The sequence below is a fragment of the Streptomyces sp. NPDC101393 genome (assembly GCF_044767385.1).
In the GTDB taxonomy this organism is placed as follows: Bacteria; Actinomycetota; Actinomycetes; order Streptomycetales; family Streptomycetaceae; genus Streptomyces.
Window position 1 is genome coordinate 523,025 of the sequence record NZ_JBIWNU010000005.1, and the last position, 56,925, is coordinate 579,949.

At 72.2% G+C, this 56,925-nt stretch carries 46 protein-coding genes and 1 pseudogene (1 of these 47 running past the window's edge); 23 read left to right on the forward strand and 24 right to left on the reverse strand.

The features are described 5' to 3' along the window. Positions 1 to 136: 136 nt before the first annotated feature. Entirely contained in the window at positions 137 to 373 is a 237-nt protein-coding gene (locus ACIRQ7_RS18960) for a hypothetical protein (RefSeq protein ID WP_404263681.1), read from the reverse strand. A gap of 613 nt (positions 374 to 986) precedes the next feature. Here ACIRQ7_RS18960 and ACIRQ7_RS18965 point away from each other — a divergent pair. The 3 genes from ACIRQ7_RS18965 to ACIRQ7_RS18975 all read left to right on the forward strand — a co-directional run bounded on the left by ACIRQ7_RS18965 (position 987) and on the right by ACIRQ7_RS18975 (position 4,572). Next, on the forward strand, positions 987 to 1,550 hold the full coding sequence (locus tag ACIRQ7_RS18965) for a hypothetical protein (protein ID WP_404263682.1): 564 nt from the start codon (positions 987 to 989) through the stop codon (positions 1,548 to 1,550). Between the two features lie 219 nt (positions 1,551 to 1,769). Then, positions 1,770 to 2,618: a type VII secretion system-associated protein gene (locus tag ACIRQ7_RS18970; protein WP_404263684.1), complete on the forward strand. Its 849-nt coding sequence runs from the start codon at positions 1,770 to 1,772 to the stop codon at positions 2,616 to 2,618. A 112-nt stretch (positions 2,619 to 2,730) separates the two neighbouring features. After that, entirely contained in the window at positions 2,731 to 4,572 is a 1,842-nt protein-coding gene (locus ACIRQ7_RS18975) for an NHL domain-containing thioredoxin family protein (protein WP_404263686.1), read from the forward strand. Between the two features lie 35 nt (positions 4,573 to 4,607). Here the strand turns inward: ACIRQ7_RS18975 and ACIRQ7_RS18980 are convergent, their stop codons facing one another. The 7 genes from ACIRQ7_RS18980 to ACIRQ7_RS19010 form a co-directional block, all read right to left on the reverse strand. After that, on the reverse strand, positions 4,608 to 5,261 hold the full coding sequence (locus ACIRQ7_RS18980; protein WP_404263688.1) for a DUF4232 domain-containing protein: 654 nt from the start codon (positions 5,259 to 5,261) through the stop codon (positions 4,608 to 4,610). A gap of 154 nt (positions 5,262 to 5,415) precedes the next feature. Continuing rightward, entirely contained in the window at positions 5,416 to 6,342 is a 927-nt protein-coding gene (locus tag ACIRQ7_RS18985) for a helix-turn-helix domain-containing protein (protein WP_404263689.1), read from the reverse strand. A 101-nt stretch (positions 6,343 to 6,443) separates the two neighbouring features. After that, positions 6,444 to 7,580 carry a hypothetical protein gene (locus ACIRQ7_RS18990; protein WP_404263691.1) on the reverse strand — a complete coding sequence of 379 codons (1,137 nt, stop codon included), beginning with the start codon at positions 7,578 to 7,580 and terminating at the stop codon, positions 6,444 to 6,446. 225 nt (positions 7,581 to 7,805) lie between these two features. Then, positions 7,806 to 8,606: a DUF4232 domain-containing protein gene (locus tag ACIRQ7_RS18995; RefSeq protein WP_404263692.1), complete on the reverse strand. Its 801-nt coding sequence runs from the start codon at positions 8,604 to 8,606 to the stop codon at positions 7,806 to 7,808. Between the two features lie 232 nt (positions 8,607 to 8,838). Next, positions 8,839 to 10,803, reverse strand: coding sequence for a BTAD domain-containing putative transcriptional regulator (locus ACIRQ7_RS19000; protein WP_404263694.1), 1,965 nt, complete (start codon positions 10,801 to 10,803; stop codon positions 8,839 to 8,841). 1 nt (position 10,804) lies between these two features. After that, positions 10,805 to 12,100, reverse strand: coding sequence for a M18 family aminopeptidase (locus tag ACIRQ7_RS19005; RefSeq protein WP_404263695.1), 1,296 nt, complete (start codon positions 12,098 to 12,100; stop codon positions 10,805 to 10,807). 312 nt (positions 12,101 to 12,412) lie between these two features. Beyond that, the gene (locus ACIRQ7_RS19010; RefSeq protein ID WP_404263696.1) at positions 12,413 to 14,239 is read right to left on the reverse strand and encodes an acyl-CoA dehydrogenase; all 1,827 of its coding nucleotides are present in this window, start codon (positions 14,237 to 14,239) and stop codon (positions 12,413 to 12,415) included. 153 nt (positions 14,240 to 14,392) lie between these two features. Here ACIRQ7_RS19010 and ACIRQ7_RS19015 point away from each other — a divergent pair, with 153 nt between their 5' ends. The 4 genes and pseudogenes from ACIRQ7_RS19015 to ACIRQ7_RS19030 all read left to right on the forward strand — a co-directional run. Continuing rightward, positions 14,393 to 14,866, forward strand: a complete 474-nt coding sequence (locus ACIRQ7_RS19015; RefSeq protein WP_401464149.1) for an SseB family protein — start codon at positions 14,393 to 14,395, stop codon at positions 14,864 to 14,866. Positions 14,867 to 15,017: 151 nt separating this feature from the next. Continuing rightward, complete coding sequence (locus tag ACIRQ7_RS19020; protein WP_401464147.1) at positions 15,018 to 15,989, forward strand: pirin family protein; 972 nt, start codon at positions 15,018 to 15,020, stop codon at positions 15,987 to 15,989. A 302-nt stretch (positions 15,990 to 16,291) separates the two neighbouring features. After that, on the forward strand, positions 16,292 to 18,499 hold the full coding sequence (locus tag ACIRQ7_RS19025) for a protein kinase (protein WP_404263699.1): 2,208 nt from the start codon (positions 16,292 to 16,294) through the stop codon (positions 18,497 to 18,499). 104 nt (positions 18,500 to 18,603) lie between these two features. Continuing rightward, positions 18,604 to 19,764 (forward strand): annotated as a pseudogene (locus ACIRQ7_RS19030) (AI-2E family transporter); the annotation flags it as partial. Here the strand turns inward: ACIRQ7_RS19030 and ACIRQ7_RS19035 are convergent. Continuing rightward, positions 19,662 to 21,905 carry a SpoIIE family protein phosphatase gene (locus ACIRQ7_RS19035; RefSeq protein WP_404263700.1) on the reverse strand — a complete coding sequence of 748 codons (2,244 nt, stop codon included), beginning with the start codon at positions 21,903 to 21,905 and terminating at the stop codon, positions 19,662 to 19,664. The pseudogene ACIRQ7_RS19030 and the gene ACIRQ7_RS19035 overlap by 103 nt on opposite strands. A gap of 333 nt (positions 21,906 to 22,238) precedes the next feature. On the opposite strand from ACIRQ7_RS19035, the gene aspS reads away from it, so the two are divergent. Then, a complete protein-coding gene (gene aspS, locus ACIRQ7_RS19040; protein WP_404263702.1) occupies positions 22,239 to 24,011 on the forward strand; it encodes an aspartate--tRNA ligase in 1,773 nt (590 codons plus the stop codon). A 100-nt stretch (positions 24,012 to 24,111) separates the two neighbouring features. On the opposite strand, the gene ACIRQ7_RS19045 is transcribed toward aspS, so the two are convergent. The 4 genes from ACIRQ7_RS19045 to ACIRQ7_RS19060 form a co-directional block, all read right to left on the reverse strand. Next, a complete protein-coding gene (locus ACIRQ7_RS19045) occupies positions 24,112 to 24,624 on the reverse strand; it encodes a DinB family protein (protein ID WP_404263704.1) in 513 nt (170 codons plus the stop codon). A 102-nt stretch (positions 24,625 to 24,726) separates the two neighbouring features. Next, on the reverse strand, positions 24,727 to 26,442 hold the full coding sequence (metG, locus tag ACIRQ7_RS19050) for a methionine--tRNA ligase (protein ID WP_404263705.1): 1,716 nt from the start codon (positions 26,440 to 26,442) through the stop codon (positions 24,727 to 24,729). 207 nt (positions 26,443 to 26,649) lie between these two features. Beyond that, entirely contained in the window at positions 26,650 to 28,221 is a 1,572-nt protein-coding gene (locus ACIRQ7_RS19055) for an MFS transporter (RefSeq protein WP_404263706.1), read from the reverse strand. Between the two features lie 246 nt (positions 28,222 to 28,467). Beyond that, the gene (locus ACIRQ7_RS19060) at positions 28,468 to 29,889 is read right to left on the reverse strand and encodes a VWA domain-containing protein (RefSeq protein ID WP_404263708.1); all 1,422 of its coding nucleotides are present in this window, start codon (positions 29,887 to 29,889) and stop codon (positions 28,468 to 28,470) included. A gap of 510 nt (positions 29,890 to 30,399) precedes the next feature. Between ACIRQ7_RS19060 and ACIRQ7_RS19065 the strand changes: the two genes are divergently transcribed. Beyond that, on the forward strand, positions 30,400 to 31,698 hold the full coding sequence (locus ACIRQ7_RS19065; protein WP_404263710.1) for an alpha/beta hydrolase: 1,299 nt from the start codon (positions 30,400 to 30,402) through the stop codon (positions 31,696 to 31,698). Between the two features lie 37 nt (positions 31,699 to 31,735). On the opposite strand, the gene ACIRQ7_RS19070 is transcribed toward ACIRQ7_RS19065, so the two are convergent. Further along, the gene (locus ACIRQ7_RS19070; protein ID WP_404263711.1) at positions 31,736 to 32,605 is read right to left on the reverse strand and encodes a polysaccharide deacetylase family protein; all 870 of its coding nucleotides are present in this window, start codon (positions 32,603 to 32,605) and stop codon (positions 31,736 to 31,738) included. 286 nt (positions 32,606 to 32,891) lie between these two features. On the opposite strand from ACIRQ7_RS19070, the gene ACIRQ7_RS19075 reads away from it, so the two are divergent. The 3 genes from ACIRQ7_RS19075 to ACIRQ7_RS19085 all read left to right on the forward strand — a co-directional run bounded on the left by ACIRQ7_RS19075 (position 32,892) and on the right by ACIRQ7_RS19085 (position 35,459). Beyond that, positions 32,892 to 33,635, forward strand: a complete 744-nt coding sequence (locus ACIRQ7_RS19075; protein WP_401464127.1) for an ABC transporter permease — start codon at positions 32,892 to 32,894, stop codon at positions 33,633 to 33,635. Then, entirely contained in the window at positions 33,632 to 34,306 is a 675-nt protein-coding gene (locus ACIRQ7_RS19080) for an ABC transporter permease (protein ID WP_401464125.1), read from the forward strand. Before ACIRQ7_RS19075 ends, ACIRQ7_RS19080 begins: the two co-directional genes overlap by 4 nt. 235 nt (positions 34,307 to 34,541) lie before the next feature. Continuing rightward, the gene (locus ACIRQ7_RS19085; RefSeq protein WP_404263714.1) at positions 34,542 to 35,459 is read left to right on the forward strand and encodes an ABC transporter substrate-binding protein; all 918 of its coding nucleotides are present in this window, start codon (positions 34,542 to 34,544) and stop codon (positions 35,457 to 35,459) included. A 30-nt stretch (positions 35,460 to 35,489) separates the two neighbouring features. Here the strand turns inward: ACIRQ7_RS19085 and ACIRQ7_RS19090 are convergent, their stop codons facing one another. From ACIRQ7_RS19090 to ACIRQ7_RS19100, 3 genes are all read right to left on the reverse strand, one after another. Continuing rightward, positions 35,490 to 36,647 carry an ATP-binding cassette domain-containing protein gene (locus tag ACIRQ7_RS19090; protein ID WP_401464121.1) on the reverse strand — a complete coding sequence of 386 codons (1,158 nt, stop codon included), beginning with the start codon at positions 36,645 to 36,647 and terminating at the stop codon, positions 35,490 to 35,492. A gap of 85 nt (positions 36,648 to 36,732) precedes the next feature. Continuing rightward, positions 36,733 to 38,085 (reverse strand): sensor histidine kinase, encoded by a 1,353-nt coding sequence (locus ACIRQ7_RS19095; protein WP_404263715.1) that lies wholly within the window; start codon positions 38,083 to 38,085, stop codon positions 36,733 to 36,735. After that, on the reverse strand, positions 38,082 to 38,747 hold the full coding sequence (locus ACIRQ7_RS19100) for a response regulator transcription factor (protein WP_404263717.1): 666 nt from the start codon (positions 38,745 to 38,747) through the stop codon (positions 38,082 to 38,084). Before ACIRQ7_RS19100 ends, ACIRQ7_RS19095 begins: the two co-directional genes overlap by 4 nt. A gap of 159 nt (positions 38,748 to 38,906) precedes the next feature. On the opposite strand from ACIRQ7_RS19100, the gene ACIRQ7_RS19105 reads away from it, so the two are divergent. The 5 genes from ACIRQ7_RS19105 (at position 38,907) to ACIRQ7_RS19125 (ending at position 43,675) form a co-directional block, all read left to right on the forward strand. Then, complete coding sequence (locus ACIRQ7_RS19105; protein WP_404263718.1) at positions 38,907 to 39,467, forward strand: hypothetical protein; 561 nt, start codon at positions 38,907 to 38,909, stop codon at positions 39,465 to 39,467. Next, positions 39,457 to 40,563, forward strand: a complete 1,107-nt coding sequence (locus ACIRQ7_RS19110) for an efflux RND transporter periplasmic adaptor subunit (protein WP_404263720.1) — start codon at positions 39,457 to 39,459, stop codon at positions 40,561 to 40,563. Before ACIRQ7_RS19105 ends, ACIRQ7_RS19110 begins: the two co-directional genes overlap by 11 nt. Further along, positions 40,560 to 41,363, forward strand: coding sequence for an ABC transporter ATP-binding protein (locus ACIRQ7_RS19115; RefSeq protein ID WP_404263721.1), 804 nt, complete (start codon positions 40,560 to 40,562; stop codon positions 41,361 to 41,363). Before ACIRQ7_RS19110 ends, ACIRQ7_RS19115 begins: the two co-directional genes overlap by 4 nt. Beyond that, positions 41,360 to 42,565, forward strand: a complete 1,206-nt coding sequence (locus ACIRQ7_RS19120; protein WP_404263722.1) for an ABC transporter permease — start codon at positions 41,360 to 41,362, stop codon at positions 42,563 to 42,565. Before ACIRQ7_RS19115 ends, ACIRQ7_RS19120 begins: the two co-directional genes overlap by 4 nt. 168 nt (positions 42,566 to 42,733) lie before the next feature. Beyond that, entirely contained in the window at positions 42,734 to 43,675 is a 942-nt protein-coding gene (locus ACIRQ7_RS19125) for an NADP-dependent oxidoreductase (protein ID WP_401464107.1), read from the forward strand. A gap of 152 nt (positions 43,676 to 43,827) precedes the next feature. On the opposite strand, the gene ACIRQ7_RS19130 is transcribed toward ACIRQ7_RS19125, so the two are convergent. From ACIRQ7_RS19130 to ACIRQ7_RS19140, 3 genes are all read right to left on the reverse strand, one after another. Beyond that, complete coding sequence (locus ACIRQ7_RS19130; RefSeq protein WP_404263723.1) at positions 43,828 to 44,811, reverse strand: hypothetical protein; 984 nt, start codon at positions 44,809 to 44,811, stop codon at positions 43,828 to 43,830. Positions 44,812 to 44,957: 146 nt separating this feature from the next. Continuing rightward, positions 44,958 to 45,569 (reverse strand): hypothetical protein, encoded by a 612-nt coding sequence (locus ACIRQ7_RS19135; RefSeq protein WP_404263725.1) that lies wholly within the window; start codon positions 45,567 to 45,569, stop codon positions 44,958 to 44,960. 62 nt (positions 45,570 to 45,631) lie between these two features. Further along, positions 45,632 to 46,117 (reverse strand): ATP-binding protein, encoded by a 486-nt coding sequence (locus ACIRQ7_RS19140; RefSeq protein WP_404263726.1) that lies wholly within the window; start codon positions 46,115 to 46,117, stop codon positions 45,632 to 45,634. Positions 46,118 to 46,304: 187 nt separating this feature from the next. On the opposite strand from ACIRQ7_RS19140, the gene ACIRQ7_RS19145 reads away from it, so the two are divergent. Next, complete coding sequence (locus tag ACIRQ7_RS19145; protein ID WP_404263727.1) at positions 46,305 to 47,159, forward strand: helix-turn-helix domain-containing protein; 855 nt, start codon at positions 46,305 to 46,307, stop codon at positions 47,157 to 47,159. A 3-nt stretch (positions 47,160 to 47,162) separates the two neighbouring features. Then, positions 47,163 to 47,363 (forward strand): DUF397 domain-containing protein, encoded by a 201-nt coding sequence (locus ACIRQ7_RS19150; protein WP_404263729.1) that lies wholly within the window; start codon positions 47,163 to 47,165, stop codon positions 47,361 to 47,363. Between the two features lie 7 nt (positions 47,364 to 47,370). On the opposite strand, the gene ACIRQ7_RS19155 is transcribed toward ACIRQ7_RS19150, so the two are convergent. Then, the gene (locus tag ACIRQ7_RS19155; protein WP_404263731.1) at positions 47,371 to 48,420 is read right to left on the reverse strand and encodes a cation diffusion facilitator family transporter; all 1,050 of its coding nucleotides are present in this window, start codon (positions 48,418 to 48,420) and stop codon (positions 47,371 to 47,373) included. 111 nt (positions 48,421 to 48,531) lie between these two features. Further along, entirely contained in the window at positions 48,532 to 49,683 is a 1,152-nt protein-coding gene (tsaD, locus tag ACIRQ7_RS19160) for a tRNA (adenosine(37)-N6)-threonylcarbamoyltransferase complex transferase subunit TsaD (protein WP_404263925.1), read from the reverse strand. Positions 49,684 to 49,842: 159 nt separating this feature from the next. On the opposite strand from tsaD, the gene cbiE reads away from it, so the two are divergent. Beyond that, complete coding sequence (cbiE, locus tag ACIRQ7_RS19165) at positions 49,843 to 51,141, forward strand: precorrin-6y C5,15-methyltransferase (decarboxylating) subunit CbiE (RefSeq protein WP_404263732.1); 1,299 nt, start codon at positions 49,843 to 49,845, stop codon at positions 51,139 to 51,141. Then, positions 51,138 to 51,917, forward strand: coding sequence for a precorrin-4 C(11)-methyltransferase (cobM, locus tag ACIRQ7_RS19170; protein ID WP_404263733.1), 780 nt, complete (start codon positions 51,138 to 51,140; stop codon positions 51,915 to 51,917). The genes cbiE and cobM overlap by 4 nt, the downstream gene beginning before the upstream one ends. Before the next feature lie 273 nt (positions 51,918 to 52,190). Here the strand turns inward: cobM and ACIRQ7_RS19175 are convergent, their stop codons facing one another. Continuing rightward, positions 52,191 to 53,369, reverse strand: a complete 1,179-nt coding sequence (locus ACIRQ7_RS19175; protein WP_404263735.1) for a cobalt-precorrin-5B (C(1))-methyltransferase — start codon at positions 53,367 to 53,369, stop codon at positions 52,191 to 52,193. A gap of 17 nt (positions 53,370 to 53,386) precedes the next feature. Here ACIRQ7_RS19175 and ACIRQ7_RS19180 point away from each other — a divergent pair, with 17 nt between their 5' ends. Further along, entirely contained in the window at positions 53,387 to 54,178 is a 792-nt protein-coding gene (locus tag ACIRQ7_RS19180) for a cobalt-precorrin-6A reductase (protein WP_404263737.1), read from the forward strand. 275 nt (positions 54,179 to 54,453) lie between these two features. Next, positions 54,454 to 56,112 carry a methyltransferase domain-containing protein gene (locus ACIRQ7_RS19185; RefSeq protein WP_404263738.1) on the forward strand — a complete coding sequence of 553 codons (1,659 nt, stop codon included), beginning with the start codon at positions 54,454 to 54,456 and terminating at the stop codon, positions 56,110 to 56,112. Between the two features lie 63 nt (positions 56,113 to 56,175). On the opposite strand, the gene ACIRQ7_RS19190 is transcribed toward ACIRQ7_RS19185, so the two are convergent. Next, positions 56,176 to 56,925 carry the final stretch of a precorrin-2 C(20)-methyltransferase gene (locus ACIRQ7_RS19190; RefSeq protein ID WP_404263739.1) on the reverse strand. Its footprint extends 900 nt past the window's final position, so 750 of the gene's 1,650 nt are visible here — the last part of the coding sequence; the start codon falls outside the window, past its right edge — the gene reads right to left on this strand; the stop codon is at positions 56,176 to 56,178.

Sequence of the window (56,925 nt, forward strand, 5' to 3'; positions counted from 1 at the left end):
CTGAGTCGAAGTCGGAGTCGAAGCGGTCGTCGGAGCCTGAGGCTGGGCGGTCGTCGGGGCCGGAGGTCGGGGAGTCGAGTTGGGAGCGTTCGGCGCGGGGGCCGGTGCCGGAGTCGTTCCCCCGGCGGCCGGCGCCCTACGGGAATGTCGGCAGCTCAGGAACGGAGCCCGTGGAGTCGCGGTCGCAGCCGAAGCCGGCGCAGCCCGAGCCGGAACCGTCGGACTCGGAGCCGGAGCGGCCCACTGTGGAGGAGATCCCGGCGAGGACTGAGCCGTGGGAACAGCGTCCGTACGCGGAGCCGGACGGGTCCCGGTCGGAGTCGTCCGAGCCGGAGTCGTCGGAGTCGGAGCAGTCCGAACCCGAGGACGTCACGATCGTGGAGATCGAGCCTCGGTCGGAGCGGGAGCTGCCCACTCAGCAGGTGCGCGTGTCGAAGGACGAGTTGCGACAGTCGACGACCCCGCAGCGGCAGTCGACGCGTAAGGCGACGGGTTGGTCCCTCTTCGGGGGGTCCAGGAGCGTGGAGAAGGGGAAGGGCTCCGCATCGAGGAAGTCGGAGCCTGTGTTGGTGCGGAAGAAGGCGAAGCCGTCCGGGAAGGGGCAGAAGCCCGCGCCGAAGAAGACGAGCGAATCCGGGTCGAAGTCCAGGCCGATGACGCAGCCGCAACCGCGGCCCCAGACCGAGCCGCAGCCGGAGCGGGTGGAGTTCCGGAGCCCGAAGACCGAGCCGGAGTCGGTGCGGGTGGAGGTCCGGAGTCCGCGGCCTCAGTACAGGGCGGAGCCGGAGCCTCGGTACTGGGCGGAGCCGCAACCGGAGTCCCGGCACAGGCCGCAACCGGAGCCGGAGCCCCGGTACAGGCCGGAGCCGCAGCGGGAGGAGTTCCGCAGGCCGCAAGCAACACGACCGCAGGACCGGCGCGACAGCACGCACTCCGAGGAGCTGTCCAACCACCACTTCCGGGGCTCCGACGGGGTGCATCAGACGATGGCCCGCTTCAGCAACCAGGACATCAAGCGGCGCCTGGATCCGTACCGCCGACTCGGACACGTGCAGTTCTACGTCCAGTGGGAGCGACGCCGGAGTGACGGTCAGCTGGTCGGCAGGGTCTACGAGTTGCCTCAGGTGCTGACCGGCCTGCAGCGGGTCGTCTATGCCGGGCGCGGCCCGGCGCCGTCCCTCAACACCGATGTGCGACGGATGGCCGACTACCTGCCCATGGAGAGGGCGCGCAGTCTGCTGATGCTGGAGAGCGGGGGGCAGCGGGCGCGGGCCCAGCATCTCGCGGAGCGCTTCGGGCTGGACACGGTGGGGTACGCCCTGGGTGACGTGGCGGCGACATCTGTGTCCCTACGCCCGCTGTACGACGGCCCTGGGCCCTTCATCCACCTGCGCGAAAGTTCCTCCGGCGAGCCGATGCCACTGCTCCTCGCCCATCACTACGAGGGCGGTCCGACCAGGGTGTTCCCCGGGGAACTCGTGGGCGAGATCGACGAGCGCCACTACCCCCACCCGGACGACTGGAACACCGACCACGGGGAGTACCGGTGAGGCGGCCCCCGCGTCAGGGGACGTTCCCGGCCGTGCAACCCTGCGGTTCCACGCCGCGTCCGGGACATCGGACCCTCCGGTCCTCCCCGGCACGGCGGGCGCCCGCGGCCTTACCCTGCCGGCCCCGGCCCCCGGCACCGACCACGCGGGCGCGCGTCGCGCGACGTGCCCCGGCCACCCCAGCACCCACGACGAAGCGCACCACAGAATGAGGGAAACGTGAGCAAGGTGACGGAGCAGAACGACGCCGCGGAGCAGGAGACGGCCGTGGACGCCGAGGAGTCGGCGGGCGGCGACGCCGCCGAGGCGATCGAGGGCGCCACGGAGAACATGCCGCCCGTCCCCGACTCGATCCGTGAGGCGGCCAAGCTGGCCCCCGACCACTGGCTCGGCATGGTCGACCCCACCTGGTCCGGTGAGGGCGCGCCCCCCGCTTGGGCCGTCGTCGGGCAGTGGCGTTCCGGGCTGGAGGGCGAGATCGCCGAGTGGCGGGACAACGAGGGCTACCGGCCCTCCCCGACGGCGCTCGGCTGGCCGGAGCCCGCGGACGCGGCGGACGCCGCCGTGCAGCTCGCGGCGACCGGCTACGGCCCCGGCGAGGACGTGACCACCGCCCTGGCCTCGCTGCCCGAGCTCGCTGTGTTCGTCACCGCCTCCGGTGAGCCCTTGACGGCTGCCGCCCCCGACGGGGAGACGCCGGTGATACCGGTGTTCACCTCGCCGGTGTACCTCCACATGTCGGGCCGGCTGGCCTTCGAGCTGATGTCGGTGGACGAGGTACTCGACCGGCTCCCCGAGGACCATCTGCTCTACCTCAACCCGTCCGCGCCGGTCAGCATGACGGTGGAGACCGAGGCGCTCCGCGAGGCGCTGGCGTCCGGGTACCCGGATGAGGACGCCGACGAGGACAAGCCCAGCTCCGGGATAAGCGTCGGTGGCGTCCCGGCCGAGCGGGTAACCGCCTCGGAGGAGCAGCCCGCGAAGAAGCGGGCCGCCCGCAAGACGACGAAGGCGAGCCCCCGGCGCACGGCCGAAGAGGGGGAAACGGCGCCCTCCGAGACTCTCTGAGCGGTGCCCGGGGCTCTGAGCTGCACCCACGGGCCGGTCGCGGACGAGAGCCGCGGCCGGCCCTGGGTGCCTGGCCGTGCTCGGCCGTCAGGGCGGATGGCACCCTTGAACCATGAACGATGCCGCTTCGGGGGCCACTCCCGCGCCCCGCCGTGCCCGTGTCCGTGCTCCCGAGCTCCTGGGGAAGGGCGGCTGGCTGAACACGGGTGGGAAAGCACTGAACCTCGCTGATTTGCGGGGCAAGTGCGTGGTGGTGGATTTCTGGACCTTCTGCTGTGTGAATTGCCTGCACGTCCTGGACGAGCTGCGGGAGCTGGAGGAGCGGCATCGCGACACCGTCGTGATCGTCGGGGTGCACTCGCCGAAGTTCGTTCACGAGGCCGAGCACCAGGCGGTCGTGGACGCCGTCGAGCGGTACGGCGTCGAGCACCCGGTGCTGGACGACCCGGAGCTGGCGACCTGGAAGCAGTACGCCGTGCGGGCCTGGCCGACGCTGGTGGTCATCGACCCCGAGGGCTATGTCGTCGCGCAGCACGCCGGCGAGGGCCATGCGCACGCCATCGAGAAGCTCGTCGAGGAGCTGGAGGCCGAGCACGCCGCCAAGGGGACGCTGCGCCGCGGCGACGGCCCGTACGTCCCGCCGGAGCCGGTCGCCACCGATCTGCGCTTCCCCGGCAAGGCGCTGCGGCTGTCGGGCGGCACCTTCCTCGTCTCGGACACCACCCGGCACCAGCTCGTGGAGCTGGCCGCGGACGGCGAGCAGGTGCTGCGCCGCATCGGCAGCGGTGAGCGCGGGCTCGGGCCGGACTCCTTCAACGAACCGCAGGGGCTGGCGCTGCTGCCCGGCGGCAAGGTCGCCGTGGCGGACACCGTCAACCACGCCATCCGGATCCTCGACCCGGAGACCGGCGCGCTGGAGACGGTGGCCGGGACCGGCAGGCAGTGGTGGCAGGGCTCCCCGACCTCGGGTCCGGCCCTGGAGGTGGACCTCTCCTCGCCGTGGGACCTCGCGTGGTGGCAGGACCGGCTGTGGATCGCGATGGCCGGCGTCCACCAGCTGTGGACGTACGACCCGGTCGGCCGGACGGTCGGGGTCGCGGCGGGCACGACCAACGAGGGCCTGGTGGACGGCCCGGCAGCGGAGGCCTGGTTCGCCCAGCCCTCCGGTCTCGCGGCGGCCGGCGACCGGCTGTGGGTCGCGGACTCGGAGACCAGCGCGGTCCGGTGGGTCGAACCGGCCGGGACGGGCGCGGGCTACGACGTGCACACCGCCGTCGGCACCGGCCTCTTCGACTTCGGGCACCGCGACGGCGGCGCCGGGCAGGCCCTGCTCCAGCACCCGCTGGGCGTCACCGCGCTGCCCGACGGCTCGGTCGCCGTCGCGGACACCTACAACCACGCGCTGCGCCGCTACGACCCCGCGACCGGCGAGGTGACGACGCTCGCCACCGACCTGCGCGAACCGTCGGCGGCGGTGCTGGCCGACGACGACATCGTGGTGGTGGAGTCGGCCCGGCACCGGCTGACCCGGCTGCGGCTCCCGGAGGAGGCGGTCCGCGTCGAGTCGGTGGCGCACCGCACCCAGCGCGCGGCCACCGAGGTGGCGCCGGGCGCGCTGCGGCTCGATGTCGTCTTCCAGGCGCCGACGGGCCAGAAGCTCGACACCCGCTACGGCCCGTCCACCCGGCTGCTGGTCAGCGCCACGCCGCCGGAGCTGCTCGCCGACGGCGCGGGCGCGGGCAGCGATCTCGCACGGGATCTGGTGCTGGCCGACGGGATCACCGAGGGCGTGCTGCACGTCTCGGCGATGGCCGCCTCCTGCGACGACGATCCGGAGATCGAGTACCCGGCCTGCCATGTGCACCAGCAGGACTGGGGCGTCCCGGTGCAGGTCGCCGCGGGCGGGGTGGCCCGGCTGGGCCTCGTCCTGGCGGGTCTGGACGAGACCCCGTAGGCCGCTGACGGCGGGGTTCTGCCCGCGCCGTCAGCTCAGTCTTCGGCGGGGTGCTGGGCCGCGACCTTGGCGCCGCTCAGGCTGGGGACCCAGTTGGTGACCTTGGTGGCGCCGACGGAGATGGTCTGGTCGCGATGCACGAAGTTGATCAGGGCCGGGCCCCGGCCTCGCGAGCTGGAGCTCGTGCCCATGAACTTGACCGACACCTTCGTCTTCGGACTGCCCTTGGCGGCCGCCGTGGCGGTCGGGATGATCGCGTACATCCGGCCGTTGGGCGGCACGTCGTTCTTGACGCTGTCGAACATGCCCGGTTCGCCCTGGAGCAGCGGCAGCGGCTTCTTGTCGTCGAAGCTGAGCCGCGGGGCGTTGTAGATGCGGCAGGTGCGCTTGGTGGTGTTCCGGAACTTCACCGTCACATAGCCGTCCGGGTTCCCCACCTGGCCGAACCGGAGGCTGTAGGGGCCCGGCGTGCAGGCGGGCACCTGATGCGAGGCCGTCCCCGCGCCCGCACCCGCGGCGGCCGCGCCACCCGCGAGCCTGCGCTTCTTGCTCTTGGAGGACGAGGAGGACGAGTGCTTCTTCGACTTCTTCGAGTGGCTGTTGCAGCCGGTCAGCGCGAGCGTGCCGCACAGCCCCAGGGCCAGTGCGGCATACGCGGCGGAGCGGCGGCGGGAGCGGCTTGCGGTCATCGGTGGGTCCCCCAGGGAAGTGCGGCGATCAGCGGAGCGGGCATGTCATGGCACGGACACGATATCCATAGGCGTCCGGAGTGCCGGGGCGGGTGCGGCCGGTGCGCCAGACCAGGGGCGGGCCGATCGGCGGCCGGCTGATCGGCCGCCGGGGTCAGTCCGGGCAACTGGGCAGCGCGATGTTCTCCAGCTGTTCCGGCCGGACCCGGATGCCCGGCATCCACGCCTGCCCGTCGCCGTGATCGACCCGGAACCACATGCTGCTGTGCCCGCCCGCCTCGTCCGTGACGGTGATGCCGTTGGCGATCCGGCAGACGGCGTGCAGCACCTCGCCGTGCCACACGTGTCCCGCGACGTTGGAACGGCGGTAGGGCACATACGGATCGCGCGCCAGCCCGAGCGCGCAGTCCTTGCCGCGGCTGTGCTGACAGGCCCGTTCGACGTTGTGGACGGTGATGCGGGCCGAGCCGGTGGCCGATGCCGTGCTCCGTGTGCCCCGCGCCGTGCCGCCGTCGGTCGCACCGCCGCCGGAACCGTCCGTGCCGGAGGAGAGCAGCGGGGGTAAGGCGAACGCGGCGGCGGCGAGGACGGCGGCGGTGCCCAGCCCGGCGAGGACCAGCCGCAGCCGGGAGCGCGCGGGCGGTGGGACGGGCGGTGGGACGGGCGCGCCCGCGTGCTCCGTCGCGGGTTCTGAGGGGGCGCGCTCCTCCCCGCCCGCCCTGTCCCCGGCGTCCTCCTCCGGCGCGGCCATCGGATCGCCCGCGTCCGCGGCCTCCTGGGCGCGGTGCAGCAGTCCGACGAGGGCGGGCAGCCGGTCCTCGCCGGTGAAGGAGAGCTTGCACCACTGCACCAGGAGCCGTTCGTCGGGCAGGCTCCGGCCGCGCAGATAGCGTGAGAGGGAGGAGCGGCTGGCGGGCAGCCGGCCTTCCAACTCCTTGAGGCTGTACCCCAGTTCGCCGTGCATACGACGCAGGGCGGAGACGAACTCGCGTACCGGTCCGCGGAGTTCGTCGGGCAGCGGGGCCAGTGGCTTGCGGCGGACATTTGCGGCGTGGTTCGGATTGCCAGGCACGTCTGGCATTCCAGCACAACGGGCATGCGCGCGCGAGGGGCACTTCCGCTCCCCTGTGGCGGAAGTGCCCCTCGTGACCCGGTCCGTACGGGAGACGGACCGGATGCGGATCAGTCGCCGAACTTCACCGGACGGTAGGGCTTGAACTCGGCGTCGCCGCCGGGCAGGCCGTAGGTCAGGCTCCGGTGGTCGGTGCCGTGGCCGCCGCGCTGCTCGTAGGCGGTGTACGAGGAGTGGGCGTCGTTGTTCCACTTCTCGAAGATCACGACATGCCGGGTGTTGTTGGTGCCCGCCGCGTCGATGAGCAGGTCACCGGGCTTCAGCTCGCCGACCTGGATGGGACGGGTGATGCTGCGGGTGTTGGCCAGGCCGACGGTGTTCGTGCCGGGCGTCGGCAGCCCCAGCGTCATCGAGACATAGCCGGAGCAGTCCTGGCGGTAGCCGTCCTTCCACACCTTGCCCTGGCTGTACGGCACCTGGGCGCCGTTGTTGGCGGTCAGCCAGGTGGCGGCGCGCTGGAGCATCTCCTGGCGGGAGCCATCGGGCCGGGGCGGCTGCGGCCCGCCGCCGCCCTTGACCGGGACGCCCGGCAGCCGGTCCTCGGGGATGTCCACCGCGACGACGCTGACGAAACCGGCGACCGGCCCGGTGAGGTGCGCCATGAACGTCGAGCAGGCGCTGCCCTCGCAGACCTTGCGGCCGGTGTCGACCTGGTAGTCCGCGGTGATCCGGTCCTGGCCGGCGGCGGACTTGTTGAGCATGCCGACGGACGGCGAGCCGGTGTCGGCGGTGGCGTGCACCACCCAGCGGGTGCCCCAGGTCGGGAAGTCGGCGGCGGCCGCGGCCTGCCGTACCGAACCGGCGTCCGCGGCGCGGGCCGTGCCGGCGGCGGTGTCCCGCGAGAGCGCGGTCGTGGCGGCCGCCTGCCCGCCGGCCGCCGCGGCTCCCGCCTCGCCGCCGTACGCGAGTCCGGCGAACCCGGCCACGCCGATGCCGGCCGCGGCGACCGCCGGGAGCACCCGGCGCAGCACGGTCCGGCGGAACGGGGAGGACGCCCCCGGCGCGGCCCCGTGCCCCGTGCTCCCGGTCGAGTCCGGGGGGCTTGTGTCGTCTGCCGTGTGCGTGGTCCTGTGCTCGTACTGCCCGTACATGAGGATTCCCCTCCACGTCTGGCGGAACTGCCTGCGGAACGCCACCGGGTGGTCGTGTCCGGCGACGGAATCCATCGTGGTGCGGGGTACGCCCACCGCCCGGCGGTTCCGTGTCCCATGAGACGTCCCGCCGCTACGCACGGCGATGACCTGCGAAGACGTCGAGCGGTACGGCCGACTGCGGGACAGCGGACACGGTCTGACGGGACGTGACGGGACGTAACGCGGGCTCCGGGAATCCCGCCCGCGGTTCGTGGCACGCAGAAGGGCGCCCGCTCGGGGGTGTGCGGGCGCCCTGGTTCTGTGGTGGTGCGCTGCGGCCTACCAGGCGGCGGCGTCGTTCGGGTCCGTCTGCCAGTACGTCACCCACGCGCTGTCGTCGAGGTACGCGGCGCCGCCCGGCAGCGCCACCTGCGCCGAGCCGCCGACGCTGCCCTTGCCGTCGCGGCCGGGCAGGCTGACGGAGAGTGAGGTCACCCGGTGGCCGTTGGTGCCGGTGCCGTCCGCCGAGGACGTCATCACGGAGGCGTAGCCGGACTCACCGGGCGCGAGGGTGACGACGGCCTGCGGCTTGCTGTCCGGCAGCTCGGCCATCGGGGACTGCGCCCCCGTGAAGCCCAGGTACGGGAAGGCGTAGAGGTCGCAGGTGGCGCCCGTGGTGTTGGTGGCCTCCAGCAGGAGGTGGTTGACCGGCCGGGTCAGCGGCTTCGCCGTGATGCGGATCTTCGCGGCGTCGCAGGCGCGCCGGGTGCCGGTCTGGCCGGCGTTTCCGGGCCGGCCGGTGTGTCCGGTGCTGCCCGTGGACGTCTGCTCGGCCCCGGCGTTGTCGGTCCGGGTGCCGCTCTGCGCGTCCCCGGCTCCCTGGCCCCGCGCACCGCCGGTCTCCTGTGGCGTGCTCTCCCCGGCGCCTCCCGTGCTCCCGGTGGCCTTCGGCGCCGGGTGGTACGGCTTGGCGGCCCCCGTCTTGAGCGCGTCCCCGTCCTGGCCGCCGCAGGCGGTGAGGGTGAGGGCGGCGACGGCGGTCAGTCCGGCCGCGGCGATCCGCAGCGTCCGGCGGCGGATGCCGGCGGCCGTGCCGACGGCGTGGGCGTCGTGACGGGTGGTGGCGCTGGTGCTCGGCATGTCCGGTCTCCCCCGGTGGCGGTCCGCTGCGGTCCCCGTAGGCCCGGTGTCCCGCAGGTGCCGTTGCCCCTGCGGTCCTCCGCGTCCTGCGGTATGTCCACAAGACTGCCGCCCGCCGCTGCCGTACCGCTAACGCTTGCCTAACGCCTGCTCAACGCCCTCTGGGGGGCGCTTCCTGACGCATGGTCCGGCGCCGCCCCGCGCCACCCCAGCTCCTCCCGGCCCGTCCGCCCTACCCCTCCCGCTCGTCCCGCTCGTCCCGTTCATCGCGGGCGAACAGCTGGGTGAGGGTGCTGATCGTGTAGACGTCGGTGGCCTCCTCGTCGACCAGATGCATCTCCGTCAGCCGGTCCAGGCCGTCCTGGGTGCGCTCCGGGTCGTAGCCCGCGAGCGCCGCCGCCACCGAGGCGTTGAGGTGTCCGTCCGCGCTGGTCGCCAGCGCGGACAGCAGCCGGGCGTCGTCCGCCGAGAGCCGTGCCACCGACATCCGCAGCGCCGCCGCGATCCCGGTGTCCTCCGCCGACAGCAGGGCCAGCCGCCGCCGTTCGTCGCGCAGCGCCGAGGCCAGCCGGGCCAGTTTCCAGCGTGGCCGGGCGGTCAGCTGGGCGGCGGCGGCCCGCAGCGCGAGCGGCAGCCCGTCGCAGAGCGCGACGAGTTCCTGGGCGGCGTCGGGATCCTCGGCGACCCGCTCGGTGCCGAGCATCGCGCCGAGCAGCGCCGCGCCCTCCTCGTAGCCGAGGACCTGGAGACCGACGGGCCGGGCGCAGTCGGTGGCGACCAGGCCGTCGAGCCGGCTGCGGCTGGTGACGATCGTGGCGCACTGCAGGCCGCCGGGGAGCAGCGGCCGGACCTGCGCGGAGCTGCGCGCGTTGTCCAGGACCACCAGCAGCCGGCGGTCGGCGACCAGCGACCGGAACAGCGCCGAGGCGGCCTGCGCCGAGGTCGGCACCCGCTCCGGCGGGGTGCCGAGCGCGAGCAGGAAGTCCCGCAGGATCTCGGCCGGCGGCGCCTCGTCCCCCTCACCGAAGCCGCGCAGGTCGGCGAAGAGCTGGCCGTCGGGGAAGCCCGGGGCGTGCTGATGGGCCCACTGCACGGCGCAGGCGGTCTTGCCGACACCGGCCGGCCCGGCGACCACCGCGAGCGGGCTCTCGCCGGTCGTACGGTCCGTCAGCGCGTCGGTGAGTGCCGCGAGGGGGTTCTCGCGTCCCAGGAAGCGGGCGGGCGGCCTGGGCAGCAGCCGTGGCGCGGAGCCGGTCCGTCCGGTCCCCTCCTTGGCCGCGGGCCGCGTCCCTTCCGCGCCGCCGGCGGCGGTGCCGTCCGCCTGTGCGGGCACCGGGCTCCGGCCCGGCTGCGCGCCCGGCTCCTTGCCGGCCGCCGCGGCCGCCGCGGACCGGGCCGTTCGCGGGTCGTGCGCGGGCCGGGCGCCGGCGGGGGCCACCGGCTTGCTCCCGCCCGCCGCCTCCGCCCGCAGGATCTCCTCGTACGCGCCGCGCAGCCGTTCGCCCGGGTCGACGCCCAGTTCCTCGGTGAGCAGCCGGCGGGTGCGGTGGAACCACTCCAGCGCGTCGGACTGCCGCCCCGTACGGAACAGGGCCCGCATCAGCGCGGCGATCAGCCCTTCCCGCAAGGGGTGGTTGACCGCGGCGGTGTAGAGGATGGCGGCGGCCTGCTCGTTCTCGCCGAGGGCGCCGTGCGAGCGCGCCAGCGCCTCGACCGCGGTCAGCCGGCGCTCCTCCAGCGCGTGCGCGGCGGCCGCGAACGGCGGGCTGCTGACGGTGCCGGTGAGGGCCGGGCCGCGCCACAGCCCCAGGGCCTCGCGCAGCAGCGGTACGGCGTCGGCCGGCGCCGCCTCGGGCCGCGCGAGGGCGACCAGCTCACTGAACCGGTGGGCGTCGATCAGCTCCTCGGGCAGCCGCAGCAGATAGGCGGAGCCATGGGTGGCGAGTTCGATGCCGTACGCGTCGGCGCCGCCCTCCGCGAGCGTCGCGCGCAGCCGTGAGACGTGCCCCTGGACGACCGTACGGGCGTGCTCGGGTGGCTCGTCCTCCCACAGGGAGTCGATCAACTGCTCCAGAGGGACGGTGGTGTTGGGCTGCAACAGCAACAGCGCCAGCACACTGCGCCGTTTGGCAGGACCGAGCGCCAGCTCCCCGGAGCCGGTCGTGACGGCGATCGGGCCCAGCAGTGAGAATTCCAACTCAGCCCTCCAGGAAGGCCGTCAGGGCGTTCGCCAGCAGATACGGGTCCTGGACGCCGCACAGCTCGCGGGCCGAATGCATGGAGAGGATGGCGACGCCGATGTCGACGGTCGCGATGCCGTGCCGGGCGGCGGTGATCGGTCCGATGGTCGTGCCGCACGGCATGGAGTTGTGGGACACGAAGGACTGCCAGGGCACCCCGGCCCGCTCGCAGGCCGCGGCGAAGACGGCACGTCCGCTGCCGTCGGTGGCGTAGCGCTGGTTGACGTTCACCTTCAGGATCGGGCCGCCGTTGGGCATCGGGTGATGCCCCGGCTCGTGCCGCTCACTGTAGTTGGGGTGCACGGCGTGGCCGGTGTCGGAGGACAGGCAGACGGTGCCGGCGAAGGCCCGCGCCCGGTCCTCGTACGTGCCGCCGCGGGCGAAGACGGAGCGCTCCAGCACCGTGCCGAGCAGCGGGCCGTCGGCGCCGGTGTCCGACTGGCTGCCGCTCTCCTCGTGGTCGAAGGCGGCGAGCACCGGAATGCTGGTCAGCGCGCTGCCGGCGCCGGCAGCGGCGGCGAGCGCGGCGGTCCCGGCGTGCACCGACAGCAGATTGTCCATCCGGGGGCCGGCGAGCAACTCGCGGTCCCGGCCCAGATATCCGGGCGCCTCGATGCTGTGCACCATCAGGTCCCAGCCGAGCACCTCGCCCGCCTCGACGCCGATCTCCTCCTCGACGAACGCGATCAGATCGCCCTCGGCGACCTCGCCCAGGCCCCAGATCGGTGTCATGTGCCGCTGCTTGTCCAGCTTCAGGCCGTCGGTGGTCACCGAGCGGTCGAGGTGGACGGCCAGCTGAGGGACCCGCAGCAGCGCACGGTCGACGTTGACCAGCCGGTGGCTGCCGTCGCGCAGCGTCACCCGGCCGCTCAGGCCCAGGTCCCGGTCCAGCCAGGTGTTGAGCAGCGGGCCGCCGTAGACCTCGACGGCGACCTGCCGCCAGCCGTTGGTCCCGGTGTCCGGGACCGGCTTGACGCGCAGATTGGGGGAGTCGGTGTGCGCCCCCACGATCCGGTACGGGGTCGCGGCGTCGGCGCCCTCGGGGACGTACCAGGCGATGAGCGCGCCGCCGCGGAGCACGAACTTCCCGCCGGTCTCGCCGTCCCAGGCGTCCGTCTCGGCGACCTGCCGGAAACCGGCCTTCTCCAGGCGCTCCGCCGCGTTGGCCACCGCGTGGTACGGCGACGGGCTGGCGGCGAGGAAAGACATCAGGTCGTCGGTGTGGCCGCGATCGAAGCGGGCGGATTTGCTCATGGATTCAGCATAAGGAGCCGGAGCGCTCATTCCCCGTGCCGGAGGGGCAGGACTGCGTTCCCTTCCGGCCACGATTCCTGTAGACGCCACCGGAATTCTTCGCGGAAGTGTGCATTCCGGTGGATGCGGGATTTCCGGACGACGCGGGGGGGTGGCGCACGACCACCCAGCACAACGACAGTGCCCGCCTCCCCGGGGGAAGGGAGGCGGGCACTGCCAGTGTGGACGCTGAATCTGAGAGTCCGGTAAGAACACTCCGATCAGCACGTCCGGATTTGGCGCACGGACGTCAGTGCGCCTGACGCGCGAACCTCAGAACGCGGCCTCGTCCAGCTCCATCAGGGACTGGTCGATGGACTCGGCGAGCGCGCGCTCGACGGTCAGGTTCGGCAGCACGTTGTGCGCGAAGAACTTCGCGGCCGCGATCTTGCCCTCGTAGAAGGCCTTGTCCTTCTTCGAGGCGCCGGCCAGCTTCTCCTGCGCCACCGCGGCGCTCTTGAGGAGGAGGTAGCCGATGACGACGTCACCGGAGGCCAGCAGCAGGCGGGTGGTGTTGAGGCCGACCTTGTAGATGGACTTGACGTCCTTCTCGGTGGCGGCGAGGTCGGTCAGCATCACACCGACGATCGCCTCCAGGTCGCCGGCCGCCGTGGCCAGCTCGCCACGGGCCTGCTCCAGGTCCGCGCCGCCGACCGCCTCGGCCAGGAACTTCTTGATGGTCTCCGAGAGGGTGGTCAGCGCCGCGCCCTGGTTCCGGACGATCTTCCGGAAGAAGAAGTCCTGGCCCTGGATCGCGGTCGTGCCCTCGTAGAGAGTGTCGATCTTGGAGTCCCGGATGTACTGCTCGATCGGGTACTCCTGGAGGTAGCCGGAGCCACCGAAGGTCTGCAGCGACTGCGCCAGCTGCTCGTAGGACTTCTCCGAGCCGTAGCCCTTGACGATCGGGAGCAGCAGGTCGTTCAGCGCGTGCTCGGTGGCGGCGTCCTCGCCCGCGGCCTCCTTGACCAGGATGTCGTCCTGGACGGTGGCGGTGTAGAGCACCAGCGAGCGCATGCCCTCGGCGTACGCCTTCTGCGTCATCAGCGAGCGGCGCACGTCCGGGTGGTGGGTGATGGTGACGCGCGGCGCGGCCTTGTCGGTGAACGCGGCCAGGTCCGGGCCCTGCACGCGCTCCTTGGCGTACTCCAGGGCGTTGAGGTAGCCGGTCGACAGGGTCGCGATGGCCTTCGTGCCGACCATCATCCGGGCGAACTCGATGATCATGAACATCTGGCGGATGCCGTCGTGCTTCTCGCCGATGAGCCAGCCCTTGGCGGGGTGCTTGTCGCCGAACGTCATCTCGCAGGTGTTGGACGCCTTCAGGCCCATCTTGTGCTCGACGTTGGTGGCGTAGACGCCGTTGCGCTCGCCCAGCTCGCCGGTCTCGAAGTCGAACTCGTACTTCGGCACGAGGAAGAGGGACAGGCCCTTGGTGCCCGGACCGTGGCCCTCGGGGCGCGCGAGGACGTAGTGAAGGATGTTCTCCGACATGTCGTGCTCACCGGAGGTGATGAAGCGCTTCACGCCCTCGATGTGCCAGGAGCCGTCCTCCTGCTTGACGGCCTTGGTGCGGCCGGCGCCGACATCCGAACCCGCGTCGGGCTCGGTCAGCACCATGGTGGAGCCCCAGGCCTTCTCCGTGGCGATCTTCGCAATGTGCTTCTGCTGGTCGGTGCCCTCCTCGAAGAGGACGCCGGCGAAGGCCGGGCCGGAGGCGTACATCCACACGGCCGGGTTCGAGCCCAGGATGGACTCGGCGAAGGCCCAGAGCAGCGAGCGCGGCGTGGTGGTGCCGCCGATCTCCTCCGGTACACCCAGCCGCCACCACTCGGCGTCCATGTAGGCCTGGTAGCTCTTCTTGAAAGCCTCCGGAACCGGAGCGGTGTTGGTCTCCGGGTCGAAGACCGGCGGGTTCCGGTCGGCGTCGGCGTAGGACTCGGCGAGTTCGTTCTCCGACAGGCGGGCGATCTCGGACAGCACGCTCTTGGCGGTGTCGACGTCCATCTCCGCGAACGGTCCGGTGCCGTACACGCTGTCACGGCCGAGCACCTCGAAGAGGTTGAACTCGATGTCGCGGAGATTCGACTTGTAGTGCCCCATGGGTACGGCTCCGTAAGGGTTCGGGAGGGAGGGACCTCGGTCACGCAATACCAGTAAGTAGCTACTGATGATGCTACCCGCCGGTAATAAGAAGCAACCCCTAACCGCCCATCTGTGACGAGCGTCCCCTCCCGACTCAGTACGCTGTGCCGCATGTACGGCTACGACCAGAACGCGGGTGCAGGGCAGCAGTACGGCGCGCCGCAGCCCCCGCCGCAGCAACCGCCCACCGGGGGCTACGGCGAGCAGCCGCTGTATCCCGAGCCGTCCCCGCCCTCCCTCGCCGACGCGGTGCGTGCCTTCACCACCGGCTCGATGTCGGCCGAGGACTTCCAGGGCATCTTCTCGACGTCCAAGATCTACTGCCCGCGCGGCGAGAACCCCGGCTTCCTGGCGCTGCACAACACCCAGCAGCCGGTGATCCCGATGTTCACCTCGCTCAAGGAGCTGCGCAGGTACGCGGGCAAGGAGTCCAAGTACTTCGTGATCACCGGCGCCGAGGTGCTCGACCTGCTGCCCACCGGCTACGGCTTCGTCCTCGACATGGAGGGCGACCACCGGATGGTCTTCGACGCGAAGGCCGTGGAGCAGATGGTCGACTTCGCGATGCGCCGGATGTACGGCTGATCCGCGCTGTCCGCCGCCGGTCTCTTCCTGAGGCCGGCGCCCTGTTCTGACCTGCGCAAACACCGGGCCGGGTGGCTGCGGGAATGAAGTACGCCTTGCGGGTTGTTCAGTATTCAACTAAGTTGAACGGTGAACGACCGAGGAGGCCGTCATGCCCGCAGTGACCGTAGAGAACCCGCTGACCCTGCCGCGTGTGGCGGCGCCCGCCGCGGCACACACCCGCCCCGTCCTGGCCGTCGCCACCGCCCCGAGCGGATTCGAGGGCGAGGGCTTCCCGGTGCGGCGGGCGTTCGCCGGCATCGACTACCAGCACCTCGACCCGTTCATCATGATGGATCAGATGGGCGAGGTGGAGTACGCACCCGGCGAGCCCAAGGGCACGCCCTGGCACCCGCACCGCGGCTTCGAGACGGTCACCTACCTGATCGACGGCACCTTCGTGCACCAGGACTCGCACGGCGGCGGCGGCGTCATCAACGACGGCGACACCCAGTGGATGACGGCGGGCTCCGGCCTGCTGCACATCGAGGCGCCGCCGGAGTCGCTCGTCGTGTCCGGCGGCCTCTTCCACGGCCTCCAGCTCTGGGTGAACCTGCCGAAGAGCGACAAGATGATGGCCCCCCGCTACCAGGACATCGGCGGCGGCCAGGTCAAGCTGCTCACCTCGGCCGACGGCGGCGCGCTGCTGCGGCTGATCGCCGGTGACCTCGACGGCCACGAAGGCCCCGGCGCCACCCACACGCCGATCACGATGATGCATGTGTCGCTCAACCCGGGCGCCGAGCTGACCGTGCCCTGGCGGCCGGACTTCAACGCCCTGGCGTACGGCCTGGCGGGCCGCGGCACCGCGGGTGCGGACGGACGCCCGTTCCGGATGGGCCAGGCGGTCGTCTTCGGCGGCGGGGACTCCATCACGATACGGGCAGACGAGACCCAGGAGTCCCGCAGCCCGAACTTCGAGGTCGTGCTGCTCGGCGGCCTGCCGATCCGCGAGCCGATGGCGCACTACGGACCGTTCGTCATGAACACCAGGGAAGAGCTCCAGCAGGCCTTCGACGACTTCCAGAAGGGTCGGCTGGGCACGATCCCGTCCGTGCACGGCATGACCGAGGGCGGGCTGTAGGGCTCCGCCGGTCCCGAGAGTCCCCGAGGGGCCCGTCAGCACGCTGACGGGCCCCTCGGGGCTGTCACGGGTGGCGGGCGCGACCGGGGGCCGGTGAGCGTGGCCGCCAGGAGCGACCGGCCGCGGGGGCCGCCCCGTGGTGCGCGTGGCGCAGTGCGGCCGTCACGCCCCCGCTACGCAGCCTTCCCCAACTCCCGCTGCCATGGCACCGTTTGACGACCGGTGCGCACGGCGTGCGCACCGCAGGGGGCCCGTGCGGACCACGGCATGGGACGGGGGACGCACAGGGGGAGTCACGCCGCATGGCCGGAATGAAGCTCTACGCGCTCGAATCCAGTGATCCACGGCGGCTCGGCCCCTACCGGCTGCTGCGCCGGATCGCCACGGGCGGCATGGGCCGCATCTACCTCGCCCGGCAGGAGCCGCCCGGCGCCCCCGCCGGGCCCACCGGGCCCACCGGAACCGTCGTGGCGCATGAGCTCGTCGCGGTCAAGACGCTCCTCGCCGAGGGGGTCGTGAGCCGGCCGGACCGGGCGCGGTTCGCCCGCGAGGCGGAGCTGGCGGGGCGGGTCGACAGCGCGTACACCGCCACGGTCCTCGACGCCGACGCGAAGGCGGAGCGCCCCTGGCTCGCCATCGAATTCATCCCGGCGCCCAGCCTGACCGAACTCGTCATCAGCGCCGGGACGCTGCCCGCCGACGCGGTGCGCCGGGTCGCCGCCGGTGCGGCGCGGGCGCTGGTCGAGCTGCACGACCTCGGGGTCGTCCACCGGGACATCAAGCCCCTGAACATCCTGCTGCCCCACGACGGGCCCCGCCTCATCGACTTCGGCATCTCGCACGCCCACGACCACACCAGCTCGACGACGACCATCGGCACCTTCGCCTTCACCTCGCCGGAGCAGGCGCGTGGCAAGAGATCCACCGCCGCCTCCGACATGTACTCCCTGGGTGCCACGCTCTTCTTCCTCGCGGTCGGCCGCCCGCCCTACGAGCAGACCGACCACTCCATCGGGGTCCTCGCCCTGGTCCAGCGCGGTGAGCTCGACACCAGCGGGCTCCCGCCGGAACTGGAACCGCTGATCCTTCCGTTACTGGAGGCCGACCCCGGAAGGCGCCCCGCTCCGTCCGACGTGCTGCGGGACGCCCTCGCCGGCTTCGAGCCGGTGGCCGGGGGCGGGGGCCTGGAGCGGTGGCTGCCGGGGGACTGGACCGCGCTGATCGAGGAGTACGCGGAGCAGGGCCGCCAACTGCGCGACGGGACAGTGGACTTCGACGCGGCGGACGCACCGACGCAGCTGAAGGCCGAGGGCGCGTCGGAGGGGTCGGACGAGGCGATCAGCGAGATGCGCGAGCAGCTGGAGGCCCTGCGCAAGCAGCGGGACGCCCTGGTGCGGGCGCAGGACGAGGAGCAGGCGGAGGCGCGGGAACTGGCGCGCCGGCAGGAGGAGGCGCTCCGGCGGGAACAGGCGCGGAAGGACGAGGCGGAACGAAAGGAGCGGGAGCGCAGGACCGCGGAGAGGAGGGCGAAGGAACAGAAGGAACGTGAGCGGAAGGAGAAGCAGCGCAAGGGACGCGCACGGCAGGAACGCGAGCGGCAGGAACGTGAGCGCCTCGCGCGGGAGAAGACCGCGACCTCCGCCAAGAACCGGAGCACCGGCACCCGCAGTGGGACCGGACGGGCGCCCGGGGCTCCGCCGAAGACCGGTGCGAAGGGTTCCCAGGGGACGTCGGGGTCGTCAGAGGGGTGGGGGTCCGGCCTGCTCGTGGCCGCGATCATCATCGGGACCCTGATCTGGCAGCCCTGGGACAAGAAGGACGACACCGCTTCGGTACACAGCAGCCCCACCCCCACGTTCACCTTGCCCGCAACGAGCGACGGCACCAGCGGAAGCGGCGGTGGCAGCGACAGCGCGTCCAGCTCGTCGAGCTCGTCGAGCGGCGGATTGGACGACACCGGCACCGAGCCGGACCCCGAGCCGGAGACCAGCTCCCCCGAGCCCGACCCCACGGAAGACGCCTTCAAGGCCGTCTCGTCCGGGGACTGCCTGGACGTCGTCGACACCGGGTACGGCGGGCTCAGCTCGTACGACTGGAGCGAGGAGGAGCCGAACACGACGTCCTGCGGCAACGGCACGCGCGTGACGGTGACCGGCACCACCGGCGACTGCGCGTCGGGGGTGGGCAAGGCCCGCTGGTCGTACTCCTCCGCCGGCAGCGGCGAGCGGACCGTCCTCTGCCTCAGCGGCCGGTACCGCCAGGGCGACTGTCTGCTCGCCAAGCACGAAGGTGACACCGTCAGCAGCATCGCGATGCTGTCGTCCCCGAACTGCACGGACCGCAGAGTGCCCGCCGCGTACAACGAGATCCTGGTCGTCACGGACGTCTACCGGGCGACGGCGGGCGCCGGCACCGAGGTCTGCCGCCACGGGCAGTACGACCGCAATACGTACTGGTCCACGAAGGTGGACGCCGACGCGACGCTGTTGTGCCTGAAGGCGTACGACTGAGGGCGGCATCGCGGGCGGCTTTGCGGGCGGTGTTTCACGTGAAACGCCGCCCTCCGTGCGCGGGCGGGGCGGCGTCCTGAGTCGGTGCGTGGTGGACTGTGGCGGTGCGAAATGACTCCGATCCTGACCGGCCCGGCTCCGGCCGGGCACCGTTGCTTCCCGTGGAGGCCCGTCGCGCCGCGGCATGGTGCGCGGTGGTGCTGCTCGTCGCGACCGTGGTGGCGCTCGGGGTGTGGCTGTGCGTCGAGCTGAGCGCGGCGGTCACGCCGGTACTGCTGGCGCTGCTGGGAAGTGCGCTGCTCGGGCCGCTCTACCGGCGGCTGGTGGCGATGAAGCTCAACCGCTCCCTCGCCGCCGGGCTGACCTGTGCGGTGCTGCTGATCGTCGTCGGCGGGGCCGGATACATCGTGGTCAGCGCGCTGGTCGACACCGGTGACCAGATCATCGCCTCGCTCAAGGACGCCGCGAAGGACGTCTCCCGGCACTTCGGCACGGCCGGTACGTCACTGGACGACCTGGCCTCCAACGCCAAGGATCTGCTGGGGAAGTTCGGCGGGACCGCGGCCTCCGGGCTGCTGGCGGGTGTCAGCATCGTCGGCCAGTTCATCGCCGCCGCGGTGCTGGCGCTGCTGCTGACGTTCTTCTTTCTGCGGGACTCGGACAAGGCCCTGCACGCCCTGCACGAGTGGGCGCCCGGCGAATCGGCGCCCCAGCTGGAGAGGATGGCCCGCCGCGGTTTCCAGTCCATCGAGGGCTTCATGCGCGGCACCACCTTCATCGCGCTGATCGACGCCATCTGCATCACCGTCGGCCTGCTCATCCTGCAGGTGCCGGGAGCTTGGGGCCTGGGCGCGCTGGTCTTCGTCGGCGCCTACATCCCCTACCTCGGGGCGTTCATCTCGGGCGCGGTGGCGATCCTGGTGGCGCTCGCGGACCGCGGTTTCGTGATCGCGCTGTGGGCGCTCGGCGTCGTACTGGCCGTGCAGGTGCTGGAGGGACACGTCCTGCAGCCGATGATCCAGAGCCGGACGGTCCAGATGCATCCGGCGACCGTGATGCTGGCGATCACGGCGGGCGCGAGCGTCGCCGGGATCCTCGGGATGCTGCTGTCCGTACCGCTGACCGCCGCCGTCTCCGGGGTGCTGCACGAGCTGCGGCGGGACTACGCGGCGGGTCCGGGAACGGACTCCTCGGGGCCGCCGGAGGGAGGACCTGAGGAAGGCGGTCCGGCCGGGCCTTCCGGGCCGGGTGGGTCCGCGGGCTCCGCCCCGTCCGGCGGGAGCGGACCGGCGGCGCCGCCCTCGGCCTCGTAGAGCTCGAACCACGTCGACTTGCCGTCCCCGCGCGGGTCCACGCCCCACGTGCCGGCCAGCAGTTCCATCAGCACCAGCCCGCGGCCCGATGAGGCCAGTTCGCCGGGGCTGCGGCGGTGCGGCAACTCGTCGCTGCCGTCGGCGACATCGACCCGGATCCGCCGGCTGCCCCTCTCGCCGGAGATCTCGGCGACCAGCAGGGCGTCTCCGTCGGTGTGCAGCAGGACGTTGGTGACCATCTCGGAGACCATCAGCACCGCCGAGTCGACCTGGTCCGGGTCCGCCCAGTCGTGCAGCACGTCCCTGACCTGCCGGCGCGCCTCGGCGATCCGCTCCGGCTCGGCCTGTGCGACGGACAGCACCGTGCGCCGTACGGGCCGCTGAGGCAGCAGGCCGCCCGTGCCGACCGCGCAGCTGCCGCCCTCGCGGTAGAGCAGCAGCAGGGCGATGTCGTCCTCGCGGCGGTCGTTCAACGGCCCGGTGGTGTGGTGCGACGACGGGCCGTGCACCGCCTGGACCAGGGCGTCGGCGAGCTGTTCCAGGCCTTCGCCGCCCTCCCCGTCGTCGTACGCCTCGATGAGTTCACGCAGCCGCGCCCACCCGCTCTCCAGGTCGTGGCCGCCGGTCTCGATCAGGCCGTCGGTGCACACCAGCATGGTCTCGCCGGGCTCCAGGACGAGCCGGGTGGTGGGGTAGTCGGTGTCCGGGTCGATGCCCAGCGGCATCCCGCCCGCAGTGGGCCGGACCAGCATCGTGCCGTCGCTCATCCGGATCGCCGGGTCGGGGTGGCCGGCCCGCGCGATGTCCAGCAGTCCGGTCGCCGGATCCACCTCGATGTAGAGGCAGGTGGCGAAGCGTGCGTCCTCGCCGTGGCCGCGGGTCTCGGTGTCGTTGATCCCGGCCAGGAAGTGGGAGGTGCGGGAGAGCACCGCGTCGGGGTGGTGGCCCTCGGCGGCGTAGGCGCGCAGCGCGATCCGCAGCTGCCCCATCAGGCCCGCCGCCCGGACGTCGTGCCCCTGGACATCCCCGATGACCAGCGCGATCCGGCCCGAGGGCAGCGGAATCATGTCGTACCAGTCACCGCCGACGTCCAGGCCGCCGCCGGTAGGCACATAGCGGGCCGCGACCGTCATCCCCGGGATGTCCGGCTGCACCGTCGGCATCATGCTGCGCTGCAGGCCCACCGCGAGTTCGTGCTGCGACTCCTGCACGCCGGCCCTGGCCAGTGCCTGGGCCAGCATCCGGGCGACGGTGGTCAGCACCGAGCGTTCATCGGGGGTGAAGGCGACCGGCCGGCCGAAGCCCGCCATCCAGGCGCCGATCGTCCGCCCCGCGTTGACCAGCGGCAGGAACGCCCAGGACGTGCGCTGGAAGCGGGAGGCCACCGGCCAGGCGGTGGGGAAGCGGGTGCGGTAGTCGTCGGGGGTGGGGAGGTAGATGGCCCGGCCGGTCCGGATGACCTCGGCGGCCGGGTAGTCGGTGCTCAGACCCATGTCGAGGAAGGGCTGTTCGGTGCCGGGGTCATGGCCGTGGTGGCCGATGACGGATATCCGGTCGCCGTCGATCCCGAAGACCGCCAGACCTTCCGGCATGAACCCCGGCATGGACAGACCGGCCGCGACCCGCAGCACCACGGCGGTGGACCGCGCCTCGGCCAGTGCCCGGCCGGCGTCCAGCAGGAACGCCTCGCGGGAGCGCCGCCAGTCGCCGGTGACGGGGGTCTGCGCCGCGGAGGTGCCGGGCTGCGGTTCGGGGACTTCCTGGAGGGTGCCGACGAGTTCGAAGTCGCCGTCCACCATCCGGGGGCGGGAGCGGGAGCGGACGGTGCGCACCACTCTTCCGCGGGTGTCGACGATGCGCAGCCGGGCCTCGGCGACCGTGCCCTCGGTGACCGCGAGCTGGATGACGCCGTTGATCTCGGCGAAGTCGACGGGGTGGAAGCGGGAGCGCACGGCGGCCTCGGTGAGCTCCACCGCAAGCGCGGGCAGCCCGAGGAGCCGGGCCGCCTCGGCGTCGAGGGTCACCCGCCCCGATGCGTTGTCCCAGCGCCACAGGCCGGTCGCGATGGCGGCCAGGACGTCCTTGGTGCGCATTGCCTCACTTTAAGTGGGTTTGACGGGCCTCGACCAGCGAGCCGGATGTGACCATCGTCCCCGCCGCGCTCCCCGGGATTCCCTCCCCGTGATCCTGATGGGTATATGTCAACGAAACGGTGGGGGCCGGGGCGGTAACCTGGAGCGGTTATGCCAATCCTGGGGTGGCCTTTCGGGCGATCCGGGTGATCAGGGCGGTCGGCCGGCTCATGGGCCGAGCGGGCGATCGAGGACGCGGGCACCGCGGCCTCACTCGTCCCGCGCGTCCCCCTCTCTCCCGACAGCTGTCTCCCGACAACTCCCCACCTCGACTCGCGACGACTTGGATGAGCGATGCATCGGTACCGGTCCCATAACTGCGGCGAGCTCCGAGCCGCGGACGTCGACACGGACGTCCGCCTCAGCGGCTGGCTGCACAATCGACGTGACCTGGGCGGCATCCTCTTCATCGATCTGCGCGACCACTACGGTCTCGTGCAGCTCGTCGCCCGTCCCGGCACGCCCGCCAACGAGGCGCTCGGCTCCCTGACCAAGGAGTCCGTCGTCCGCATCGACGGCAAGGTCAGCACCCGCGGCGCCGACAACGTCAACCCCGAGCTGCCCACCGGCGAGATCGAGATCGAGGTCAGCGCGGTCGAGGTGCTGGGCGCCGCCGAGCAGATCCCCTTCACGATCAACGCCGACGACGGTGTCAACGAGGAGAAGCGTCTCGAATACCGCTTCCTCGACCTGCGCCGCGAGCGCATGCACCGCAACATCCTGCTGCGCACGGCCGTCATCTCCGCCATCCGGCACAAGATGACCACGCTGGGCTTCAACGAGATGGCGACCCCGATCCTGTCGGCGACCTCCCCCGAGGGCGCCCGCGACTTCCTGGTCCCCTCCCGCCTGCACGCCGGCAAGTTCTACGCGCTGCCGCAGGCCCCGCAGCAGTTCAAGCAGCTGCTGATGATCGCCGGCTTCGACCGCTACTTCCAGATCGCGCCCTGCTTCCGCGACGAGGACGCCCGCGCGGACCGCTCGCCGGGCGAGTTCTACCAGCTCGACGTCGAGATGAGCTTCGTCGAGCAGGAGGACGTCTTCGGTCCGATCGAGCAGCTGATGACCGAGCTCTTCACCGAGTTCGGCAACGGACGCACGGTCACCTCGCCGTTCCCGCGCATCCCCTTCCGCGAGTCGATGCTCAAGTACGGCTCGGACAAGCCGGACCTGCGCGCCGAGCTGGAGCTGGTGGACGTCTCCGACGTCTTCGCGGGCTCCGGCTTCAAGGCCTTCGCCGGTAAGCACGTGCGCGCGCTGGCCGTGCCGGACACCGCGGGCCAGTCCCGTAAGTTCTTCGACCAGATGGGCGACTTCGCCGTCCAGCAGGGCGCGAAGGGCCTGGCCTGGGTCCGCGTCGGCGAGGACAACGAGCTGAGCGGCCCGATCGCCAAGTTCCTCACCGAGGACGACGTGAAGTCGCTGGTGGAGGCGCTGGACCTGAAGCCCGGCCACGCCATCTTCTTCGGCGCCGGCGAGTTCGACGAGGTCTCCAAGATCATGGGCGCGGTCCGGGTCGAGGCCGCCAAGCGGACCGGGCACTTCGTCGAGGACGAGTTCCGCTTCTGCTGGATCGTCGACTTCCCGATGTTCGAGAAGGACGAGGACACCGGCAAGATCGAGTTCTCGCACAACCCGTTCTCCATGCCGCAGGGCGGCCTGGAGGCGCTGGAGACCAAGGACCCGCTGGACATCCTGGCCTGGCAGTACGACATCGTCTGCAACGGCACCGAGCTGTCCTCCGGCGCCATCCGGAACCACGAGCCCGAGGTCATGTACAAGGCCTTCGGCATCGCCGGCTACGACAAGGACACCGTCGAGGCGGAGTTCGGTGGCATGCTCCGCGCCTTCAAGTTCGGCGCCCCGCCGCACGGCGGCATCGCCCCCGGCGTCGACCGCATCGTGATGCTGCTGGCCGACGAGCCCAACATCCGCGAGACCATCGCCTTCCCGCTCAACGGCAACGCCCAGGACCTGCTCATGGGCGCCCCGAGCGAGGTCGAGGAGGCACGGCTGAAGGAGCTGCACCTCTCGATCCGTAAGCCGCAGGTCAAGCAGGCGAAGTAGCCGCACGGCGCAGCGCGGCGGCGGCAGCGCGAAGGCCCGGGACCGGTGAGGTTCCGGGCCTTCGCGCTGCCCGGGGCGGCGACCGGCCGTCAGATGACCGTCAGACGCCCGTCGCCCCGTCGATCCGCTCCCGGACCAGATCCGCGTGGCCGTTGTGCCGGGCGTACTCCTCGATCAGGTGGACGTAGATCCAGCGCAGCGACACCGGAGTCCCGCCGAAGTCTCCGGTCGTCTCCAGCGCGGCATCCGCGCAGGCCGCCCGCGAAGCCGCTGTCTCCTCCTGCCACACGGCCAGCGTCCCGGCGAGCGTCGCGCCCTCGGGGACCTCGAAGCCGCCGGAGGGGAGCGTCGGGTCGTACGGCTCGCCGAGGACGGTCGGCAGGACGGCGCCCCGCAGCACCCGCCGGAACCACGTCCGCTCCACCTCGGTCAGATGCTGGACCAGCCCGATCAGCGTGATCGGCGACGGCTCGGCGGACGGCCGGCGGGCCCCGGCGTCATCCACGCCCGCGCACTTCCCGGCCAGGGTGCTGCGGTGGAAGTCGAGCCAGGACTCCAGGGTGGTCCGTTCATCGGCGTTCATCGGCGGCACCGCACGCTCGTGGAGAGTCATGCGGCAAGCGTGCCGTCCGGCACTGACAGTGCCCCGGGCCGATCCCGGCCCGGGGCACTGTCAGAGGCGGCACCGGGCAGCAGTGAGCTGCCCGCCGGACGGTCAGGCGTCTTCGTCGCCGCCGAAGCGCTCGCGGTACGACGTCAGGTCGTCCTCGGTGATCTTCGCGAACAGCACCGGCGGCACCGTGAACGGGGTACCGGCCGGGACCGAGGCCAGCGCCTTGGCCTCCTCCTGGGAGACCCACACGGCCGTGTCGTCCGCCAGCGCGAACGCGCCCCGCATCGCCTTCGCCGACGCCGGGATGAAGGGCTCGGAGACGACCGCGTACAGGTGGATGAGGTTCATCGCCGTACGCAGCGTCAGCGCCGCCGCTTCCTTATCGGTCTTGATCTCCAGCCACGGGGCCTTCTCCTCCAGGTAGACGTTGCCCGCGCTCCACAGGGCGCGCAGCGCGGCTGCCGCCTTGCGGAACTGCAGGGTCTCCATGTGGCCCTCGTACTCCGCGAGCAGCCCGGCGATCTCCTCGCCCAGCTTCTGCTCCGCGGCGCCCGCCTCGGCGCCCGCCGGCACGTCGTCACCGAACCGCTTGCGGGAGAAGGACAGCACGCGGTTGACGAAGTTGCCGAGGGTGTCGGCAAGGTCCTTGTTGACCGACGACGAGAACAGCTCCCAGGTGAAGGAGGTGTCGTCGGACTCCGGGGCGTTGGCGATCAGGAAGTAGCGCCAGTAGTCGGCCGGCAGCAGCTCCAGCGCCGCGTCGGTGAAGATGCCGCGCTGCTGGGAGGTGGAGAACTTCCCGCCGTAGTAGTTCAGCCAGTTGAAGGCCTTGAGGAAGTCGACCTTCTTCCAGGGCTCGCGGGTGCCGAGCTGGGTGGCCGGGAACATCACCGAGTGGAACGGGACGTTGTCCTTGGCCATGAACTCGGTGTAGCGGACGTCATCGGCGCCGTACCACCACGACTTCCAGTCGCGGTTCTCCGGGTCGACGTCCGACCACTCCTTCGTCGAGCCGATGTACTCGATCGGGGCGTCGAACCAGACGTAGAAGACCTTGCCCTCGGCCGACAGCTCCGGCCACACATCGGCCGGAACCGGGACGCCCCAGTCCAGGTCACGGGTGATCGCCCGGTCCTGGAGGCCCTCCGTCAGCCACTTGCGGGCGATGGACGAGGCCAGCGTCGGCCAGTCCTCGCTGCTGTCGTCGATCCACTGCTCGACCTCGCCCTGCAGCTTCGACTGGAGCAGGAAGAGGTGGGTGGTGTCCCGCACCTCCAGGTCGCTGCTGCCGCTGATCGCCGAGCGCGCGTCGATCAGGTCGGTCGGGTCCAGCACCCGGGTGCAGTTCTCGCACTGGTCGCCGCGCGCCTTGTCGTAGCCGCAGTGCGGGCAGGTGCCGACGATGTAGCGGTCGGGCAGGAAGCGGTCGTCGGTGATCGAGAAGACCTGGCGGATCGCCCGCTCCTCGATGAAGCCGTTCTCGTGCAGCTTGCGCGCGAAGTGCTGGGTCAGCTCGACGTTCTGCTGCGAGGAGCTGCGCCCGAAGTGGTCGAACCGCAGACCGAAGCCGTCGTAGATCGCCTTCTGCGCGTCGTGCTGCTCACCGCAGAACGCGTCCACCGACTGCCCGGCGGCCTTCGCGGCCAGCTCGGCGGGGGTGCCGTGCTCGTCCGTCGCGCAGATGTAGAGCACGTCGTGCCCACGCTGGCGCAGATACCGGGCGTAGACATCGGCCGGGAGCATGGACCCCACCATGTTGCCCAGGTGCTTGATCCCGTTGATGTACGGAAGGGCGCTGGTGATGAGGTGTCGAGCCATTGCCGGCTGCTCCCAAGTCGCTACGGTGAGTGAGGATTTGCTTTACGGAACGTCAATATCGTACTGGACGGCCCATGGCCCGACGCGCCCCCTTTTCCCGTACGGGAAGGGGGCGGACTCCCGTACGGGAACGGAGCGGACTCCCGTAGGGAGCGAAGGGTTTTCCTCACCCGCCGACGTGCCGCGGCGGCATCGCGCGGCGCCGTTTCACACCGGGGCATCCGTGGGCTTCGGGCTGCCCGATTCCGGGAGCGGGCCGTGCTTCGGGGCCCGCGCCGTGACCATCAGCCAGGAGATGACGGCGGCCAGCAGCATGATCGCCGAGGCCACGCCGATCGCCACGGTGAACCCGTGCACCACGCCGTCCTTCACGACGCCGTCCCGCAGGGCCGGGGTCAGCCGCCCCGCGTTCCGCCGGGCGGCATCCGCGAGATGGGAGCCGATGTACACCGCACTCGTCGAGGTCGCGATCGTGTTCAGCAGCGCGGTGCCGATCGAACCACCCACCTGCTGCGCGGTGTTGACCGTCGCCGAGGTGACACCGGAATCGTGGAATGCCACACCCGCCGTGGCGGTGGCCATCACCGGCATGAAGATCAGGCCCATGCCGAGGCCGACGAGGAGTTCGGCCGGCAGGACGTGCGAGACGTACGCGGGCTCGGCGGTCAGGAACGTCAGCAGGAACAGGCCGACGGCGGCGAGCACCGCGCCCGGTGCCATGAGCAGCCGCGGCGCGAGCCGGTGCAGCAGCCGGGCCGATATCTGCGTCGACCCGACGATGATCGCCGCCGTCATCGGCAGGAACGCCAGCCCCGTCTTGAGCGGCGAATACCCGAGCACGACCTGCAGGTAGTAGGTCATGAACAGGAACATGCCGAACAGCGCCATCAGCGCCAGGCCCATGGTCAGGAAGGACCCGGCCCGGTTGCGCTCCCGCACGATGTGCAGCGGCAGCAGCGGATGCCGGGCCCGGGTCTGCCACCACGTGAACAGCACCAGCAGCAGCGCGCCTCCCACCAGCGTCCCGATCACCAACGGGTCGCCCCAGCCACGCGGCTGCGCCTCCCCGCACCCGTAGACGATCGCGACCAGACCGCCGCAGCCCAGCACCGCGCCCGGGATGTCCAGGTGGACGCCGCCGCGGTCGGCCCTGTCGTGCAGGAAGACGAGCGCGCCGAGCAGCGCGATCGCCGCGACCGGGATGTTCACGTACAGACACCAGCGCCAGCTCAGGTACTCGGTCAGCAGCCCGCCCATGATCAACCCGATGGCCGCGCCGCCGCCCGCGATCGCGCCGTAGATGCCGAACGCCTTGCTGCGTTCCTTGCCGATGGTGAAGGTCGTCGTCAGCAAGGACAGCGCGGACGGCGCCAGCAGCGCACCGAAGGCGCCCTGCAGGGCCCGCGCCCCGAACAGCTGCCAGGAGCTGGTCGCCGCGCCGCCGAGGCCGGAGGCGACGGCGAAGCCGATCAGACCGATGATGAACGTCCGCTTCCGCCCCACCAGGTCGGCGATGCGGCCGCCCAGCAACAGCAGGCCGCCGAAGGCGAGGGTGTACGCGGTGATCACCCATTGCCGGTTCGCGTCGGACATGTCCAGGGCGCGCTGTGCCGACGGCAGGGCGATGTTCACGATCGTCGCGTCCAGCACCACCATCAACTGTGCGAGCGCGATCACCACGAGCCCCCACCAGCGCCGGGGATCGGGCTCGGCTTGCGCGGCCCAACTGGGAGGAGTGGGAGCGGTGGGAGGAGCGTCCCCTCGGCTCGCGTCGCTCATCAAGACCCGCCTCCGCCGGTCGTCGACCCGGTCGGCCCGGTACGGCCACCCACGGTCCCCGCCCGGAGGAATGGGGCTTACCGGTCGCAACCGGGGCGCTTCACCCACTCAGCGTAGGCAGCGGGGGGCGACCTCGCCTCCCGGTGGCCGGAACGCCGCCGGCCGCGGCGGGCCCGTCGGGGCCCGGCCGCGGCCGGTGGGTGGTGCGGGCCCGGCACGAGGCGCGGGCGGACGTGCGGGGGGGGCTCAGCTGTCCTTGAGGACGCCGGCGGTGCGGGCCTCGGTGAGCCACTCGGGGAACTCGACCATCAGCTGCTGGTAGAGCGCGTCCGAGGACAGGCCGCGGGGGTCGCGTCCGGCGTGGAAGAACCCGGCGTTGTCGACGACCCGCTTGTCCGGGACGGCGAGGTCGTCGAGCTTGCGCAGGAAGTCGAAGCCCTTGGCCTCCGGGTCGCCGAAGCCGATGAACTGCCAGAAGATGGGCAGCTCCGCCGCCTCGCACAGCGCCTTCTCGGCGGCCGGCTTGGAGGTCGGGGCGCCGTCCGTCTGGAAGATGACGAAGGCGGGGGCGGTGGAGCCGGACTTCTTGTAGTGGTCGACGACCGCCTTGATGGCCCAGTGGTAGTTCGTACGGCCCATGTGGCCGAGACCGCCGTGCAACTCCTCGATGCGGCCCTCGTAGTGGGTCAGGTCGAGGTCGGCGGTGCCGTCCACATCGGTGGAGAAGAAGACGACGGGGACGGTGCCGTCGTCGTCGAGGTTGGCGGACAGGCCGAGGGCCTGTTCGGCCAGGTGCTGGACCGTGCCGTCCTTGTAGTAGTTGCGCATCGAGCCCGAGCGGTCCAGGACCAGGTAGACAGCGGCCCGCTGGGTGGCGAGGCCGTGCTTCTCCAGGGTGGTGGCCGCGGACTTGTAGAGGCTCACGAGGCCGGGGGCCGTGGCCTCGACCTTGGCGAGGGAGAGGGCCGGGGAGGAGGCCGCGGCCGCCGCGGGGGCGGGCTCGGATTCCGGGGCGGGCTCGGACTCGGGGGCCGGCTCGGGCTCCTGAGCGGCCGTCGGCTCCGGCTCCGCTGCCGGCTCCGGGGCCGCCTCGGGCTCCGGCTCCGGCTCGGGCTCGGCGGATGCGGTGGCCGGCTCGGTGGCTGCCTCGGGGGACGGTTCGACGGCGGGCTCGGCTGCGGGCGCCGGGCTCGGGTTGTCGAAGGCCTGGCTCACCAGCTCGGAGACGTCCTCGGAAGTCCCGGCATCCTCAGGGGACTTGGCTGCCTCGGGGGTCTCGGGCCCGGCCGCGGTCTCGGGCTCGCTCGTGGCCTCGGTACCGGTCTCCGGCTCCGCCTCGACCTCGGCCTCGGGGGCGGCTTCGCCCCGTACCTCGGCCGCGTCCCGCGCGGGGGGCTCCGTGGCGGCGATGTCCACGGGGCTGCCCTGTGCGGGGAGGGTGGGGGTCGCCGGGGCCGGGTCCGGCCTGGGGGTCTCGGCGGGGGCGGTGCGGGCGGCGGGGACCTCGGCCTCGACGGCCGGGGTCGCGGCTCCGGGGGCCGACTCTTCGCGGGCCTCCGGGATCGTTGCCGACTCCGGTGTACCGGCGCCGGTCGGTGCCGCGCCGGTTTCTTCGCGGGTCGCCTTGGAGCGACCGAAAGCGTTGCGCAGCAGACTCCGAATGCCCATCGGCGAACCTCTCTTGCGTGTGGTGGGTGCGGCGAATGTCCGTGAAGCACGGACATGTCCCTGACCAGGACGGATACGTAAGGGTAGCGGCCTGGACCGGCCTCATCGTGGGACCCCGCGCCCCGTATGAGTGGGCCATCCGGGGGAGTCGGGGTGGGAAGGGGTTTCGGCTGACGGAATTCGTTCACTGAGGGTGGCGTTCGCCCCCGGTTTTGTGGTGGACGCCGGGCGCGGACCGGTCGGCTTGCAGGAGTTCGTACCGCTTCATCTGATGCCGCACAGCCTGTGCCCAGGACCGCCACCCCGTCCGCTTTTCCTGCTTCCCCGCCGCCCACATCACGCCGCGGAAACGGGAAGGCAAGATCTGGGTAAGAAGTCCGTCGTGCAGGTATCCGATGCGCAGGTGTGCCCGTCTTCGCCGGTGACCATTGTCCCGAGCCGCACGTTGTCCCTCCAGGCGGCCGGATAGCAGGCAAGAACCCTTGCGAGGGTGACGGGAGATGTGGGCGCATGGGGCTGACCAGTCAGTCGCTCGAATACACGGTGATCGTGCTGGCGTTGGCCTGCGTGGCCGCCACGGTGTGGTTCTGGCCCCGGTTGTCGCGGCGCGGGGTGCGGTCCGTGCTGGGCCGGCTCGGCGCCATCGTGATGACCCAGCTGTCGATCGTGTGTGCGCTCGCCCTCGCGGTGAATTCGAGTTTCGAGTTCTACGGCACCTGGGACGAACTGCTGGGCAACAACGAAGAGGCCCCGGTGTCCGTGAGCCAGGGCGGCGGGAACTACGCGGACGTCGGCAACATCAAGGGCGGGCTGGTCCAGGCGGCCGGTCCGCAGGGGCTGGACCGGGTGAGCGGGCTGCCCAAGGGGCCGGCCGACAAGGTCGGCAAGGTCGAGTCGGTACGCATCGTCGGCCGCCGCACCCGCGCCATCAACCCGGGCTTCGTCTATCTGCCGCCGCAGTACTTCCAGCCGCAGTTCCGCCGTCAGCGCTTCCCGGTCATGGTCGTCATCAGCGGCTACCCCGGCGGCATCATGAACCTCGCGCAGCACCTCCAGGTGCCGCAGAACGCCGGAAAGCTGATCGCGCAGGGCAGGATGCAGCCGACCGTGATCGTGATGGTGCGGCCGACGATCGCGCCGCCGCGGGACACCGAGTGCGTGGACGTGCCGGGCGGGCCGCAGGCCGAGACGTTCTTCACCAAGGACCTGCCGGACGCCATGAGGTCGGCCTACCGCGTCGGCCACGACCCCAGTGCCTGGGGCGCGTTCGGCTACTCGTCCGGTGGCACCTGCTCGCTGCAGCTCGCGATGCGCAACCCGAACGTCTACACCTCGGCGGTCTCGCTCTCCGGTGACTACGCCATCAAGGACGACCTCACCACCGGCAGTCTCTTCGGCAGCGGTGCGGCCGGTGAGCAGCACCAGCGTGAGCACGATCTGCTGTGGCGGATGCAGCATCTGCCCGTACCGCAGATCTCCGCGCTGGTGGCCAGCAGCCGCAAGGGCGAGGCGGACTACGGCGACACCATGAAGTTCCTGCACGCGGCGAAGCCGCCGATGACCGTGGACTCGATCATCCTGCCGCAGGGCAGCCACCAGTTCTCGACCTGGCGGCGTGAGGTCGTGCCCGCGCTGGAGTGGCAGAGCCGCCAGCTGACGTTCCCGCAGGACACGGAGGCCAACGGCACGCAGCGGCGACCGGGTGCGGGTCCGGGTCCGGGCGCCGGTCCGGCGCAGCGGCCGGGCCCGTCGAAGGCGCCGGCCGACAAGGCCCGTGGGCGGGTGGAGGCGGAGCCGTCGCGGCGGTGAGGTCCGGCGGCGCAGGCCCCTGTCCGGCGCTGCCGGCTCAGGGGCGGTAGACCATGCCCGGTTCCGGCTTCGCCGGTGAGAGCAGCTGGGAGACCGTGACGACGGTGTAGCCGCGCTTCTTGAGCTCCTTGAGGATGCCGGGGACGGCCGGCACGGTGCCCTTGTAGATGTCGTGCAGCAGGATGACGCCGTCGCGCTCGGTCTGGTCGAGGACCCGCTTGGTGATGAGCCGGGAGTCGTTGGTCTGGTAGTCCTTGGCGGTCACGCTCCACAGGACCTGCGCCAGCCCGAGCTCCTTGCTGATCCGGGAGACGTTTTCGTCGGTCTTGCCCTGCGGCGGACGCATCAGCTTCGGCGTCTTGCCGGTGATCTTCCGGACGGCGTCCTGGACGCGGGACAGCTCCCGTTTGGCCTCGGCCGGCTCGATGTCGGTGAGGATCTGGTGCGACCAGGTGTGGTTGGCCAGTTCGTGGCCCTCGGCGTCGATGCGGGTGACGCCTTCGGGGCGTTCGTCGATGTGGTTCTTGCCGAGCATGAAGAAGGTCGCGTGCACCTTCTCCTTCTTGAGGATGTCCGGCAGGCGCGGGGTGTTCTCGCTGGGGCCGGCGTCGAAGGTGAGCGCGACGCACTTGAGCTTGCGGCAGTCGACGTCGTCGCCCTTCGCGTTTCCCTCCTTCTCGTGGCTGCCCTTCGCGTCGCTGTCCTTCGCCTTCCCGTTCTTGGCGTCCTCGGCGGCGGCGAGCTGCGCGTCCTTGGCCTGTACGGCGGCAGCCGGGGCGTCGTCCCGTGCGTCGGCCGGTGCGGTGACGTCGTAGGTGGCGCATCCGCTGAGGGCGAGGACCAGGGAGGTGCAGGCCAGCAGCCCGGCTATGGAGGTGCGGCGGGCCGCGGACATCTTCTTCGGCATACGAGGTCTCGTTTCGGTCGCTGAGGGCAGGGCATCGCCCGCGACCTGCGCTTTCGGGCATGGCGCAGCACGGCGCGACCAGCCGTGGCCGGTCGCGTCGCACAGTGATCGAACGGACTGAGGGAACTATACATAGGCAGTACACACTGTGTGTATACGCGAGGTGTTTAGGTGTCGGGCTGTGGTCCGGGAGGTGGTCCGGGAGCGGTGACCGGGCCGGTGAGGTGGCCGCCCGATCGGACGCGGTCGGCGCGACACCCGAAGCCGCCCGCGGTGGACTCGTACCGTGACCGCACCGCCGGACGACTGCCTCGCCCGCAACGACTGGATCTGCGGCGCATACCTGAGCACCCGCCGCCAGATCCTGCTCGACGCGGTCGGCGAGCACGTCCAGTTGACGGTCATTTCGGTACTGCTGGGGCTGGTGATCGCGGTGCCACTGGCGCTGCTGGCCCGCCGCAGACGCTGGACGGTCGGCCCGGTGCTGGGCATCACCACGGTGATCTACACGATCCCGTCGCTGGCGATGTTCTCCCTGCTGCTGCCGGTCTACGGGCTGTCCGCCACCCTCGTGGTCGTCGGCCTCGCCCTCTACTCCCTCACCCTGCTCGTACGGAACATCCTGGCGGGCCTCGAAGGTGTCCCCGCCGAGGCCAAGGAGGCCGCGCGCGGCATGGGTTACGGGCCGATGCGGCAGCTGCTGACCGTGGAGATGCCGCTGGCGGTGCCCGCCGCGATGGCCGGACTGCGGATCGCCACCGTCTCCGCCGTCGCGCTCACCACCGTCGGCGCGATCGTCGGCCACGGCGGACTGGGCAACCTCATCTACTCCGGCATGAACTCCTTCTTCAAGGCCCAGGTGCTCACCGCGTCCGTGCTGTGCGTGATCATCGCGGTCGCCTTCGATCTGCTGCTGCTCGGCGCCGAGCGGCTGCTCACGCCCTGGCGGCGGGCCGGCCGCAGGACCCGTCAGCGCGCCCGGACGGCGGCGCCCAAGAAGCTGCTCGCGGCGTCCGGACGGCAGCCGTGAACACCCTCTCCGCCGTCTGGACCTGGCTGACCACCGCCGCCAACTGGTCCGGCGAGAACGGCGTCTGGCACCGGCTCGGCCAGCACCTCGTGCTGACCGTCGTCTGCCTGATCATCAGCGCCCTGATCGCGCTGCCCATCGCGCTGACCCTCGGTCACCTCGGGCGCGGCGGTGCGCTCGCCGTCAATCTCGCCAACATCGGCCGCGCGATCCCGACCTTCGCCGTCCTGGTGCTGCTGCTGCTCACCCCGATCGGGCGGTACGGGGAATGGCCGACCGTCATCGCGCTGGTGCTGTTCGCGATCCCGCCGCTGCTGACCAACGCCTACGTGGGGATGCGTGAGGTGGACCAGAACGTGGTGCGGGCCGCACGGGGCATGGGGATGACCGGCCCGCAGCTGGTGTGGCGGGTCGAGGTGCCGCTCGCGTTCCCCCTGGTGATCACGGGTATCCGGATCGCCGCGGTCCAACTCGTCGCCACCGCCACGCTCGCGGCGCTGGTCGGCGGCGGGGGCCTCGGCCGCATCATCACCGCGGGCTTCAACCTCGCCTCCACTCCGCAGGTGGTCGCCGGGGCGGTGATCGTGGCGGTGTTCGCGCTGCTGATGGAGGCGGCCTTCGAGATCGGTCAGCGGTTCGCGCCGGCCTGGGCGCGTGGGCGGATCCGATGAGGGGCGGGAGGTGTTTCACGTGAAACTCCGGAGATCGTCGAACGCTTCGGGGTGCCCACCGGCCGGCGGCGCCCCCTGCCCACCCGCCGCAGGCTCCCCCTGCCCACCCGGCGGTGGCGCTCCCTGCCCGCCCTCCGGCGGTTCGCCCTGCCCACCCCCGGCGGGCGGCCGCTGCCCGCCGGCCCAGGGGCCCGCCCGTCGGCGCGCCCGTCCGTCCGCCCTCGTCGCCGTCGTCGTGGCCGCGACCGTGGCCGCCTGCACGAGCGGCCCCTCCCTGGAGAACCAGGGCGCGATCACCGCCCCGCCCGGCGACAGCCAGCAACTCTCCGTCGGTTCCGCCGGTTTCACCGAGAGCGAGCTGCTCGCCCAGATGTACGCGGCGCTGCTCGCCGACGCCGGCTACCGCACGGACATCCTCACCGTCGGCAACCGCGAGTTGTACGAACCCGCCCTGGAGAGCGGCCAGATCGACGTCGTCCCGGAATACGCCGCCACCTTCGCCGACTGGCTGCAGGCCAAGGCCAAGGGCGCCCAGGCCACGCCGGTCGCGTCCCCCGACACTGGGGCCACCATGGCCGCGCTGCGGAAGCTCGCCCTTCCCCGCGGTCTGACCGTGCTCGCGGCCGGCCGGGCCGTCGACCAGAACGCCTTCGCGGTGAGCGCCTCCTACGCCGCCAAGCACCACCTCACCACTCTCAGCGACCTGGGACGGGCCAAGCTTCCGGTGCGGCTGGCGGCGGGCGACGAATGCGTCCAGCGGCCGTTCTGCGCACCGGGCCTGAAGAAGACGTACGGCATCGACATCACGGCCGTCGACCCCAAGGGCGTCGGCACCACCCCCGCCAAGCAGGCCGTGCAGAACGGCAAGGACCAGATGGTGCTGACCACCAGCACCGACGCCACCCTCGACGCATTCGGGCTGGTGCTGCTCGCCGACGACAAGAAGCTGCAGAACGCCGACAATGTCGTTCCCGTCGTCAACCGGGCCCGCGCCGGCAGTGCGAAGGTGGCCGCCGCGCTCAACCGCCTCAACGCGGTCCTGACCACCACCGACCTGGCACACCTCAACGAGCAGGTCGACAGCTGGCGGCGGCTCCCGGCCGATGTGGCCCGTAGTTACCTGCGGTCCAAGGGCCTGCTGCCGACGACCTAGCCGGTGCGGCAAAGGCGACGCCGGGCCTGTTCACTCGGTCGGCACCGAATCCACCTCGGCGCGCTCCCGCGGCACGCCCCGCTCGCCGGAGTCGATGGTGCGGCGCAGCGCCTCGTGGAGTTTCGTCGGGGTCAGCACGCCGAGGAAGCGCCGGCCCTCCAGGACCGCGATCCAGCCCGCGTCGTGCTTGAGCATCTCGCTGAAGGCCTGCTTCAGGGTGCCGCTGACCGGGACCCAGGCCTCCATGCGCCGGGCCTGATCGGCGACGGTGCCGTGCGCGTCGGCCATCTCGTCCATGCCGACCCAGCCGTGCAGTTCACCGTCACCGTCCAGGACGACGGCCCAGCGGGCCCCGTCCTTGCGCATCCGGGCGGCCGCGTCGCCGGCCGGTTCGTCGAGCCGGGCGAAGGGCGGCCGCTCCAGGTCGTCGCGGTCGATAGCGGTGACCGACAGCTGCTTCAACGCGCGGTCGGTGCCGACGAATTCGGCGACGTAGGGGGAGGCGGGGGCGCCGAGGACGCTCGCCGGGGTGTCGTACTGCTCGATCCGGCCTTCGCCGTAGACGGCGATCCGGTCGCCGAGCCGGATGGCTTCCTCGATGTCATGGGTGACCAGCAGCACCGTCTTGTGCATGGTGGCCTGGAGCCGCAGGAACTCCTTCTGGAGCCGGTCACGGACCACCGGGTCGACCGCGCCGAACGGCTCGTCCATGAGGAGGACGGGCGGATCGGCGGCGAGCGCGCGGGCCACCCCGACGCGCTGGCGCTGGCCGCCCGACAGCTGCTCGGGATAGCGCGAGCCGTAGACGCCCGGGTCCAGGCCGACCATGTCCAGGAGTTCGGCGGCCCGCTCCCGCGCCTTGGCCTTCTTCCAGCCGGTCAGCAGCGGCACCGTCGCGGTGTTGTCGAGGACGGTGCGGTGCGGGAAGAGGCCGGTCTGCTGGATGACGTAGCCGATCCGGCGGCGGAGCTTGACCGGGTCGACACCGGAGATGTCGGCGCCCTCGACGTGGATGGAGCCGCGGGTGGGGTCGATGAGCCGGTTGACCATCATCATCGTGGTCGTCTTACCGCAGCCGGACGGGCCGACGAGGGTCACCAGCTCGCCCTCGCCGACCTCCAGCGACAGGTCGTCCACGGCGGTGGTCCCGTCGGGGTAGCGCTTGGTGACGGACTCGAACCGGATCATTTCCCCATTGAATCCCGCACCTCGCGCCGGGTCCCCTCATGCGGGCAATCGGGGGCCCGCCAAGGGGACCGGCGAGCGCCCGGGGTCAGCCCGGCAGCCGGTCCGGGAAGGTCACCCGGACCGTCAGCCCGCCACCGGGGTTGGGGTGCGCGGTCGCCGACGCCGCGTGGGCGCGGGCGATGGAGGCGACGATCGACAGCCCGAGCCCGGCGCCCTCACCGGGGGCGTGCCGCCGTTCCTCCAGGCGCCGGAACGGCTCGAAGAGATACGGCACGGACCCGGCGGGGACGACGGGGCCGGTGTTGCTGACCTCCACGGTGCGGTCGTGGACGCGCAGGGTGATCCGGCCGTCCGGGCGGTTGTGGCGCACGGCGTTGCCGACCAGGTTGCGCAGGAGATGGGTGAGCAGGACCGGGTCACCGTCGACGGTCGAGGAGGATCCCCCCTGCTCCTGAAGTGCGCGGGGGATGTCGGTGGCCAGGGTCAGCCCGTCCCGCCAGGCGAGGTCGGCGTGCTCGGCGGCGACCGTCCCGGCGAGTTCGCCGAGCGCCACCGGCTCCCGGCGCTGCAGGCCCTGATCGGAGACGGAGAGCAGCAGCAGGCCCTCGATCAGCTGCTCGCTGTCGTCGGCGACCTCGATCAGCTTGCCGCGGATGCGCCGTACGTTCGCGGGGTCCGGGTCGGTGAGCCCGATCTCGGCGGCGGCGCGCTGCACGGCCAGAGGGGTGCGCAGCTCGTGTGCGGCGTTGGCGGCGAACCGCTGCTGTGCGGAGACCAGTTGCTCGATGCGGTCGAGCATGCCGTCGAAGGTGTCGGCGAGCTGTTTGAGTTCGCCGGGCGGCGCGTCGAGCGCGATGCGTTCGTGCAGGTTGGCGGCGGACAGCCGGCGCGCGGTGGTGGTGATGACGGAGACCGGGCGCAGCACCCGACCCGCCATCCACCAGGCCAGCGCCACCGAGATGACGGCGAAGATCAGCAGGGCGATCAGCGAGACGGTGAGCAGACGGGAGAGCGCGGCCTCCTCCGCGGCGCTGGTGATGGTCCGCGTCACGCTGCGCTCGCCGCCGTCGGTGAAGGTCAGGGGGTAGCCGGGCAGCCGCAGGGCGGGTGCCACGGTGGGCCCGGGGGTGGGGGCACCGTGCGACGGGCCGCGCTGTGCGGGCGCGGCGGTGGTGACCGCCATGCTGAGCGTGGAGTAGAGGCCGCGCCGTACGAGGAAGTAGACGAGGCCGATGAGCATCGCGCCGGCCAGCACCAGCAGCCCGCCGTAGAGGCCGGTGAGCCGGGCGCGTTCGCTGCCGGGCAGCCGGCGCAGCCACGTGGGCAGCCGGTGGCCCGGCGGACGGCCGGGTCCGGTGGCCGCGGCGGCGGGGCGGCCCGGGAGGTCGCCGGCCGGTGCGGGGCGGGCCGGGGCGGCGGGGGCGGCGGGGGCGCTCATCGGCCGTCCCCGACCCGGTAGCCCGCGCCCGGCACCGTCTCGATCACCGGCGGTTCGCCGAGTTTCGCGCGCAGTTTGCTGAGCGTGACGCGGACGGCGTTGGTGCGGTAGCTGGTGTGCTCCTCCCAGACCTCTTCGATCAGGTCGTCGCCGCTGACCACCGCCCCCTCCCCGCGCAGCAGCGCCTCCAGTACCGCGAATTCCTTGCGCGACAGCGCGAGCGGGCGGCCGTCGCGCTCCGCGAGGCGGCGCGCGGTGTCGACGGTGATCCCGGCCCGCTCGATGACCGGGGGCAGCGCGGGGCGGGCACGGCGGCCGAGGGCGAGGACCCGGGCGAGCAGTTCCTCGTACGCGAACGGCTTGGTCAGGTAGTCGTCGGCGCCCAGGCCCAGCCCATCCACCCGGTCGCGGACCGTGCCGGACGCGGTGAGCATCAGCACCCGGGTCAGCAGCCGCTGCTCCACGACATGCCGGCACACCTCGTCACCGTGCAGGCCGGGCAGGTCGCGGTCCAGGACGAGCACGTCGTACGCGCCGAACCGGAGTTTGCCCAGGGCCTCGTGACCGTCGTGGGCGACATCGGCCGCGATCGCGTCGCGGCGCAATCCCTCGGCGATCATTTCCGCGAGGAATTCCTCGTCCTCCACCACCAGAACGCGCATGGGGTCATGTGTACCCGAGGGCCACCTTTCGGCGACGTAAACACTTTTTCCGCCGGGCGGTGGGAGACCGGGTGGTTAGAGAAAGGAAATGCGGCCCCGTGCCAGCTTCTGCGGCACAGCTCATCGCTGTCTCCCGTAGTTCCGGCACGGAGGAATTCCATGAATCAGCACACGGACCGGCGCACACCTCAGCGCACCGACCAGCGCACCAACCAGCGCAGGAACCGGCGCGGGCTGCCGGTGGCGGCGGCAGCGTTGATGGCGGGCCTGGCGATATTCGCCACCGCCTGCTCCGGCGGCGACACCGGCACGGGCTCGGGCGGCGGGTCCGACGCCAACGGCAAGGGCAAGGAAGCGGACGCGGCGTACAAGCACCGCCAGTGCCTGCGGGACCACGGCGTGCAGGTCGAGGAGCCGAAGCCGGGCCAGGACCCGCGCAGCATGGTCGTCGGCGGCGGTGCCAAGACCGACCCGGAGAAGATGAAGAAGGCGTTCAAGGAGTGCGGGGATTCCGGGCCGGGATCCGGGAGCGGCGGCCCGAGCCAGGCGGACAAGGACACGATGCTGAAGTTCGCCCAGTGCATGCGCAAGAACGGCTTCCACATGCCCGACCCGAAGTTCGGCAGCGACGGTATGCAGCCGGCGCAGCGCATTCCGAAGGGCCAGGAGAAGACCTTCGAGAAGGCCAACAAGGTGTGCGGCGGCCAGAATGCCGGCTGAGGCGGGCGGCCCCCAGGCCCCGCGCCGCCGGAAGAAGACCTACCTGATCTCCGCGCTGGTCGTCGTCGCGCTGCTGGCGGGCGGCGGCGTGGCCCTCGGCTCCGTCACCGGCCGCCAGGACGGCGGGCGGCAGCAGAGCACGGACGACCGGCCTCCCGCCACCGACACGGTCCGGCGCCAGGACCTCAGCAGCAGCACCCAGGTCCAGGGGACGCTCGGCTACACCGGGGAACGCAAGGTCAACGCCGGTGCGGCCGGCACCCTGACCTGGCTCCCGGCCGCCGGCTCGACGGTCGGCCGGGACGACGCGCTCTACGAGGTCGACGGCCGCACGGTACGGCTGATGTACGGCGCCAAGCCGATGTACCGGACCCTGAAAGAGGGCGACGAGGGCGATGACGTCCGGCAGTTGAAGGAGAACCTGCGCGCCCTGGGCTACGGAGCGGAGCTGGCCGCCGACGGGAAGTTCACCCCCGGCACGACCGACGCCGTCAAGCGCTGGCAGCGCGGCCATGACCTGAAGCAGACCGGCACCACCGGGCCGGAACAGATCTCCTTCCAGCCGGGGGCGGTGCGGATCAACAAGAAGGCCGCGGCGGTCGGCGACCGGGCCGCGCCCGGCGGGCCGCTGCTGACCACCACCGGGTCGGCGCGGGAGGTCCGGCTCAAGCTCGATGTCGCGCAGAGCGACCTGGCGAAGGTGGGCACGAAGGTCACCGTGAACCTGCCCGACGGCGGCACGGCCCGGGGCAAGGTCGCCTCCGTCGACAGGACCGTGACCGAGGAGGGCAGCGACGGGCAGAGCAAGACTCCCAAGATCAGCGTCCGGGTCACCTTCGACGACCCCGGCAAGGTCACCGCGTTCGACCGTTCGCCGGTGACCGTCGACATCGCCGGCGAGGTCCGCGCCGACGTGCTGACGGTGCCGGTCAACGCGCTGCTCGCGCTGCCCGGCGGCGGCTTCGGCGTCCAGGTCGTCGAGGGCGGCCGGGTCCGCGAGGTGCGGGTCACGCTCGGGATGTTCGGGCAGGGCAGGGTGGAGATCTCCGGCGGCGGGGTCCGGGCGGGCACCACGGTGGGGGTGCCGGCGTCATGACCGCCACCACGGGCACCGCCCGCGCCCTCACCCCCACGCCTCCGGCCCCCGAGCACGTCGTCGATCTCGCCGGGGTCACCAAGGAGTACCCCGGCGGGGTCGCCGCGCTGCGCGGGGTGGACCTGCGGGTGTCCCGCGCCGAACTGCTGGCCATCGTCGGCCCGTCCGGCTCCGGAAAATCCACCCTGCTGCACATCATCGGCACCCTGGACCGCCCCACGGCCGGCGCCGTCACCCTCGCCGGCCACGACATCGCCGCCCTCACCGACCGCCGGCTCTCCGCCCTGCGCGCCCAGCACATCGGCTTCGTCTTCCAGTCCTTCCACCTGGTGTCCGGCGTCAGCGCCCAGGACAACGTCGCCGAGGGGCTGCTCTACTCCGGGCTGCCCCGCGCCGTTCGCCGCCGGCGGGCGGCCGAGGCGCTGGACCGGGTGGGCCTCGCCGACCGGATGGCGCACCGCCCGCACGAGCTGTCGGGCGGTCAGAAGCAGCGGGTGGCCATCGCACGGGCGGTGGTCGGCGAACCCGATCTGCTGCTGGCCGACGAACCGACCGGCGCTCTGGACTCCGCCTCCGGCGCCGCGGTCATGGCGCTGCTGCACGAACTCAACAAGGAGGGCGCCACCATCGCCGTCATCACCCACGACAGCGAGATCGCCGGGCAGCTGCCCCGTCAGGTGCGGCTCCGCGACGGCCGGGTCGTCCGGGACGACGACGGCCGGGCGGTCCCGGACGACGGCCGGGCGGTCCCGGATGACGGCCCGGTGGCCCCGGGCGGCTCCGGGAGCGCCGAGCGATGAGACGCAGTGGACCCAGCCGGCTCACCCCGGCCACCCTCGGGCCGCGCGACGTCCTGCACGTCGGCTCCGCCGGGCTGCGTACCCGCCCGATGCGGGTGGTGCTGTCCGCCCTCGGCATCGCCATCGGCATCGCGACGATGATCGCGGTGGTCGGCATCTCCGCCTCCAGCAAGGCCCAACTCCTGCAGAAGCTGGAGGCGCTGGGCACCAACATGCTGGTCGTCTCGCCCGGCCAGGACATGTTCGGCGGGGAGGTGAAGCTGTCCAAGGACGCACCCGGGATGATCGCCCGGATCGACGGGGTGCAGCAGGTCGGCGCCACCGGCGACCTCGGCCAGTCGGTGCGGCGCAGCGAGAAGATCCCGCAGGAGGAGACCGGCGGCATCACCCTCAAGGCCGCGGGTGAGGGGCTGCTGGACACGCTGCGCGGCTCGATGCGCTCCGGCTCCTGGCTCAACGGCGCCAACGGCCGCTATCCGTCCGTCGTGCTCGGCCATGTCAGCGCCGAACGCCTCGGCGTCACCCATCCCGGCCAGCAGGTCTACATCGGCGGGCGGTACTTCACCGTCATCGGCGTCCTCGACCCGCTGCCGCTCGCGCCGGAGATCGAACGGTCCGCCCTCGTCGGCTGGTCGGCGGCGGCCGGGCTGCTCGGCTTCGACGGTCACCCCACCTCCGTCTACGAGCGCTCCACCGACGCGTCCGTGCGGGACGTGCGGGAGCTCATCCCGCACACCGCCGATCCGGAGAATCCGCGCAACGTCCAGGTTTCCGATCCGTCGTCGGCGCTCCAGGCCAAGGCCCAGGCGGAGGGCGCGTTCACGAGTCTGCTGCTCGGTCTGGGCGGGGTGGCGCTGCTGGTCGGCGGCGTGGGAGTCGCCAACACCATGATCATCTCGGTGCTGGAACGCCGCCACGAGATCGGGCTGCGCCGCTCCATGGGCGCCACCCGGGGCCAGGTCCGGCTGCAGTTCGTGACCGAGTCGCTGCTGCTGTCGGGCCTTGGCGGGGTCGCCGGCATCGTGCTGGGCGGGGCCGCCACCTACGTGTTCGCCGCCTCGGGCGGGATGCCGTGGGTGGTGCCTCCCTGGGCGGTCGGCGGCGGCTTCGGCGCGACCCTGGTGATCGGCACCGTCGCCGGCCTCTACCCGGCCGTACGGGCCGCCCGTCTCTCCCCGACCCTCGCCCTCCAGGCCGTGTAGAAAGGCCGCCGGCCGCCCCTCCGTCGAACGGCGGCCGGATCCGGCCGGGACGGGGGGCCGTACGAGTTGCTTCCGCGGCACCGCCTCCCGTCCTGCCGCATCCGGCCCCACCGGCGTGCTTACGATCCACTCCGGCCTCCGGTCGGAAGGGTGGAAGGGAACGCCACGATGAGAGCCGTAGCAGTCAGCGCATTCGGCGAACAGCCGCAGCTCATGGATCTGCCACAGCCCGAACCAGGGCCGGGGGAGGTCCTGGTGCGGCTGTCCGCAGCCGGACTCAACCCGATCGACTGGAAGATCGCCGACGGGATGTTCGGGGATGCCATGCCGGCAGCCTTCCCCCTGGTCCTGGGGTCGGACGGGGCCGGTGAGGTCCTCGCCGTCGGCACCGGCGTCCGGCGGTTCACCGTCGGCGACGCGGTGTTCGGCCAGTTCCAGCGGCCGGAGCGGGGCGGCGGTTCGTACGGCGAACTCGCCGTCGCCGACGAGGCGGCGATCGCCCCGGCCGCCCGCAGTGTCACCTACGCGACGTCCGCGGCCCTGCCGACGGCCGGCATGACCGCCTACAACCTGGTCGAGGAGACCCGGGTCAGCGAGGGCCGGCGGGTGCTGATCGTCGGCGCCACCGGCGGTGTCGGCACCTTCGCCACCCAGCTCGCGGCCGGCCGCGGCGCGGAGGTGATCGCCACCGCCCGGCCCGCCAACGTGGAACTGATGCGGAATCTGGGCGCGTCCGAAACCATCGACCACACCGTCGGCCCGGTCGCCGAACAGCTCCTGGCCGCGCACCCGGACGGGGTGGACGTGCTGATCGACCTGACCGGCGGCCCCGAGGAGTTCGGCGACCTGACCCGGACCGTACGGGACGGCGGCACCGCCGTCTCCACCATCGGGTCGGCCGACGCGGACGTGCTGACCGAGCACAACCTGCGCGGCTTCAACTTCGTCAACCGCTCCTCGCCCCAGCTCCTGGAGATCCTCGCCGGTCATGTCGACGCGGGCCGCCTCACGGTCCTCGTGGGCCGCGAGGTCACCCTGGAAGAGGCCCCCGAGGTCCTGGCCGCCAGCCGCACCGGCCGCGCCCAGGGGAAGACGGTGCTGACGATCTGACCCTGCACCGACCGACGATGCGGCCACCTGCCTCGGGGCGGGGGCCGCATCTTTGCGCGCCGGGCGGTGGGGGGCCACGCACCGCAGATCCCTGGCGGACGGAACGGCTCGGTATCGAGCAGCCCTGAGACAGGCGGCGCCCTCTGGGCCGCTCAGTCGCGCGCTCCCGCCACCCGCCGCAGGAGGCGCCGCGCGGGTGGCGTCAGCGCTGCGGTCGTGACCGTCAGCAGGGCGGTGGCGATGACCGTCCAGAGGCCGGTGCGCAGGGGGGAGGTGAGGGCGTCGGCGTAGGCGGTGGCGGCGGGGCGGGAGACCACGGCGGGCAGTGCGTCGAGCAGGCGGGTGCGGGCGAGGACGAGGGCGGCGGCCAGCAGGGCGGCGCCCGCGGCGCAGCCGGCCGCGGTGCAGATCAGGGCCCGGCGGCGGCGCCGGGCCAGGAGCAGTCCGGCCGGCAGGCAGAGCGCGGCGGCCGGCGGGAGCAGGACCGCGGCGGTGCGCACCGACCGGTACGCGGTTCTGAACGGCGGGACCTCGGGGGGCTTCAGGAGCACGATCTCGGCGTGGGTGTGCGGCACCCGCTGGGCGATGTCGATGCCCAGGCCGTTCGCGGACAGCTGGTGCCTGACGCGTTCGACGACCGGCGTGAGGTCGAGGGTCACCGGGGCGTCCCCGGAGGAGGTCAGCGTGCCGTCCAGGGCCTGGTGGGCGGTGCGGTGCACGCCCGTCCAGACGGCCGGGAAGGCGCGGCCGGTGACGACCTGGCGGACCTGTTTGTCGACGAACTCGCGGATGCCGCGGGTGAAACGCTCCCGCAGGGCGGGCCGTTGGGCGCGCGGGATGGCCTGGAGCAGCCCGTCGAGCTGGACGTGTTCCATCACCCCGTTGGTGACGTCGTCGACGATGGCGTCCCGGACGGCGGGGTTCGCGGCGAGCGGGGCGACCGCGGCCACATAGCGGTCGGTGTCGGTCAGCTCGGTGCGCGCCCAGACGGCGGCCAGGCTCAGCGGCAGCAGCAGCGTGCCGATCAGCAGCAGCGCGCCGCCCGCCAGCGCACGGGCGGGCCGCCGGCGGGCCCGCGGCCCGGCATCGGCTTCCGGCGCCCGGCCGCTGACGCGTACGGGTGCGCTCGCTGACATGGCGTCCGGTCCCTCCTGACGGCGGCCGTTGGTTGCGGGTACGGCCCTCTTCCAGGCAAGGGGGAACGGGCACCGGCCGCGAGCGGGGCCGGTGCCAATGGGTGACCGTGCGGGCGGTCCGGTGCCGGCGGGCACCGCCGGGTGGGTCAGGGCGTGCGGTCCCCGGTGCCCGCGCGATGGCGGCGTACCGCCCGCACCACGCCCGGCGCGAACAGCGCGCAGGCCGCGGCGGCCACCGCCCACCACACCCAGCCGTCGCCGCCCGTCGTCTCCGGGTGGGTCTCCGGCAGGTCGTCGATGTCGCCCGAGCAGGCGGTGGGCGCGTCGGACGGGGGCACATAGACGCAGACGGTGGTGGCGGCGCGGCGGGTGCCGGGCGCGGCGGTGGGGCCGAGGGTGGTCCGGTCGCCGAGTTCGGCGGTGGCGGTGAACACCTGGATGTCGTACGCGGGCAGGTCGGCGTGCCAGACGGCCTTCTGCTGCGTGCCGGACCCGACGATCCGGCCGCCGCTCGCCGTCGCGGAGGCGGTGGTGGCCGGCATCCGCTGCTCGATACGGGCGCCGGGCACGGCGGTGGCGCCCAGGTTGTGCACGGTGATGCGGTAGTCGAGCCGTTCGCCCGCCTCGGTCCGGTCGACGCCGTCGGTCACCGCCACCGACACCGAGACGGCGGGGGCCGCCCGGCGGTGCGGTGCGTCGGCGGGCGGTGCGGGGAGAGCGGCGGCGCACAGCAGCGCGCAGACGACGGCGGTTCTCATCCGGCCATCCGAGCACCGCGGTCACCGCGCCCGGCGGCCACCGCCCCGGTCCCGGGCCGTGTTCACCCGAGTGAGTGGGCGTCAGGCCCGTCCCGTACGGCGCGCACCGCCGGGCGCAGCGCCACCTCGCACCACACCGTCTTGCCGACGCCCGGCAGCCGCACCCCCCAACGGGCCGAGAGCGTCCCCACGAGCAGTAACCCCCGTCCCCCCGTGGCCTCCGGCGCACCCGCTCCGTCCCTCTGGCACGGGAGGCGTTCGCCGCGCGCATCGGTCACCTCGATGCGCAGCACGCATGCCGTCAGGACGAGCCGTACCCGAAAGAGCCGACCGCGCACCGCACCGTGCAGCAGCGCGTTGGTCGCCAGCTCGGAGACCAGCAGCCGGGTGTCGTCGGCCAGTTGGGGATGGCCCCATTCGCCGACGAGCCGGGCGGCCCGGTTCCGTGCGAGGGCGACGCTCTTGGGGCGGGGGGTGTAGTCGAGCACGTCCTCGTGGAGGGCGTCGTCTGCGAGGTCCGGTTCCGCCGGGTCGTACGGGGCGATCATCTTCGGCCACCTCCGGGGCTGGGCAGCGCGCATCAGCCAAGCCAACTTGCGGCGCTGCGCGGTCGGTTCACCACGGAAGGTAGCGCAGAATGGAGCCGCTGCAATCAACTCGGAGATAATTTCACCCGCTAGTTGCGAGCGCTCTGTGATCCACCCCAAACTGAGCGTGGATCGGGAGGGGTGGGCGATGACGAGCAGTCAGCCAGTGCAGGACAACCGGGTTTCCACGGTGTTGGGCCGCCGACTGGGCAGGGAGTTGCACAGGCTCCGCACGGTGGCGGGCCTGACCCAGGGGGAAGCGGCGAGGTCCCTGAGTGCGTCCACCGGGAAGATCGCCAAGATGGAGAGCGGTTGGGTGCCGATGCGCGATCCGGACGTTCGCACGCTGTGTGCGGTGTTCGGGGTCGCGGACGATCCGCTTTTGGTGGGAGGCCTGTTGGAGCTCGCTCGGCTCGACCGAGAGCGGCGCAAGGCCAAGGGATGGTGGAGCGAGTTCCCTCTGGCGGGGGCGATGAAGGAGTACGTCGCCCTGGAGAGCGCTGCCACGGCCATCAAGGCCTGGCAGCTCGCCTTCGTCCCCGGCCTGCTCCAAACACCTGGCTACGTCAGCGCGCTGAAGCCGGACGAACACTTCGTGTCCATGCGTGTGAACCGCCAGCGGCGTCTGGCCGAGGAGCCGCTTCTGGATCTGCGGGTCGTGATCTCTGAGGCTGGTCTGCGGACACTCGTCGGAGGCGCTGACGTGATGCGCGAACAGCTGCGGCACCTGTGTTCCATGGGCGAGAGGCCGAATGTCGCCATCCAGGTGCTGCCCTTCAGCGCCGGGGCGCAGCTCGGCATGGACTGCGCCTTCAACGTCATGTCGTTCGCCGAGCCGGGAGCCATGGACGTGGTGTATATGGAGAACCTCCACACCGAGCTGTGGATCGAAGGCGGGAAAGACGCTTCCCAATACGATGGCCTGTTCGAGACAATCGCGGAGCGATCCCTCGGCGAAGCCGATTCGCGAGCCTTCATCAGCCAACTGGTCAAAGAACTGTGAGCCATGACCGAGTTCATCTTTTGCAAGTCCAGCTACAGCAACCAGGAACGCGAGTGCGTCGAGGTGGCCACCAACGTTCCCGCCGTCATAGCCGTCCGCGACTCCAAGGACCCCGCCGGGCCGGTGCTCCGGCTCACGCCCGCCTCCTGGACGGCGTTCCGGGGAGCCGTGGTCGAGGGCCGGTTCGGCCGCGGACAGGCGTGAGCTGGGGCTAGTGCCGGTGCGGCCCCGGCCGGTGGACCGGGCCGTGGGTGTCCTCGCAGTGGTCGGACGGGTGCGCTTCGGGGCCCGCTTCCGGGCCGGGGCCGGTGCCGAGGGTCAGTACGTCGTCGGGGGACCATTCGCCGACGTGGTCGACCTGGAGGGTGGCGTGGGTGATGCCGTAGTCCGCGCTCAGCAGTTCCTGGAGGCCGCGGCGCACCTTGTGGCAGTCGCCGCCGGGCGCCACCAGGATGTGCGCGGACAGCGCCGGCTGGCCGGAGGTGATCTGCCAGACGTGCAGGTCGTGGACCTCGACGACCTCGTCCGCCGCGACGAGGTGGTCGCCCAGGGCGTCCGGGTCGACGCCGGAGGGCGCGGCCTCCATGAAGATCCGGCCGGATTCGCGGACGAGCCCGATGCCGGCCTTCAGCATCAGCGCGACGACCAGGAGCGTGGCGATCGCGTCGGCCCGTTCGAAGCCGGTGGTCAGCACGATCAGGCCGGCCACCGCGGTGGCGACGAAGCCGAACAGGTCGGTGAGGATGTGCTGGTAGGCGCCCTCGACGTTCAGGCTGGAGCGGTTGGCCCGGGACAGGAACCAGGTGCAGACCAGGTTCACCACGACGCCGGACAGGGCCGTGACGAGGACCAGCCCGCCGGTCACGGCCGGCGGCGAGATCAGCCGCTCGACGGCCTCGTACGCCAGCCAGACCGACAGCAGCAGCAGCGTGATGCCGTTGGCCTGCGCGGAGAGGATCTCGGCGCGCTTGAGCCCGTAGGTGTAGCCGCCGCGCGCGGGCCGGGCGGCCAGCCGCATCGCGATCAGGGCCAGCGCGATCGATACCGCGTCGGTGAGCATGTGGGCGGCGTCCGAGATCAGTGCCAGGGACTGGGCCACGAAGCCGATGACGACCTCGACCGCCATGTAGGCGGTGATCAGGACGAGCGCGGCGCGCAGCCAGCGCCGGTCGGCGTCCGGTGAGACGGCGTGCGCATGGCTGTGGGTGTGGCCGTGTGCGGGGGGCTTGGCCCCGTCGTGCCCGTGGGCGTGCTCGGTCATCGCGCGCTCCTTCGTGGGTCGTCGCTGCGAAGCAAACCGCACTTCGGCGAGAGATCCAAAGGCTGCACCGGTGACCGTTGTCATTACCGTCCAACGGCGTATCGTGCCTGGTCAGAGCGGTGAGGCGAGTGCGGCCCGGCGGGAGTGGGAAGCGGCCCCCGCGGAGCGCTGCGCCCACGAGCCGGCCGGCGGGTGTCCGGTCCGCGCCCCCGCCGCCACCGGATGCAGCGCCGCGTACGTGAGCGGAGCCGACGGGTCGATCGAGACGTCCAGCGGGGCCGGTTCCGCGCCGGCGCGCACGAGCAGGTCGCCGATGGCGGCGATCATCGCGCCGTTGTCCGTGCACAGCCGCAGCGGCGGCACCCGCAGGGTGATGCCCGCCGCGGCGCACCGCTCCTCGGCCAGGCTCCGGACCCGGGAGTTGGCGGCCACCCCGCCCACCACGACCAGGGTCCGTACGCCGTGCTCGGCGCAGGCGGCCACGGCCTTGCGGGTGAGGACATCGGCGACCGCCTCCTGGAGCGAGGCGGCGCCGTCGGCGAGGGGGAGCGGCAGGCCGGCGCCGTGGTGGCGCTCCGCCCAGCGGGCCGCCGCCGTCTTCAGCCCCGAGAAGGAGAACGTGAAGCGGTTCTCCGGCGGGCCCGTGGTCAGCGGGCGCGGGAAGGGGACAGCGCGCGGATCCCCCTCGCGCGCTGTCCGGTCGATGGCCGGGCCGCCGGGATACGGCAGCCCGAAGACCCGCGCGACCTTGTCGAAGCACTCCCCCGCGGCGTCGTCCAGGGTGTCGCCGAGGTGCGTGATCGGGTCGCGGGCGAGGTCGCGTACGAGCAGCAGGGAGGTGTGGCCGCCGGAGACGATCAGCACCATGCAGGGGTCGGGCAGCGGACCGTGTTCGAGGGTGTCGGCGGCGACGTGCCCGGCGAGGTGGTGCACGCCGTACAGCGGGACGCCGAGTGCGTACGCCAGACCCTTGGCACCGGCCAGCCCGACCTGGAGCGCGCCGGACAGCCCCGGCCCCGTCGTCACCGCGACCGCCCCGATGTCGGCGGTCGTCAGCCCCGCGCCGGCCAGCGCCTCGCGGACCACCGGGGTCAGCGCGTGCAGATGGGCGCGGGCGGCGATCTCCGGCACCACGCCGCCGAACCGCGCGTGCGCGTCCATGCTCGACGCGAGGGCGTGGCCGAGCAGCCGCCCGTCCCGGACCAGACCGGCGCCCGTCTCGTCGCACGACGATTCGATCCCCAGCACCACGGGTGAGCCCACCACGCTCCTCCTCTTCCTGCACAAGCTGTCCAATTGCAACATATAGGCAACAAGGCTCGGGAGGTGCCACCGGCTTCCCCCCGCAGAAGCCGGTGACCGCCCGGTCAGTAAAGTTCGCCTCCCGTCCCCCGCCCCTCCTGACCTCTGAGGTACTCGGCCGTGAGCCCCGCACCACCGCTATCCGTCGTCGGCATCGGGGCCGACGGCTGGGACGGCCTGCCCGCTGCCGCCCAGCGGGACCTGTGCGCCGCCGAGGTGCTGATCGGCGGCCCGCGCCAGCTCGCCCTGCTGCCCGCGCAGTGCGCGGGGGAGCGGATCCCGTGGCCGAAGCCGCTGCGGCCCGGCGTCCCCGGCCTGCTCGCCGCGCACGCCGGCCGGCGGATCTGCGTCCTCGCCAGCGGCGACCCGATGTTCCACGGCATCGGGCGCACGCTGAACGAGCTGTCGGACCAGGGAGGCGGGGACCCGGGAGCCGGGATGCCGCCCCTCCGCGTCCGGCCGCACCCGTCCTCCGTCTCGTACGCCTGCGCCCGGCTCGGCTGGCCCGTGGAGGACACCGAGGTCATCACCCTCGTCGGACGGCCCGCGGACACCCTGGCCGCCGCCCTGCACGCCGGCCGCCGGCTGCTGGTGCTGTCCGCCGGGGCCGCGACCCCGGACGAGGTCGCGGAGCTGCTGCGCGCCCGCGGCTTCGGCCCCACCCGGATGCGGGTGCTCGAACAGCTCGGCGGCGAGCGCGAGCGGATGTCCGGCGGCACCGCCGCCACCTGGGCCGAGCCGCCCGGCGACCCGCTGAACGTCATCGCCCTCGACTGTGCGCGGGAGCCCGGCGCGCTGCGGCTGTCGGCGGTGCCGGGCCTGCCCGACGCCGCGTACGCACACGACGGCCAGCTCACCAAGCGTCATGTCCGGGCCGCCACCCTCGCCGCGCTGGCCCCCGCGCCCGGCGAACTCCTCTGGGACATCGGCGGCGGCTCCGGCTCCATCGCCATCGAATGGCTGCGCGCCCACCGCAGTTGCCGCGCCATCGGCGTCGAGCGTGACCCCGTACGGGCCGAGCGCATCGGGCACAACGCCCGCACCCTGGGCGTCCCTTCGCTGCGTGTGGTGCGGGGCGCCGCGCCCGCCGCGCTGGACGGCCTGCCGGTGCCGGACGCGGTGTTCATCGGCGGCGGCCTGACCGCCCCCGGCCTCCTCGACGCCTGCTGGGACGCGCTGCCGCCCGGGGGCCGGATCGTCGCCAATACGGTGACGCTGGAATCCGAGGCGCTGCTCGCCGACCACTACCGCCGGCACGGCGGCGAACTGGTCCGCCTCGCCGTCTCCCACGCCACGCCGGTCGGCGGCTTCACCGGCTGGCGGCAGGCGATGCCGGTCACCCAGTGGTCCGCGGTCAAGCCCGCCTCACCGGCCCCGCCCCCCTCCTCCCCCCTCCCCCTGGAGACCGACGAACGATGACCGTCCACTTCATCGGAGCGGGCCCCGGCGCCGCCGACCTGATCACCGTGCGCGGTGCCCGTACCCTCGCCGCCTGCGGCGTCTGCCTGTACGCCGGCAGCCTGGTGCCCCGCGAACTGCTCGCCGAGTGCCCGCCCGGCGCGCGGCTCGTCGACACCGCGCAGCTGGACCTCGACACCATCACCGCCGAGCTGGTGAAGGCGCATGCACAGGGCCATGACGTGGCCCGGCTGCACTCCGGCGACCCGTCCGTCTTCAGCGCCGTCGCCGAGCAGATGCGCCGCCTGGACGCGGCCGGGGTGCCGTACGACGTGGTGCCCGGCGTGCCCGCCTTCGCCGCCGCTGCCGCCGCGCTCAAGCGCGAGCTGACGGTGCCGACGGTCGGTCAGACCGTCATCCTGACCCGCGTCGCGCAGCGCGCCACGGCGATGCCCGAGGGCGAGGACCTCGCGACGCTGGGACGCAGCGGCGCCCTGCTCGTGCTGCACCTGGCCGCCATGTACGTCGACCGCGTCGTCGCGGAACTCCTGCCGCATTACGGCGCCGACTGCCCGGCCGCCGTCGTCGCGATGGCCTCCCGCCCCGACGAACTCGTGCTGCGCGGCACCCTGTCCGACATCGCGGAGCAGGTGAAGGCGGCGGGAGTCGTCCGCACCGCCGTCATCATGGTCGGCCGCACCCTGGGCGCCGAACAGTTCCGCGACAGCCATCTCTACTCGACGGACCGGGACCGGCCGCACGCACCGTGCGAGGCGCCGCCGGCGGACGGCTCCTGACGCGCCTCACCACTGAGGGGGATCTTCGGGTGCACAGCGCAGTCCCCGGTAGCCCGCTTCGCTACCCTCTGTCTCCGTCGTCGCGGAGGCTCCGATAGCGGGGGCTTCCAGGGGCCTGGCCAGAGCCTGACCAAGGGTCTCTTGCCTGCAGACGTCTCTGCCGACGGTGGGGCTCTCCGGTTGTCTGGCGTATTGACCAGTTTCCTCCCTATTTACCCGGAGTCAAGGGCGTCCCGAGGGCGCAGAGGAAAGCCCCGGCCCCAGGGTCTGCCCCTAGGCCCGCGGGCCGCGCGGCTCCGCCCGTCCCACGACCATCCCCGCCCGGTCGATGCAGATGACGTCGACCGCGACCGGGGCGCCGCGGAGCACGGCCAGGGACTCGTCGCGGGCGGTGGCGGCGACCAGGTCGCCGAGCGGGACGCCGGCCGCCGCGCACATCTGGAGTGCGGCGAGGCCGGTGTTGGCCTCGGCGACGGCGGCCGCGAGCGCCGCGTCCGCGCCGCCGCGGCGGGCCAGGTCGGCAAGGAAGCCCTTGTCGACCTGGGACCGTGCCGAGTGCAGGTCGAGGTGACCGGCCGCCAGCTTGGACAGCTTGGCGAACCCACCGCAGATGGTGAGCCGGTCGACGGGGTGCCGACGGATGTACTTGAGCACCGCGCCCGCGAAGTCGCCCATGTCCAACAGCGCGTCCTCGGGCAGCTCGTGCAGGGTGACGGCGACCTTCTCCGACGTCGACCCCGTACATCCGGCCACATGCCGCCGCCCCGCCGCACGCGCCACATCCACCCCACGGCGGATGGAATCGATCCACGCCGAGCAGGAGTAGGGCACGACGATGCCGGTGGTGCCCAGGATGGACAGCCCGCCGAGGATCCCCAGCCGCGGATTCCAGGTGCTGCGCGCGATCTCCGCGCCGTGGTCGACGGAAATCTCGACCTCGACATCGGGCTCCGCAGGCGCGCCCCCGGACCCGGCCGCCACCGCGCCGTACCGGGCCGCCACCGCCGCGAGGTGTTCCCGCAGCATCTGACGCGGCACCGGGTTGACCGCCGGTTCGCCGACGTCCAGCGGCAGACCGGGACGGGTGACCGTGCCGACCCCCGGGCCCGCCTTGAAGACGACCCCCGAGCCGGCCGGCAACGCCCGTACGGTTGCCCGCACCAGCGCCCCGTGCGTCACATCGGGATCGTCGCCCGCGTCCTTCACCACGCCCGCCATGGCGCTCCCCTGCCCCGGCAGCCACTCCTCCGCCGCGAGCGCGAAGGCCGGCGTCTGCCCCTTGGGCAGCGTGATCGTCACCGGGTCGGGGAAGTCGCCGCCGGTCAGCAGCGCGGTGTACGCGGCCGTACCGGCCGCCGTCGCACAGGCCCCGGTCGTCCAGCCGGGCCGCAGCCCGGTGTGCGCGAGCTGGGCGCTGCGGCCTCCCGTACCCTGCGGTTGCGCTTCAGCCATGGAAGGACCCGCGACCGATGAACGACGACGCCCGCCCCCAGTGGCCCACCCGGGTGTCCGGGGCGCCTCGGGTGCTCATCCTCGGCGGCACCACCGAGGCCCGCCGGCTGGCCGCCGAACTGACAGCGCTGACGCCCGCTCCGCAGGTCACGACCTCGCTGGCCGGCCGGGTGGGCACGCCGCGGCTGCCCGCCGGCGAGGTGCGCATCGGAGGGTTCGGCGGCCCGGAGGGCCTCGCCCGCTGGCTGCGCGAGCACGCGGTGGACGCGCTCATCGACGCCACCCATCCTTTCGCCGGCACGATCAGTTTCAGCGCGGCCGAGGCCGCCGCCACCGCCCATGTTCCCCTGCTGGCCCTCCGCCGTCCCGGCTGGGTGCCCGGCCCGGGAGACACCTGGCACGACGTCGCCTCCCTGGACGAGGCGGCCGCCGCCCTCCCCGCACTCGGCCGCCGCATCTTCCTCACCACCGGCCGGATGGGCCTGGCCCACTTCGCGCACCTGACCGAGCCCTGGTTCCTGGTCCGCTCCGTCGACGCCCCCGAGGCCCCGCACCCGCCCCGTATGCAGACCCTGCTCGACCGCGGCCCGTTCACCCTGGAGGGCGAGCGGGCGCTGCTGCGGTCTCACCGCATCGACGTCCTCGTCACCAAGGACAGCGGCGCGGCCGCCACCGCCCCGAAGCTGACGGCGGCGCGGGAGGCCGGGCTGCCGGTCGTCCTCGTACGCCGGCCACCGGCCCCGGAGGGCGTCCCGCTGGCGGCGGATCCGCAGCAGGCCACGGTCTGGCTGCGCGACCTGCTCGGCTGAGGGCACCCGCGCGGCCGCCCCTCGGCGCGTCCCCCGCCCGATGTCCGCAATGCGCATGATCCGCATCCGCAGTGGCCAAAAAATTCTTGGACCGGAAAGGCACTGGCCAGGGCCGCTTTTCGCGGCAATTTCCGCTCTGTATACGAACTGTGCAGGCATGGATCCGTCAGTCGTGGAAAGCGATCCGCTGACCGCGTGGCTTCCCGGGCCCGGGACTCTGCCGTCCCGGGCAGGCGCGTCAGGAGTTCCCGACAACGGAAGGGTTCGCCATCACCGTGCAACCGGCCCAAGAGTTCGGCGACAACCCCGTCGAAGTACGAGAAACCGGGCACTACACCGAGGAATACGTCCCCAGTTTCGTCGAGAAATGGGACTCGCTCATCGACTGGGAGAAGCGAGCCGAGAGCGAGGGTAATTTCTTTATCGACCTGCTGCGCAAACGAGGCGTGAAAAGCGTGCTCGATGTCGCGACGGGGACCGGATTTCACTCCGTACGGCTGCTGGCAGCGGGATTCGAAACCGTCAGCGCGGACGGCAGCGCAGAAATGCTGGCGATGGCCTTCGAGAACGGCACCCGCGAGGGCGGCCATGTCATGCGCGTCGTCCAGGCGGACTGGCGCTGGCTGAACCGCGACGTGCACGGCGAGTACGACGCCATCGTCTGCCTCGGAAACTCCTTCACCCATCTCTTCTCGGAACGCGACCGGCGCAAGGCGCTGGCAGAGTTCTACGCGATGCTCAAACACGACGGAATCCTCGTGCTGGACCAGCGCAATTACGATGCGATTCTGGACGACGGCTACACCAGCAAACACACCTATTACTACTGCGGTGACGATGTCACAGTCGAGCCGGAGTACGTCGACGAGGGATTGTGCCGCATGCGGTACAGCTTCCCGGACGACTCCGTCTACCACCTCAACATGTTCCCGCTGCGCAAGGAATACACCCGCAAGCTCATGTCCGACGTGGGCTTCCAGCGCATCGAGACCTACGGCGACTTCCAGCACACCTACCGCGGTGAACAGCCCGACTTCTTCGTGCATGTGGCGGAGAAGGAGTACCGGATGGAGGATGAGCAGGGCGGCCGCTACACCGGCGCGGTCAACACCGCCCGCAGCTACTACAACTCGTCCGACGCCGACACCTTCTACGCCGCGGTATGGGGCGGCGAGGACATCCACATCGGCCTCTACGAGCACCCCGACGAGGCCATCGCGGACGCCAGCCGCCGCACCGTACGCACGATGGCCGCGAAACTGGAACTGACCCCGCAGTCCGTGGTCCTCGACCTCGGCTCGGGCTTCGGCGGCTCGGCACGCTATCTGGCCGAGAACCACGGCTGCCGGGTCCTCGCGCTCAACCTCAGCGAGGTCGAGAACCAGCGCCACAAGGAACTGAACGCGGCCCGCGGTCTGACCGGCAGCATCGAGGTCGTGGACGGCTCCTTCGAGAGCATCCCCTACCCGGACGCGTCCGTCGACGTCGTCTGGTCCCAGGACGCCTTCCTGCACAGCGGAAACCGCGCCCAGGTGCTGGCCGAGGCCGCCCGGGTGCTCCGCCCCGGCGGCAGCCTCATCTTCACCGACCCGATGGCGGCCGACGGCTGCCCCATCGGCGTGCTGCGCCCGATCCTCGACCGCATCCACCTCGACGACATGGGCTCACCCGCCTTCTACGCCCGCGAGTTGACCCGGCTCGGCTTCACCGCGGTCGACGGCGGCTTCGACGAACACCGCGCCCACCTGACCACCCACTACGCCCGCGTCCTCGCGGAAACCCGCCGCCAGGAGGCGGAGGGCCTGGCCCGAAAGGTCAGCCACGACTACCTCGCCCAAATGAAGAAGGGCCTCACCCACTGGGTCGACGGCGGCAACGACCACCACCTGACGTGGGGCATCTTCCACTTCGTGCGGGGCGGTGACGCGGGCTAGCGAGGACCGCCGCCACCGCCCGGCCCCTGGCGCGCCAGGGGCCGTGGACGGCGGCCCGCCCCCTCACCCCTCCGGGTACCGCCGCGGAGTCCAGACGGCCTCGGTGCCGTCGTCGCGGCGTACGGCCTGGGTCTGCGACGAGCCGATGATGAGCAGCGTGCGCATGTCGACCTGGGTGGGGTCGAGGTCGCAGAGGCGGACCGTGCGGACGGATTCCTCGGGGCCGCCGACGTCGCGGCCGAGGATGACCGGGGTGTCCGGGGCGCGGTGTTCCAGGAGGAGTTCGCGCATCTTGCCGACCTGCCAGGTGCGGCTGCGGGAGCCGGGGTTGTAGAGCGCCAGGACCAGGTCGGCGGCGGCCGCCGAGCGCAGGCGTTCGGCGATGACCTCCCAGGGCTTGAGGCGGTCGGAGAGGGAGAGGACCGCGTAGTCGTGGCCGAGCGGGGCGCCGGCGCGGGCCGCGGCGGCGTTGGCGGCGGTCACCCCCGGAAGGACCCGTACGGGCACCGAGCGGTACGGGTCCTGGCAGGCCACCTCCAGGACGGCGGTGGCCATCGCGAAGACGCCCGGGTCGCCGCCGGAGACGACGGCCACCCGGCGGCCGCGCCGGGCCAGGTCGAGGGCGAGCTCGGCGCGCTCGGACTCGACCTTGTTGTCGGAGCCGTGGCGGAGCTGGCCGGGGCGTACCGGCACGCGGTCCAGGTAGGTGGTGTAGCCGACGAGGTCCTCGGCGGCGGCCAGCGCGCCGCGCGACTCGGGCGTCAGCCACAGCGGGCCCGCCGGGCCGGTACCGACGACCACGACCTCACCGGG

Coding starts and splice junctions, on each gene's coding strand:
- ACIRQ7_RS18965 (WP_404263682.1), top strand. CDS start 987: ATGGCCCGCTTCAGCAACCAGGACATCAAGCGGCGCCTGGATCCGTAC.
- ACIRQ7_RS18975 (WP_404263686.1), top strand. CDS start 2,731: ATGAACGATGCCGCTTCGGGGGCCACTCCCGCGCCCCGCCGTGCCCGT.
- ACIRQ7_RS18980 (WP_404263688.1), bottom strand. CDS start 5,261: ATGACCGCAAGCCGCTCCCGCCGCCGCTCCGCCGCGTATGCCGCACTG.
- ACIRQ7_RS18985 (WP_404263689.1), bottom strand. CDS start 6,342: ATGCCAGACGTGCCTGGCAATCCGAACCACGCCGCAAATGTCCGCCGC.
- ACIRQ7_RS18995 (WP_404263692.1), bottom strand. CDS start 8,606: ATGCCGAGCACCAGCGCCACCACCCGTCACGACGCCCACGCCGTCGGC.
- ACIRQ7_RS19005 (WP_404263695.1), bottom strand. CDS start 12,100: ATGAGCAAATCCGCCCGCTTCGATCGCGGCCACACCGACGACCTGATG.
- ACIRQ7_RS19010 (WP_404263696.1), bottom strand. CDS start 14,239: ATGGGGCACTACAAGTCGAATCTCCGCGACATCGAGTTCAACCTCTTC.
- ACIRQ7_RS19015 (WP_401464149.1), top strand. CDS start 14,393: ATGTACGGCTACGACCAGAACGCGGGTGCAGGGCAGCAGTACGGCGCG.
- ACIRQ7_RS19020 (WP_401464147.1), top strand. CDS start 15,018: ATGCCCGCAGTGACCGTAGAGAACCCGCTGACCCTGCCGCGTGTGGCG.
- ACIRQ7_RS19025 (WP_404263699.1), top strand. CDS start 16,292: ATGGCCGGAATGAAGCTCTACGCGCTCGAATCCAGTGATCCACGGCGG.
- ACIRQ7_RS19035 (WP_404263700.1), bottom strand. CDS start 21,905: ATGCGCACCAAGGACGTCCTGGCCGCCATCGCGACCGGCCTGTGGCGC.
- aspS (WP_404263702.1), top strand. CDS start 22,239: ATGCATCGGTACCGGTCCCATAACTGCGGCGAGCTCCGAGCCGCGGAC.
- ACIRQ7_RS19045 (WP_404263704.1), bottom strand. CDS start 24,624: ATGACTCTCCACGAGCGTGCGGTGCCGCCGATGAACGCCGATGAACGG.
- metG (WP_404263705.1), bottom strand. CDS start 26,442: ATGGCTCGACACCTCATCACCAGCGCCCTTCCGTACATCAACGGGATC.
- ACIRQ7_RS19055 (WP_404263706.1), bottom strand. CDS start 28,221: ATGAGCGACGCGAGCCGAGGGGACGCTCCTCCCACCGCTCCCACTCCT.
- ACIRQ7_RS19060 (WP_404263708.1), bottom strand. CDS start 29,889: ATGGGCATTCGGAGTCTGCTGCGCAACGCTTTCGGTCGCTCCAAGGCG.
- ACIRQ7_RS19065 (WP_404263710.1), top strand. CDS start 30,400: ATGGGGCTGACCAGTCAGTCGCTCGAATACACGGTGATCGTGCTGGCG.
- ACIRQ7_RS19070 (WP_404263711.1), bottom strand. CDS start 32,605: ATGCCGAAGAAGATGTCCGCGGCCCGCCGCACCTCCATAGCCGGGCTG.
- ACIRQ7_RS19090 (WP_401464121.1), bottom strand. CDS start 36,647: ATGATCCGGTTCGAGTCCGTCACCAAGCGCTACCCCGACGGGACCACC.
- ACIRQ7_RS19095 (WP_404263715.1), bottom strand. CDS start 38,085: ATGAGCGCCCCCGCCGCCCCCGCCGCCCCGGCCCGCCCCGCACCGGCC.
- ACIRQ7_RS19100 (WP_404263717.1), bottom strand. CDS start 38,747: ATGCGCGTTCTGGTGGTGGAGGACGAGGAATTCCTCGCGGAAATGATC.
- ACIRQ7_RS19105 (WP_404263718.1), top strand. CDS start 38,907: ATGAATCAGCACACGGACCGGCGCACACCTCAGCGCACCGACCAGCGC.
- ACIRQ7_RS19110 (WP_404263720.1), top strand. CDS start 39,457: ATGCCGGCTGAGGCGGGCGGCCCCCAGGCCCCGCGCCGCCGGAAGAAG.
- ACIRQ7_RS19115 (WP_404263721.1), top strand. CDS start 40,560: ATGACCGCCACCACGGGCACCGCCCGCGCCCTCACCCCCACGCCTCCG.
- ACIRQ7_RS19120 (WP_404263722.1), top strand. CDS start 41,360: ATGAGACGCAGTGGACCCAGCCGGCTCACCCCGGCCACCCTCGGGCCG.
- ACIRQ7_RS19125 (WP_401464107.1), top strand. CDS start 42,734: ATGAGAGCCGTAGCAGTCAGCGCATTCGGCGAACAGCCGCAGCTCATG.
- ACIRQ7_RS19130 (WP_404263723.1), bottom strand. CDS start 44,811: ATGTCAGCGAGCGCACCCGTACGCGTCAGCGGCCGGGCGCCGGAAGCC.
- ACIRQ7_RS19135 (WP_404263725.1), bottom strand. CDS start 45,569: ATGAGAACCGCCGTCGTCTGCGCGCTGCTGTGCGCCGCCGCTCTCCCC.
- ACIRQ7_RS19140 (WP_404263726.1), bottom strand. CDS start 46,117: ATGATCGCCCCGTACGACCCGGCGGAACCGGACCTCGCAGACGACGCC.
- ACIRQ7_RS19145 (WP_404263727.1), top strand. CDS start 46,305: ATGACGAGCAGTCAGCCAGTGCAGGACAACCGGGTTTCCACGGTGTTG.
- ACIRQ7_RS19150 (WP_404263729.1), top strand. CDS start 47,163: ATGACCGAGTTCATCTTTTGCAAGTCCAGCTACAGCAACCAGGAACGC.
- ACIRQ7_RS19155 (WP_404263731.1), bottom strand. CDS start 48,420: ATGACCGAGCACGCCCACGGGCACGACGGGGCCAAGCCCCCCGCACAC.
- cobM (WP_404263733.1), top strand. CDS start 51,138: ATGACCGTCCACTTCATCGGAGCGGGCCCCGGCGCCGCCGACCTGATC.
- ACIRQ7_RS19175 (WP_404263735.1), bottom strand. CDS start 53,369: ATGGCTGAAGCGCAACCGCAGGGTACGGGAGGCCGCAGCGCCCAGCTC.
- ACIRQ7_RS19180 (WP_404263737.1), top strand. CDS start 53,387: ATGAACGACGACGCCCGCCCCCAGTGGCCCACCCGGGTGTCCGGGGCG.